The sequence below is a fragment of the Leucobacter sp. CX169 genome, assembly GCF_017161405.1.
GTDB lineage: Bacteria > Actinomycetota > Actinomycetes > Actinomycetales > Microbacteriaceae > Cx-87.
Genome location: NZ_CP071051.1, coordinates 1,953,266 through 2,009,688, shown reverse-complemented (window position 1 = coordinate 2,009,688; position 56,423 = coordinate 1,953,266). Strand labels below are relative to the sequence as shown.

The 56,423-nt window shown below is 68.2% G+C and carries 55 protein-coding genes and 1 tRNA gene (2 of these 56 running past the window's edge); 44 read left to right on the top strand and 12 right to left on the bottom strand.

Annotated features, from left to right (window positions below):
• Nucleotides 1-1,208: the 5' portion of an aminotransferase class V-fold PLP-dependent enzyme gene (locus JW030_RS09155; RefSeq protein ID WP_188044231.1), read on the bottom strand. Its footprint begins 181 nt before the window's first position; 1,208 of the gene's 1,389 nt are visible here — the first part of the coding sequence; the start codon lies at nucleotides 1,206-1,208; its stop codon lies beyond the left edge, outside the window.
• A 131-nt stretch (nucleotides 1,209-1,339) separates the two neighbouring features.
• Between JW030_RS09155 and JW030_RS09150 the strand changes: the two genes are divergently transcribed.
• Nucleotides 1,340-2,017, top strand: a complete 678-nt coding sequence (locus JW030_RS09150; protein ID WP_206348543.1) for a trimeric intracellular cation channel family protein — start codon at nucleotides 1,340-1,342, stop codon at nucleotides 2,015-2,017.
• Here JW030_RS09150 and JW030_RS09145 read toward each other — a convergent pair.
• Together JW030_RS09145 and JW030_RS09140 are read right to left on the bottom strand one after the other, a co-directional pair.
• Entirely contained in the window at nucleotides 2,001-3,287 is a 1,287-nt protein-coding gene (locus tag JW030_RS09145) for an MFS transporter (RefSeq protein ID WP_188044230.1), read from the bottom strand. The genes JW030_RS09150 and JW030_RS09145 overlap by 17 nt on opposite strands.
• Nucleotides 3,288-3,335: 48 nt before the next feature.
• The gene (locus JW030_RS09140; RefSeq protein ID WP_188044229.1) at nucleotides 3,336-4,493 is read right to left on the bottom strand and encodes a thioredoxin domain-containing protein; all 1,158 of its coding nucleotides are present in this window, start codon (nucleotides 4,491-4,493) and stop codon (nucleotides 3,336-3,338) included.
• A 41-nt stretch (nucleotides 4,494-4,534) separates the two neighbouring features.
• Between JW030_RS09140 and rsmI the strand changes: the two genes are divergently transcribed.
• On the top strand, nucleotides 4,535-5,431 hold the full coding sequence (gene rsmI / locus JW030_RS09135; RefSeq protein ID WP_188044228.1) for a 16S rRNA (cytidine(1402)-2'-O)-methyltransferase: 897 nt from the start codon (nucleotides 4,535-4,537) through the stop codon (nucleotides 5,429-5,431).
• A 24-nt stretch (nucleotides 5,432-5,455) separates the two neighbouring features.
• On the opposite strand, the gene JW030_RS09130 is transcribed toward rsmI, so the two are convergent.
• Complete coding sequence (locus JW030_RS09130) at nucleotides 5,456-6,139, bottom strand: 1-acyl-sn-glycerol-3-phosphate acyltransferase (protein WP_188044227.1); 684 nt, start codon at nucleotides 6,137-6,139, stop codon at nucleotides 5,456-5,458.
• 132 nt (nucleotides 6,140-6,271) lie between these two features.
• Between JW030_RS09130 and JW030_RS09125 the strand changes: the two genes are divergently transcribed.
• From JW030_RS09125 to JW030_RS09085, 9 genes are all read left to right on the top strand, one after another.
• Nucleotides 6,272-7,231, top strand: a complete 960-nt coding sequence (locus tag JW030_RS09125; RefSeq protein WP_188044226.1) for an FKBP-type peptidyl-prolyl cis-trans isomerase — start codon at nucleotides 6,272-6,274, stop codon at nucleotides 7,229-7,231.
• 129 nt (nucleotides 7,232-7,360) lie between these two features.
• Nucleotides 7,361-8,446 carry a 1-deoxy-D-xylulose-5-phosphate reductoisomerase gene (gene dxr, locus JW030_RS09120; protein WP_188044225.1) on the top strand — a complete coding sequence of 362 codons (1,086 nt, stop codon included), beginning with the start codon at nucleotides 7,361-7,363 and terminating at the stop codon, nucleotides 8,444-8,446.
• Between the two features lie 33 nt (nucleotides 8,447-8,479).
• Complete coding sequence (locus tag JW030_RS09115) at nucleotides 8,480-9,859, top strand: RIP metalloprotease (protein WP_188044224.1); 1,380 nt, start codon at nucleotides 8,480-8,482, stop codon at nucleotides 9,857-9,859.
• A 93-nt stretch (nucleotides 9,860-9,952) separates the two neighbouring features.
• Complete coding sequence (ispG, locus tag JW030_RS09110; protein ID WP_188044223.1) at nucleotides 9,953-11,110, top strand: flavodoxin-dependent (E)-4-hydroxy-3-methylbut-2-enyl-diphosphate synthase; 1,158 nt, start codon at nucleotides 9,953-9,955, stop codon at nucleotides 11,108-11,110.
• Entirely contained in the window at nucleotides 11,111-11,890 is a 780-nt protein-coding gene (gene trmB, locus JW030_RS09105) for a tRNA (guanosine(46)-N7)-methyltransferase TrmB (RefSeq protein WP_188044222.1), read from the top strand.
• Between the two features lie 72 nt (nucleotides 11,891-11,962).
• The gene (locus JW030_RS09100) at nucleotides 11,963-12,382 is read left to right on the top strand and encodes a Fur family transcriptional regulator (RefSeq protein WP_188044221.1); all 420 of its coding nucleotides are present in this window, start codon (nucleotides 11,963-11,965) and stop codon (nucleotides 12,380-12,382) included.
• A 119-nt stretch (nucleotides 12,383-12,501) separates the two neighbouring features.
• On the top strand, nucleotides 12,502-13,950 hold the full coding sequence (locus JW030_RS09095) for a catalase (protein WP_188044220.1): 1,449 nt from the start codon (nucleotides 12,502-12,504) through the stop codon (nucleotides 13,948-13,950).
• A gap of 87 nt (nucleotides 13,951-14,037) precedes the next feature.
• Nucleotides 14,038-14,247 (top strand): hypothetical protein, encoded by a 210-nt coding sequence (locus JW030_RS09090; protein WP_188044219.1) that lies wholly within the window; start codon nucleotides 14,038-14,040, stop codon nucleotides 14,245-14,247.
• Nucleotides 14,248-14,486: 239 nt separating this feature from the next.
• The gene (locus JW030_RS09085; RefSeq protein ID WP_188044218.1) at nucleotides 14,487-15,764 is read left to right on the top strand and encodes an APC family permease; all 1,278 of its coding nucleotides are present in this window, start codon (nucleotides 14,487-14,489) and stop codon (nucleotides 15,762-15,764) included.
• On the opposite strand, the gene JW030_RS09080 is transcribed toward JW030_RS09085, so the two are convergent.
• On the bottom strand, nucleotides 15,761-16,504 hold the full coding sequence (locus JW030_RS09080; protein WP_188044217.1) for a VIT family protein: 744 nt from the start codon (nucleotides 16,502-16,504) through the stop codon (nucleotides 15,761-15,763). The genes JW030_RS09085 and JW030_RS09080 overlap by 4 nt on opposite strands.
• Nucleotides 16,505-16,619: 115 nt before the next feature.
• Between JW030_RS09080 and JW030_RS09075 the strand changes: the two genes are divergently transcribed.
• Entirely contained in the window at nucleotides 16,620-18,263 is a 1,644-nt protein-coding gene (locus JW030_RS09075; protein ID WP_188044216.1) for an alpha/beta-hydrolase family protein, read from the top strand.
• A 68-nt stretch (nucleotides 18,264-18,331) separates the two neighbouring features.
• Here JW030_RS09075 and JW030_RS09070 read toward each other — a convergent pair.
• Nucleotides 18,332-18,404 (bottom strand) — tRNA-Arg (locus JW030_RS09070).
• A gap of 107 nt (nucleotides 18,405-18,511) precedes the next feature.
• Between JW030_RS09070 and argS the strand changes: the two genes are divergently transcribed.
• The 10 genes from argS (at nucleotide 18,512) to JW030_RS09020 (ending at nucleotide 31,464) form a co-directional block, all read left to right on the top strand.
• Complete coding sequence (argS, locus tag JW030_RS09065) at nucleotides 18,512-20,173, top strand: arginine--tRNA ligase (protein WP_188044215.1); 1,662 nt, start codon at nucleotides 18,512-18,514, stop codon at nucleotides 20,171-20,173.
• Nucleotides 20,174-20,175: 2 nt separating this feature from the next.
• Nucleotides 20,176-20,937: an LmeA family phospholipid-binding protein gene (locus JW030_RS09060; RefSeq protein ID WP_188044214.1), complete on the top strand. Its 762-nt coding sequence runs from the start codon at nucleotides 20,176-20,178 to the stop codon at nucleotides 20,935-20,937.
• Between the two features lie 217 nt (nucleotides 20,938-21,154).
• Nucleotides 21,155-22,600: a diaminopimelate decarboxylase gene (lysA, locus tag JW030_RS09055; RefSeq protein WP_188044213.1), complete on the top strand. Its 1,446-nt coding sequence runs from the start codon at nucleotides 21,155-21,157 to the stop codon at nucleotides 22,598-22,600.
• Nucleotides 22,597-23,907, top strand: a complete 1,311-nt coding sequence (locus JW030_RS09050) for a homoserine dehydrogenase (RefSeq protein WP_188044212.1) — start codon at nucleotides 22,597-22,599, stop codon at nucleotides 23,905-23,907. Before lysA ends, JW030_RS09050 begins: the two co-directional genes overlap by 4 nt.
• The gene (gene thrC / locus JW030_RS09045; protein WP_188044211.1) at nucleotides 23,904-24,989 is read left to right on the top strand and encodes a threonine synthase; all 1,086 of its coding nucleotides are present in this window, start codon (nucleotides 23,904-23,906) and stop codon (nucleotides 24,987-24,989) included. Before JW030_RS09050 ends, thrC begins: the two co-directional genes overlap by 4 nt.
• Nucleotides 24,986-25,924, top strand: coding sequence for a homoserine kinase (thrB, locus tag JW030_RS09040; RefSeq protein WP_188044210.1), 939 nt, complete (start codon nucleotides 24,986-24,988; stop codon nucleotides 25,922-25,924). The genes thrC and thrB overlap by 4 nt, the downstream gene beginning before the upstream one ends.
• Nucleotides 25,925-26,094: 170 nt before the next feature.
• Complete coding sequence (gene rho, locus JW030_RS09035; RefSeq protein ID WP_370567007.1) at nucleotides 26,095-28,332, top strand: transcription termination factor Rho; 2,238 nt, start codon at nucleotides 26,095-26,097, stop codon at nucleotides 28,330-28,332.
• Nucleotides 28,333-28,359: 27 nt separating this feature from the next.
• A complete protein-coding gene (gene prfA / locus JW030_RS09030) occupies nucleotides 28,360-29,442 on the top strand; it encodes a peptide chain release factor 1 (protein ID WP_188044208.1) in 1,083 nt (360 codons plus the stop codon).
• Between the two features lie 70 nt (nucleotides 29,443-29,512).
• A complete protein-coding gene (locus JW030_RS09025; RefSeq protein ID WP_188044207.1) occupies nucleotides 29,513-30,058 on the top strand; it encodes a GNAT family N-acetyltransferase in 546 nt (181 codons plus the stop codon).
• Nucleotides 30,055-31,464 carry a nitrate/nitrite transporter gene (locus tag JW030_RS09020; protein WP_188044206.1) on the top strand — a complete coding sequence of 470 codons (1,410 nt, stop codon included), beginning with the start codon at nucleotides 30,055-30,057 and terminating at the stop codon, nucleotides 31,462-31,464. Before JW030_RS09025 ends, JW030_RS09020 begins: the two co-directional genes overlap by 4 nt.
• Nucleotides 31,465-31,506: 42 nt before the next feature.
• Here the strand turns inward: JW030_RS09020 and epsC are convergent, their stop codons facing one another.
• Together epsC and cysK are read right to left on the bottom strand one after the other, a co-directional pair.
• Nucleotides 31,507-32,067, bottom strand: coding sequence for a serine O-acetyltransferase EpsC (epsC, locus tag JW030_RS09015; protein ID WP_188044411.1), 561 nt, complete (start codon nucleotides 32,065-32,067; stop codon nucleotides 31,507-31,509).
• A gap of 108 nt (nucleotides 32,068-32,175) precedes the next feature.
• Complete coding sequence (gene cysK, locus JW030_RS09010) at nucleotides 32,176-33,114, bottom strand: cysteine synthase A (RefSeq protein WP_188044205.1); 939 nt, start codon at nucleotides 33,112-33,114, stop codon at nucleotides 32,176-32,178.
• 149 nt (nucleotides 33,115-33,263) lie between these two features.
• Between cysK and prmC the strand changes: the two genes are divergently transcribed.
• The 14 genes from prmC to JW030_RS08940 all read left to right on the top strand — a co-directional run bounded on the left by prmC (nucleotide 33,264) and on the right by JW030_RS08940 (nucleotide 45,378).
• On the top strand, nucleotides 33,264-34,169 hold the full coding sequence (gene prmC, locus JW030_RS09005; RefSeq protein WP_241095400.1) for a peptide chain release factor N(5)-glutamine methyltransferase: 906 nt from the start codon (nucleotides 33,264-33,266) through the stop codon (nucleotides 34,167-34,169).
• 62 nt (nucleotides 34,170-34,231) lie between these two features.
• Entirely contained in the window at nucleotides 34,232-34,897 is a 666-nt protein-coding gene (locus tag JW030_RS09000) for an L-threonylcarbamoyladenylate synthase (protein ID WP_188044203.1), read from the top strand.
• Between the two features lies 1 nt (nucleotide 34,898).
• Entirely contained in the window at nucleotides 34,899-36,086 is a 1,188-nt protein-coding gene (locus JW030_RS08995) for an MraY family glycosyltransferase (protein ID WP_188044202.1), read from the top strand.
• Nucleotides 36,083-36,562 (top strand): 3-oxoacyl-ACP reductase, encoded by a 480-nt coding sequence (locus JW030_RS08990; protein WP_188044201.1) that lies wholly within the window; start codon nucleotides 36,083-36,085, stop codon nucleotides 36,560-36,562. The genes JW030_RS08995 and JW030_RS08990 overlap by 4 nt, the downstream gene beginning before the upstream one ends.
• Before the next feature lie 176 nt (nucleotides 36,563-36,738).
• Complete coding sequence (gene atpB, locus JW030_RS08985; RefSeq protein ID WP_188044200.1) at nucleotides 36,739-37,542, top strand: F0F1 ATP synthase subunit A; 804 nt, start codon at nucleotides 36,739-36,741, stop codon at nucleotides 37,540-37,542.
• A gap of 45 nt (nucleotides 37,543-37,587) precedes the next feature.
• Nucleotides 37,588-37,815: an ATP synthase F0 subunit C gene (gene atpE / locus JW030_RS08980; protein ID WP_241095399.1), complete on the top strand. Its 228-nt coding sequence runs from the start codon at nucleotides 37,588-37,590 to the stop codon at nucleotides 37,813-37,815.
• A gap of 32 nt (nucleotides 37,816-37,847) precedes the next feature.
• A complete protein-coding gene (locus tag JW030_RS08975) occupies nucleotides 37,848-38,405 on the top strand; it encodes a F0F1 ATP synthase subunit B (protein ID WP_188044199.1) in 558 nt (185 codons plus the stop codon).
• Entirely contained in the window at nucleotides 38,405-39,190 is a 786-nt protein-coding gene (locus JW030_RS08970; protein ID WP_188044198.1) for a F0F1 ATP synthase subunit delta, read from the top strand. Before JW030_RS08975 ends, JW030_RS08970 begins: the two co-directional genes overlap by 1 nt.
• 53 nt (nucleotides 39,191-39,243) lie before the next feature.
• Nucleotides 39,244-40,869: a F0F1 ATP synthase subunit alpha gene (gene atpA / locus JW030_RS08965; RefSeq protein ID WP_188044197.1), complete on the top strand. Its 1,626-nt coding sequence runs from the start codon at nucleotides 39,244-39,246 to the stop codon at nucleotides 40,867-40,869.
• A 79-nt stretch (nucleotides 40,870-40,948) separates the two neighbouring features.
• Nucleotides 40,949-41,842, top strand: a complete 894-nt coding sequence (locus JW030_RS08960; protein ID WP_188044196.1) for a F0F1 ATP synthase subunit gamma — start codon at nucleotides 40,949-40,951, stop codon at nucleotides 41,840-41,842.
• A gap of 25 nt (nucleotides 41,843-41,867) precedes the next feature.
• Entirely contained in the window at nucleotides 41,868-43,331 is a 1,464-nt protein-coding gene (gene atpD / locus JW030_RS08955; protein ID WP_188044195.1) for a F0F1 ATP synthase subunit beta, read from the top strand.
• A gap of 3 nt (nucleotides 43,332-43,334) precedes the next feature.
• On the top strand, nucleotides 43,335-43,598 hold the full coding sequence (locus JW030_RS08950; protein WP_188044194.1) for a F0F1 ATP synthase subunit epsilon: 264 nt from the start codon (nucleotides 43,335-43,337) through the stop codon (nucleotides 43,596-43,598).
• A gap of 20 nt (nucleotides 43,599-43,618) precedes the next feature.
• Nucleotides 43,619-44,524 (top strand): YaaA family protein, encoded by a 906-nt coding sequence (locus tag JW030_RS08945; protein ID WP_188044193.1) that lies wholly within the window; start codon nucleotides 43,619-43,621, stop codon nucleotides 44,522-44,524.
• On the top strand, nucleotides 44,521-45,378 hold the full coding sequence (locus JW030_RS08940) for a PP2C family serine/threonine-protein phosphatase (RefSeq protein WP_188044192.1): 858 nt from the start codon (nucleotides 44,521-44,523) through the stop codon (nucleotides 45,376-45,378). Before JW030_RS08945 ends, JW030_RS08940 begins: the two co-directional genes overlap by 4 nt.
• 51 nt (nucleotides 45,379-45,429) lie before the next feature.
• On the opposite strand, the gene JW030_RS08935 is transcribed toward JW030_RS08940, so the two are convergent.
• Together JW030_RS08935 and JW030_RS08930 are read right to left on the bottom strand one after the other, a co-directional pair.
• Nucleotides 45,430-46,455 (bottom strand): asparaginase, encoded by a 1,026-nt coding sequence (locus JW030_RS08935; protein WP_241095398.1) that lies wholly within the window; start codon nucleotides 46,453-46,455, stop codon nucleotides 45,430-45,432.
• Between the two features lie 4 nt (nucleotides 46,456-46,459).
• A complete protein-coding gene (locus JW030_RS08930; RefSeq protein ID WP_188044190.1) occupies nucleotides 46,460-47,812 on the bottom strand; it encodes an aminotransferase class III-fold pyridoxal phosphate-dependent enzyme in 1,353 nt (450 codons plus the stop codon).
• A 52-nt stretch (nucleotides 47,813-47,864) separates the two neighbouring features.
• On the opposite strand from JW030_RS08930, the gene JW030_RS08925 reads away from it, so the two are divergent.
• Both JW030_RS08925 and JW030_RS08920 read left to right on the top strand, forming a co-directional pair.
• The gene (locus tag JW030_RS08925) at nucleotides 47,865-48,344 is read left to right on the top strand and encodes an OsmC family protein (RefSeq protein ID WP_188044189.1); all 480 of its coding nucleotides are present in this window, start codon (nucleotides 47,865-47,867) and stop codon (nucleotides 48,342-48,344) included.
• 125 nt (nucleotides 48,345-48,469) lie between these two features.
• On the top strand, nucleotides 48,470-49,153 hold the full coding sequence (locus JW030_RS08920; RefSeq protein WP_256434424.1) for a metal-dependent transcriptional regulator: 684 nt from the start codon (nucleotides 48,470-48,472) through the stop codon (nucleotides 49,151-49,153).
• A 6-nt stretch (nucleotides 49,154-49,159) separates the two neighbouring features.
• On the opposite strand, the gene JW030_RS08915 is transcribed toward JW030_RS08920, so the two are convergent.
• Nucleotides 49,160-49,516, bottom strand: a complete 357-nt coding sequence (locus tag JW030_RS08915) for a VOC family protein (RefSeq protein ID WP_188044188.1) — start codon at nucleotides 49,514-49,516, stop codon at nucleotides 49,160-49,162.
• Between the two features lie 79 nt (nucleotides 49,517-49,595).
• On the opposite strand from JW030_RS08915, the gene JW030_RS08910 reads away from it, so the two are divergent.
• Entirely contained in the window at nucleotides 49,596-50,519 is a 924-nt protein-coding gene (locus JW030_RS08910) for a site-specific DNA-methyltransferase (protein ID WP_188044187.1), read from the top strand.
• On the opposite strand, the gene pdxS is transcribed toward JW030_RS08910, so the two are convergent.
• Nucleotides 50,520-51,419 carry a pyridoxal 5'-phosphate synthase lyase subunit PdxS gene (pdxS, locus tag JW030_RS08905; protein ID WP_188044186.1) on the bottom strand — a complete coding sequence of 300 codons (900 nt, stop codon included), beginning with the start codon at nucleotides 51,417-51,419 and terminating at the stop codon, nucleotides 50,520-50,522. It lies immediately after the preceding gene.
• A gap of 124 nt (nucleotides 51,420-51,543) precedes the next feature.
• Between pdxS and JW030_RS08900 the strand changes: the two genes are divergently transcribed.
• The 5 genes from JW030_RS08900 to metG form a co-directional block, all read left to right on the top strand.
• The gene (locus JW030_RS08900) at nucleotides 51,544-53,049 is read left to right on the top strand and encodes a PLP-dependent aminotransferase family protein (RefSeq protein ID WP_188044185.1); all 1,506 of its coding nucleotides are present in this window, start codon (nucleotides 51,544-51,546) and stop codon (nucleotides 53,047-53,049) included.
• A gap of 89 nt (nucleotides 53,050-53,138) precedes the next feature.
• Nucleotides 53,139-54,755: a sodium-dependent transporter gene (locus tag JW030_RS08895; protein ID WP_188044184.1), complete on the top strand. Its 1,617-nt coding sequence runs from the start codon at nucleotides 53,139-53,141 to the stop codon at nucleotides 54,753-54,755.
• Nucleotides 54,752-54,904 (top strand): MetS family NSS transporter small subunit, encoded by a 153-nt coding sequence (locus tag JW030_RS08890; RefSeq protein WP_188044183.1) that lies wholly within the window; start codon nucleotides 54,752-54,754, stop codon nucleotides 54,902-54,904. The genes JW030_RS08895 and JW030_RS08890 overlap by 4 nt, the downstream gene beginning before the upstream one ends.
• Before the next feature lie 102 nt (nucleotides 54,905-55,006).
• Nucleotides 55,007-55,753 (top strand): glucosamine-6-phosphate deaminase, encoded by a 747-nt coding sequence (locus tag JW030_RS08885; RefSeq protein WP_188044182.1) that lies wholly within the window; start codon nucleotides 55,007-55,009, stop codon nucleotides 55,751-55,753.
• Between the two features lie 104 nt (nucleotides 55,754-55,857).
• Nucleotides 55,858-56,423 carry the 5' end (the start) of a methionine--tRNA ligase gene (metG, locus tag JW030_RS08880; protein ID WP_188044181.1) on the top strand. Its footprint extends 1,015 nt past the window's final position, so the window shows 566 of its 1,581 coding nt (coding positions 1-566); its start codon is at nucleotides 55,858-55,860; the stop codon falls past the right edge of the window.

The following is a 56,423-nucleotide window of genomic DNA, read 5'->3' as shown; positions in this document are numbered from 1 at the left end:
CCGACGCGCACGCTGATGCCCTGCTCGTCGAGGAACTGCCCGGCATCGTGCGCGTGCACTCCCTCGATATCGATCGCGGTGAGCGCAACACGCTTGGCGGGGTCGCTCGGGCCGAGCAGGCGCACGCCTGGCAGCTCGCTGAGCCCCTCGACGAGCCGGGTGACCAGCGCGTGCTCGTGGGCGGCGACGCGATGCATGCCGACCTCATCGAGCAGGTCGACAGCGGCGCCGAGGCCGATCACCTGCGAGACCGGCTGAGTGCCGGCCTCGAAGCGCATGGGCGGCGGGAGGAACTCCGCGCGCTCCATCGTGACCGTCGTGATGGTCGAGCCGCCGGTGCGCGCGGGGGGCAGCGCGGCGAGCATCTCGGCGCGGCCGGCGAGCACGCCGAGTCCGTACGGGCCGAGCATCTTGTGGCCCGAGAACGCGGCAAAATCAACGCCGAGCGCGCCCAGGTCGACGGGGAGGTGCGGCACTGACTGGCAGGCGTCGAGCACCGTGATGGTGCCGTGCGCCTGCGCGAGCGCAACGAGTTCGGCGACGGGGGCGACATACCCGGTCACGTTCGAGACGTGCCCGAACGCGAACACACGGGTGCGTGCGTTCAACGCTGCGCGGGCGTCGTCGAGTGTCCACGTGCCGTCCTCGCGCACCGGGATGAAGCGAAGCGTCGCTCCCGTGCGTGCCGCCAGGCGCTGCCAGGGGATGAGATTCGCGTGGTGTTCCGCCTCGGTGACCAGGATCTCGTCGCCCGCGCCGATCGCGAGCCGGTCCGATCCCGGGACCCCGAGCGAGGCTGCCGCGGACGGGCCCTCTGCCGCCGACGCTCCAGCGAAGGCCGCGCTCGCCTCGGCGATCCCGCCGGCGACCAGGTTCAGCGCGTCGGTCGCGTTCTCCGCCCACACGATCTCGTCGGGGGAGCGGCCCACGAAGCGGGCGACGCGTTCGCGAGCGCCCTCGAATGCCTCGGTGGCGTGCCCGGTCATCATCGATGCTCCGCGGTGCACGGCGGCGTTCTGCGTGAACAGGAAGTCCCGTTCCGCCTCCACGACACGTGCGGGGCGCTGTCCGGTCGCAGCCCAGTCCAGGTAGGCGTCGCTGGGCGCGCCGGGCTGGGCCGGGCGGTCCAGGATGGGAAAGAGCGCCCGAAGCGCCGTCACGTCGCTCGCAGTGAGCGCGGCGGTGCTCAGATCGGGGTGAGAAGTCATGTCCCCATCCTCCCATTTCGGCCGGGGCGGCGGTGGCGAGTTCGCTGAGGGCGCGCGCTTTCTGGGCCGACGGGCAGGATCCGCCGTGGTGCGCCGTGGGCCACGAACGCCCGCGCGGATAGGATCAACGCGTGGGAGAGATCATCCATGAAGCACTGTCGCTCGCCGGAATTTTAGCGTTCGCGATTTCGGGCGCCCTCGTCGGGGTGCGACGCGACCTCGACCTCCTTGGCGTCGTGGTGGTGGGCGCCGCGACGGGCCTCGGCGGTGGGATCCTGCGGGACTTGCTGCTCGGAGTGCACCCGCCCATCGCGTTCGTGTCCTGGCCGAATCTCGCGGTGGCCGTCGCCGGCTCGCTCGCCGTCTTCGTCTTTCACCCGAGCATCAGCCGAATCCGGTCGTTCGAGGTCATCTTTGACGCATTCGGCCTCGGGCTGTTTTCGGCCAACGGCGCGGTCATCGCCGCCGCGCTGGGGCAGCCGCCGCTCACCGCGATCCTGCTGGGAGCGCTCACCGCGATCGGCGGCGGCGTGATTCGAGACGTCCTCGTGAACGACGTGCCCGCGGTGCTCACGCGCGAGCTGTACGCGGTCTCGGCGCTGGCCGGCTCGGGCGTCGCCGTGCTGATCTTCGCGGCGGGCGGGGGAGCCCTTGTCGCATCGCTCGTCGGCGGCGCGCTTGCGGTCGCCCTGCGCCTCGCGTCCTACTGGTTTGGCTGGCACCTGCCCCGGCCAAGCGCCGGCTTTGCGGTGCACCGGCGCGGGACGGACGGCGAACCCGGCAGGATCAGCCCTACAGCGGCAGAGTGATGGAACCGGTGCGGGTAGAGGCCTCGCGGCCGCTCGGGGTGAGGAACCAGTTGGCGACGCCGGCGACGACCACGATCGCGGCGGACACGAGCGGCATCAGGAGCGCGCTCTCCGACCCGAAGGCCTCCGCGAGGTAGCCAGTGACCGCCGATGAGATGGACTGGCCGACGACGATCGCCGAGCCAAGGATCGTCATGACGGTGGCCGAACGGCCGATCGGGCTGCGGTCCGCGCCGAAGCTGTACTGGGTCACCAGCGTCGGGCCGATTCCGAGGCCCATGACGAGCAGCGACAGGATCATCCCGGTCAGCGTGTCGGTGAACTGCAGGATCAGGGTGCCCACCAGGAGCGTCAGGCCGAAAACGAGCCAGCGTGCGCGACGCGTGAATGACGGCGGGAAGAGCGCGACGCCGAGGGCGAGCAAGGCCGAGCCGATGCCCATCATCCCGTAGACGAGGCCGGCTCGTTCTGGGGCGCCGAGCTCCTGCATGAACGACGTGAGCGACGTCAACATCGCGCCGAAGAAGAGGCCGACGCCGAAGATGCCGAGGACGACGACGAGCAGCGCGGGACGGCGCAGCTCGGCCGCAGGCGCAAGCGTCTCGGCGCGCTCGGCGTGTGACTGGGCGAGCGCGCTCGTGCGGTGCAACGCGAAGGCGGTCACGAAAATGAGGGTGAGCAACGCTGCGCCAAACACGGACGCCTGCGGTCCGAAGAACGTCGCGAGCAGGCCCACGATGACCGGGCCGAATACGAAGATGATCTCGTCAGCGGCCGACTCGTACGCCATCGTCGAGTTCAGGACCTTGGCGTGACGGCTGGTCGGCAGCTTGTCCGAAATGATCATGACGAGGCGCGAGCGCGACATCGGCGAGATCTGCGGGGCTGAGGCGCCAATGACGAAGGCGTTCAGCAGCATGACCCAGTCGGCGGCGGGGCTAAACGCGACCCAGGCAAGGGAGGCGAGCGCGACGCTGTTGACCGCGCCGGAGATGAGTAGGGTCGGACGTTGTCCGAACCGGTCCGCGGCTGCCCCGATGAGCGGACCAAAGCACGCAGCTCCCAGCCCGACCATTGCCGAGTTCAGACCGCCCAGCTCGATCGATCCGCGGGCGGCGACGACCAGGGTGAGCACTCCGACGATCATCATCGCGAAGGGCAGGCGCGCCACCAGTGCGAGCGGGAAATACCCGAAGCCGGTGTGCGCCATCACCGTATCGTCCTTCTCGGGGCGTGGGGCGTGGGCGTCGGTCGAGTCTGTTGAGTGCATAGCCGACCAAGCCTAGCAGCGCGGAAATCCCCGAGCTGGGAGACGCGGTTACGGGACCGTGACTCCCTGTGCCTCGAGGAAGGCGCGGAACTCGGCCGGATCGTTCACGGGGCCCTGGTAGGGGACGCCGTTGACGACCGCGAGCGGGGTTCCCTCGACCATGAGTGCCGAGTTGACCGCGTTCGGGACGGGGTTTTCGAAGCTCCAGTTCGTGAACGCCTGGGCGAACGGCACAAACGTCTGGTCGGTGATGCACGAGCGTGCGGCGGGGCTCAGCGCGCCCGCTTCCTGCTCGATCGCCGCGATGATCTCCTTGTCGTCAAGGCCTGGGGTGTTCTCTGGCGGCTGCACGTTGGCGCTCAACAGCGTGGTGTGGGCGAGCCAGGACGAGGCCGGCTGCTCGGTCGCGATGCAGGCGAGGGCGCCGGCGGCGCGGGAGGAGTACGCGCTGCCGGAGGAAGCGCGATCGAGGAACGTCAGGGTGCGCACCTGCAGGGTGGCCGCGCCGCTCTCGATAACCGACTCAAGCGTCGGGGCGTTGGCCTGTTCGAAGCTCATGCAGATCGGGCAGCGGTAGTCGACGAACAAGAGGATGTCCGCGGGTCCCTCGCCGCGCTCGGCACGGGGCAAGAGGGGGACGTCGCCCGGAGTGAGCGCCTTCGACGGCACGGGGGCGAAGTCCTCGCCGAAGGTAATGCCGCCGTCGGCATAATTCTCGGGCCACTCGCCGGTGAAGTCCAGCGGGGTAAAGGACTGCGGGCCGCTCGATCCGCCCGATTCTGGATCCGACTCGTGACTGTGCGTCTCGGTCGGGGCGCTGTCGAAGCCGCCGGTCCATCCGGGGCTGAGCGCGACCATCAGGACGTACGCCGCGAGCACGATCGAGGCGATCACGCCGATGGCGCCGGAAGCGATGCCCGCGATCGCGGGGGCCTTGGCGCGCTGGCGACGCACGAGCGCCACGATGCCGAGCACGATGGCGACGATGCCAAAGAGGGCCGCGAAGAGCCCCATGGGGGTGACGGCGAAGAAGCCGACGCCGACGGTGAGCAGTGATACGAGGCCGAGCGCCATCGCGGCGATCCCGAGGCCGCTTCCGGGTTGAGCCGCGGGAGCCGCGTACGGGTGCGGCGGCGCATAGGCCGGGGCGGGCGGCGTGACCGCGGGCGGAGTGACGTGGTCGCTGGGCTCGTGCGTATCGGGCATGCCCCCATCCTGCCAGGATGCGGGCGGCGTAAGCTGAAACCATGATTCTCCTTGCGGCAACTCCGATCGGAAACCTCGGGGACGCATCAGCGCGGCTGCGCGAGGTCCTGGGTAGCGCGGCGGTCATCGCCGCCGAAGACACCCGGCGGACCGCCCAGTTGCTGCGGCTGCTCGGCATCGAGCACCGCCCCGAGCTCATCGCGCTGCACGAGCACAACGAGCGCGAACGCGCCGAGCGACTTGTGGAGCGGGCCGAGACGGAAGACGTGGTGCTCGTCAGTGACGCCGGCATGCCGACGGTGTCCGATCCGGGTTTCCGCGTCGTGCAGCTCGCCGCCGAGCGCGGAGTACAGGTCAGCGCGATCCCCGGCCCGAGCGCCGTCATTACCGCCCTCGCGGTCTCGGGACTCCCGACCGACCGGTTCGCGTTCGAGGGATTTCTGCCACGCAAGGCAGGGGAGCGGGTCCGCGCCGTGGCCGCCCTCGCCGATGAACGCCGCACGCTGGTCTTCTTCGAGGCGCCGACCCGCCTTGCCGAGGCGCTCGCCGCGCTGGCCGAGGGCTTCGGACAGGATCGTCCCGCCGCCGTTTGCCGGGAACTCACGAAGCTGCACGAAGAGGTCAAACGCGGCGGCCTGGGCGAGCTCGCCGAGTGGGCGGCCGAGGGCGTGCGCGGTGAGATTGCGATCGTGGTGGGCGGCGCGCCCGAGCGGGAGGCCTCTCCGGCCGACGCGCTCGCGGACGTGCTGCGTCTCGTCGCGGGAGGTACGCGCATGAAGGACGCCGCTCGCGAGGTCGCGGCGCAGACGGGCCTGCACGCGCGGGAGCTCTACACCGCCGCGTTGGCGGCGCGCCCTGCAGGTGAGCGCGCGGCCGCTACGCCCGGCGCGAAGCACGCGGACGCGGCGAACGCGATGCACACGCTGCCGACGCGCTAGGCAGCGTGCGCGCGGCGCAGCGCGCTACGCGCCGCGGCCGCCAGCCGAGTACTCGTCAGCGCTATCCTGCCCGGTGAGCGCCGCGATTGCCTGCATGATGCGCTCGGTTGCCTCGCGCCTCGCCTGACCGGCGGGAAGGCCTGCGAGGTCGGCCAGATCGACCGGTTCCCCAAACGTCATCGAGACGCGGGGCGCCCGCCCGGTGGCGGGGTCCCGCAGTGCGCGGTTGGTTCCGACGAGCCCCACCGGGATGACGGTCGCCCCGGTCTCGAGCGCCATCCAAGCCGCGCCCGAGCGGCCCCGGTAGAGTCGGCCGTCCGGCGATCGGCTGCCCTCGGGGAACACCGCAAAGACGCTGCCGGCGGCGAGGACCTCGCGGCCGGAGTCCAGCGCGGCCTGTGCGGCGCTGCCCGCCTCGCGGTGGACCGGGATCGCTCCAACTGCGCGGAAGAACCAGCCGCGGAGCCGGCCGCGAAAGAGCGACGCCTTCGCGAGGAACTGCACTTGGCGCGGGGCAAAGGACGGGATGAGGATGGTGTCGACCGCCGAAAGGTGATTGCTTGCCAGCAGCACGGCGCCTACGCGCGGAAGGTGCGATGCGCCGCGCACCACCGGCCGGTAGCGCAGCCACAGGAGCGGGCGCAGAATGGCCCGACCGATGAAGAAGATGGGGCCTGGGCGGGCGGGCGCTGACAGAGAATCGTGCACCCAGCGAGCCTACTCGGGCGTTCTCCCGCCCGGTACACAGGCGATGGCGAGAAATCTCCGACAGAATCGACCTACTCGGGTTCGCCGTTGCAGGCGGGCCCGCAACTCTGTCACTCTTGCAAAGGACTATTCGTGAAGCGCTCCCTCGCTGTTCTTCCCGCCGTCGCGCTTGCCGCGACCCTCGGCCTCGTCGGCTGCTCGGCAGACGCCGCGCCGCAGGACTGTACTCCCGAGGGGAGCGCGAGCAAGAGCGTCACGATCACGGGCAAGGCTGGCGAGGACCTTGAGCTCACGTCGAAGACGCCAGTGCAGGCTGAAGCGCTCGAGCGGAGCGTCCTCACCGAGGGCGACGGCGATCAGCTCAAGGACGGCGATCGCGCCGAGGTCACCTTCACCGTGTTCAACGGCAAGAACGGGAAGCAGCTCTCGAGCGAGGAAGCGACGCTCGAGAACAATCCCGAGATCTCCGCCGCCTGGGTCGTCGACTCGCTCAAGTGCTCCTCGGTCGGTGACCGCGTTGTCTCCGTCGCCCCCGCGACCGACATCTTCGGCCCGGACGGCGCTGAGTCGTCGGGCTTCGAAGACCTCACCTCGGAAGACTCCCTCGTCTTGGTGTTCGATGTGAAGAGCATCCTTCCGGCAGCCGAGCCCGCGCTTGATCGCGCCGAGGGCACCGAGCAGCCCGCCCCGAAGGGTTTCCCCACGGTCAAGCTCGCCGAGGACGGCGCCCCGACCATTACGATCCCGAAGGACGCGGCGGCCCCCACGAAGCTGGAGATCGCCACACTCATCGAGGGTGACGGCCCAGTCGTCAAGCCCGGCGACAACGTCACCGTGCACTACACCGGCGTGATCTGGCGCACGGGCGAGACCTTCGACTCGAGCTGGGACCGCGGGGCCCCCGTGGACTTCGCGACGACCGGCGTCATCGGCGGCTTCCAGAAGGCGCTCGAGGGACAGAAGGTCGGCTCGCAGATCATCTCCGTCGTGCCCGCAGAAGACGGCGGCTACGGCGCGGCCGGCCTCGAGGGCAAGGGTTTCCAGAAGGACGACGTCATGGTCTTCGTTCTCGACATCCTCGCCATCAAGTAGCGCGAGCTTCTCGGCGCAGTCGCGGCGGGCAGGATCCGGTGGGCACGTACGCCCGGCAGGATCCTGCCCGCCGCCGGCGTTTCCCGGCGCGCGAGCGCGGCGATCGGCGCACTCTGCTTGAATGGCGGCATGAAACGCGTCACGATTTTGGGGTCCACCGGTTCGATCGGCGAGCAAGCGCTTGACGTGATCCGCCGCCACCCCGACCGGTTCCAGGTGGTGGCGCTCGCGGCGGGCAGCAACCGCGAACGCGTCGCGGAACAGGCCGACGAGTTCAATGTCGACTACACGGGCTTCGGTGCGGACGAGGCCGCCCAGCTGGCGCGCGACGTCGACGCGGATGTCGTGCTCAACGGCATCACCGGGTCCATCGGGCTCGGCCCCACGATCGCGGCTCTGCAGGCGGGCCGCACGCTCGCGCTCGCGAACAAAGAGTCGCTCATCGTGGGCGGCGACCTCGTGACGGCAATGGCGAAGCCCGGCCAGATCGTGCCGGTCGACTCGGAACACTCCGCAATCGCGCAGGCGCTGCGCGGGGGACGCGCGGGCGAGGTGCGCCGGCTCGTCGTTACCGCCTCGGGGGGTCCGTTTCGCGGGATGGACCGCGCGGCACTTGCCGGGGTGACGCCGGCCCAGGCCCTCGCGCACCCCACCTGGGACATGGGCCGCATGGTCACGACCAACTCGGCCACGCTCGTCAACAAGGGGCTCGAAGTGATCGAGGCGCACCTCCTGTTCGGGGTGCCCTACAGCGACATCGAGGTGGTGGTGCACCCGCAGTCCATCGTGCACTCGATGGTCGAGTTCATCGACGGATCGACGCTCGCGCAGGCGTCGCCGCCCGACATGCGGCTCCCGATCTCGCTGGGGCTGGACTGGCCGACGCGCGTGCCCGGGGTCGGTGCCCCGCTCGACTGGTCGAAGGCGACAGCCTGGACCTTCGAACCGCTCGATCACGAGGCGTTCCCGGCTGTGGCGCTGGCCAAGGAGGTCGGGCGCTCGCGGGGCACCTTCCCCGCGGTCTACAACGCGGCCAACGAGGAGGCGGTCGAGGCATTCCACGCGGGGCGCATCCCGTTCCTCGGCATCGTAGACACGATTCGTCGGGTCGTCGACGCGCACGACGCCCCGGCAGAGCTGAACCTCGATTCGCTCGCCGAGGCGGAGCGCTGGGCGCGCGCGCGGGCACAGCTCGAACTCTCGCGGGTTTCGTAGCTGCGCCACAGGCGCCACCGCTAGCCTGAGCAGGTGCAAGACGTGCTGCTCTATATTCTCGGAATCCTCATCATCGTGATCGGCCTCGCGGTGTCGATCGGGCTGCACGAAATCGGGCACTTGCTGCCGGCGAAGCTCTTCGGGGTGAAGGTCACGCAGTACATGATCGGCTTCGGGCGCACCCTCTTCTCGCGCCGCAAGGGCGAGACCGAGTACGGGGTCAAGGCGATCCCGCTCGGCGGCTACGTCGCGATGACGGGAATGTACCCGCCGGAGAAGCCGGGAGAGGCGGCCCGCGCCTCGACCACCGGCTTCTTGAATTCCGTCGCCACGGAGGGCAGCCCGGCCCCCGCGCGCGGGCGGATCGCCGCCCTCGTCGACGAGGCGCGCGAGGCGAGCGCCGACACGATCGCCGAGGGCGAGGATCACCGCGCGTTCTACCGGCTGCCGGTCTGGAAGAAGATCGTGATCATGCTGGGCGGCCCCTTCATGAACCTGGTCCTCGCGTTCGTGTTCTTCGCGATCCTGGTCACCGGGTTTGGCATCCCCCAGAACACGACGACCCTGGGCAGTGTGAGCGAGTGCCTCGTGCCCGCCACCAGCCAGGCCACAAGCTGTGCCCCGGACGACCCGGCGGCCCCCGCGGCCGCGGCCGGGCTCTTGCCGGGCGACCGCATCGTGGCGCTCGACGGCCGCGCGGTGCAGTCCTGGGACGCACTTCGCGAAACCATTGCCGCCTCGCCCGGGTCGACCATCAACGTCGAATTTGTGCGCGACGGCGAGACGATGGACCTCGCGCTCACCCCGGTGGCCAACGAGCGCGCACTGTACGACGCCGCGGGCAAGCCCGTGCTGGCCGCGGACGGCTCGGCGAAGACCGAGCTGGTCGGCATGATCGGCGCGACTCCCACGAGCGAGCTCGTCTCGCAGCCGCTTTCCGCGGTGCCCGGCTATGTGGGCGAGAACGTCGCCCAGGTCGGCAACATGATCTTGCACCTGCCGCAGCGCATGGTCGACATTTGGAACGCCGCGTTCGGTACCGAGGCGCGCAGCGCTGACGGCCCCATCAGCGTCGTCGGCGTCGGCCGTCTCGCGGGGGAGATCGTGAGCCTCGACGAGGCACCCGTCGCCTCGAAGGTGCAGGCCATGGTCGGCCTGCTCGCCTCGCTGAACGTCGCGCTGTTCGTGTTCAACCTCATCCCGCTGATGCCGCTCGACGGCGGTCACATTGCCGGCGCCCTGTATGAGGGGCTCCGCCGCTTCCTCGCGAAGCTCTTCGGCCGCCCCGACCCGGGCCCCGTCGACACCGCGAAGATGGTGCCGATCACCTTCGTGGTGACGATCCTGCTCGGCGCGATGAGTCTCCTCCTCATCTACGCCGACATCGTGAAGCCGGTCTCGCTCTTCGGTTAGGCGCGCTCGGGGCGCGCCCTCGGCAGGATCCTGCCCGACGTGCCCGCAGGTGATGCCCGGCCCAGGCGCAGGGTTGGCCGGTAGACTCGGCGCGTGGCAGCAATCAATCTCGGAATGCCGAAGGTCCCTGAAGTTCTCGCACCTCGGCGCAAGTCCCGTCAAATCAAGGTCGGCAAGGTCCTCGTGGGCGGCGCCGCTCAAGTGTCGGTCCAGTCCATGACGACGACCCCGACAACCGACATCAACGCGACTCTGCAACAGATCGCGGAGCTCACCGCGTCCGGTTGCGACATCGTGCGCGTCGCGGTCCCGAGCCGGGACGACGCCGAAGCGCTGCCGATCATCGCGATGAAGAGCCAGATCCCGGTGATCGCGGACATTCACTTCCAGCCCGCGTACGTGTACGCCGCGATTGACGCCGGGTGCGCCGCGGTGCGCGTGAACCCGGGAAACATACGCAAGTTCGACGACCAGATCGGCGAGATTGCGCGGCGCGCGAAGGCCGCGGGCACCTCGATCCGCATCGGCGTGAACGCGGGCTCGCTTGACCCGCGCCTGCTGCAGAAGTACGGCAAGGCCACGCCCGAGGCGCTCGTTGAGAGCGCTGTCTGGGAGGCGTCGCTGTTCGAGGAGCACGACTTCCACGACTTCAAAATTTCCGTCAAGCACAACGACCCGATCGTGATGGTGAAGGCGTATCGCCAGCTCGCCGAACGCGGCGACTGGCCGCTGCACCTCGGGGTGACCGAGGCCGGGCCGGCATTCCAGGGCACGATCAAGAGCGCGACCGCGTTTGGGATCCTGCTCTCCGAGGGCATTGGCGACACCATTCGTGTCTCGCTCTCCGCCCCGCCCGTGGAAGAGGTCAAGGTCGGCCTGCAGATTCTGCAGTCGCTCAACCTGCGCGAGCGCAAGCTCGAGATCGTGTCGTGCCCCTCGTGTGGCCGCGCCCAGGTGGACGTGTACACGCTCGCGGAGGACGTGACCAAGGGACTCGAGGGCATGAGCGTGCCGCTGCGCGTCGCCGTCATGGGCTGCGTTGTCAACGGCCCGGGCGAGGCCCGCGAGGCCGACCTCGGCGTTGCCTCGGGCAACGGCAAGGGCCAGATCTTCGTGAAGGGTGAGGTCATTAAGACCGTTCCCGAGAGCGAGATCGTGGCGACGCTCATCGAGGAGGCAAACCGGCTTGCGGCCGAGATGCCCGCCTCTGAGGCCGGCCGCCTCGGCGCACCGACGGTCGAGACCTACTAGATGGCCTCGCTGGAATCGCAGGCGGAGCCTGCCGTAATCGTCGAGCCGGAGGACGCCGCCTCCCAGGCGCCCGATGAGGCGTACCCCGAGGGGATCCTGTCGTTCGTGCGCAGGAGCGCTCGGCTGACCGAGGGGCAGAAGTGGGCCTGGACCCACCTGTCTGGCGAGATGCGCATTGACGTCCCTCGTGGGCGTTCGGTGACGAGTGTCGCAGCAAACTCAGAGCGCGATCCCGCCGAGTTTTTTGGGCGCGAGGCGCGCCTGGTCGTCGAGATCGGTTCGGGGCAGGGGCACGCGATCGTGCACGCCGCCGAGCAGCGTCCCGACACGAACTTCCTCGCGGTCGAGGTGTTCCGCGCGGGCCTTGCGCGCACCATGGGCTCGGCGCATCGCGCAGGGCTCGATAACGTGCGGGTGGTCGAGGCGAATGCGCCCGAGGTGCTCGAGCGTCTGCTTCCCGCGGCGTCGATTGACGAACTCTGGGTGTTCTTCTCTGACCCGTGGCCGAAGGCGCGGCATAACAAGCGGCGTCTCATTTCGCCCGAGTTCGCGGAACTCGTCGCCCGGGCGTTGAAGCCGGGTGGCGTGTTGCGCCTCGCGACCGATTGGGAGGAGTACGCGCTGCAAATGCGTGACGTCCTTGACGGAGCCGAGGGCTTCGAGCGTAATTTCGCGGGGGAGTGGGACGAGCGTTTCGACGGTCGCGTGCTCACCGTGTTCGAGCGCAAGGGCTCGGCTGCGGGCCGCGACATCCGCGATCTGAGCTACCGCCTCCGCTAGGAGCACGCGTCGCCGCGCCCGGCCCAGAAGTTCCTTTTGGTGAATAACTAAAAAGAAGCTATGCTGGTGGGTATGGAGACGACCTACGCCGACACGCTGCAGGCCGCAGGCCTGCGCGCGACGGCCGGGCGCCTCGCGGTGCTGGGAGCGCTCGATGCGCGCCCGCACGCCGACGCCGAGCGAGTGTTTCGCGACGTCGTCGCCGCATTGCCGACGACGTCGATCCAGTCGGTGCACAATATCCTCGCCGACCTCACCGGGGCGGGCCTGTTGCGCAGGATTGAGCCGGCCGGCTCGGCGGCGCGTTATGAGCGACGCATCGACGACAATCACCACCACCTGGTGTGCACGAGCTGTGGGGCGGTTGCTGACGTCGACTGTGTCGTGGGGCACGCGCCCTGCCTGGTGCCGTCCTCGACGGCTGGGTTTGCGGTGCAATCCGCCGAAGTGACGTTCTGGGGCCTGTGCCCCGAATGTCAGGCGGCCGCGTAGGCCGCCGCCTGATCGTCCACAACCCGCACTCTTTCTCGCACTGATGCGCGCCGCACCGACGGTGGCGTTATTCGTCGCGCCCAATGACTTGTCCCGTACCCGAAAATCGAAGGAGCACTATGTCGAACCCCAACCCGACGACCACCCAGACCGGTACCCCGGTTGCGAGCGACGCGCACTCGCTCGCTGCTGGCACCGACGGCGCGATCGCGCTGCATGACCGCTACCTCGTTGAGAAGCTAGCGCAGTTTGCCCGTGAACGCACTCCCGAGCGCGTCGTGCACGCCAAGGGCGGCGGCGCATTCGGTGAGTTCGTTGTCACGGGTGACGTTTCGGCGTTCACGCGTGCGGCGGTGTTCCAGCCGGGTGCGACGACGGAGACCGTGCAGCGCTTCTCGTCGGTCGCCGGCGAGCAGGGCTCGCCTGACACTTGGCGCGACGTGCGTGGCTTCTCGGTGAAGTTCTACACGAGCGAGGGCAACTACGACATCGTCGGCAACAACACCCCGGTCTTCTTTATCCGCGACGGCATCAAGTTCCCTGACTTCATCCACTCGCAGAAGCGCCTTCCGGGGTCGGGCCTGCGCGACGCCGACATGCAGTGGGACTTCTGGAGCCTCTCGCCCGAGTCGGCTCACCAGGTGACCTATCTCATGGGCGACCGTGGCCTGCCGCGCTCGTGGCGCAGCATGCCCGGCTTCGGCTCGCACACCTACCAGTGGATCAATGCTGCGGGCGAGCGCTTCTGGGTGAAGTACCACTTCGAGGCGCTGCAGGGCAACGAAGAAATGTCGAACGAGGAAGCCGAGCAGATCGCCGGCGCCGATGCCGACTACTACCGCCGGGACCTGTACGAGGCCATTGAGCGTGGGGATTTCCCCGCCTGGAAGCTCTCGGTTCAGGTCATGCCGTACGAGGACGCGAAGACGTACCGCTTCAACCCGTTCGACCTCACGAAGGTCTGGCCGCACGCGGACTACCCGCTGATCGAGGTGGGCGTGCACACGCTGAACCAGAACCCCGAGAACTTCTTCGCGCAGATCGAGCAGGCCGCCTTCTCGCCCGCGAACACGGTGCCCGGTATCGACATCAGCCCCGACAAGATGCTGTTGGCTCGCGTGTTCTCGTACCCGGATGCCCAGCGTTACCGCGTCGGCACGAATTACAACGAGCTGCCGGTGAACGCTCCGGTCGCGCCCGTCAATAACTACTCGCAGGACGGTGCGACGCGTCACGGCTTCAAGTCGGCAAGCGCCCCGGTCTACGCGCCGAACTCGTTCGGCGGGCCGGTCGCCGATGCCGCCGCCGCGGGCGAGGGCAGCTGGGAAAGTGACGGTGCCCTGCAGCGCTCGGCCGCCGCCCTGCACGCGGAGGATAGCGACTTCGGCCAGGCAGGCACGCTGTACCGTGACGTCTTCGATGACGCAGCGAAGGCTCGCTTCCTCGTCACCATCACGGGCGCCGTTGGCGGCGTGCAGAGCGACGAGATCCGCGAGCGGGCGATCCAGTACTGGACGAACGTCGACGCCGACCTCGGCCAGGCGCTGCGCGCGGCACTCGCGAAGTAGTTCGCGCGCAGAAACAAGTGTGGTGCCGGGGCGGCAACCCCGGCACCACTGTCCGTCATCTCGACCCACCCGAAAGAAGCAGTGTCAATGAGTATCGAACAGAACCCACAATACGACAGCCGAGCGCTCGATCAGACCCAGCGGGCGATGGGAGCCGGCGCACAGCACGAGGTGCTGCGCGCGGCGATGCGGCGTGCGGCCGGCTCGCCGACGCCGACGCTCGACCCGCAGCAATCGGCGATGGGTGCCGAGGGGCAGATTCGTGCCGTGGCACGGGGCCTCTTTCTCGTCGACTAAGTCGTCCTCCGTCTCCGCTGTCGCCGCTCGCCCTGTTTTCGGGGTGGGCGGCGTTGGTGTCTGGTTGTGCTTCTGCTTCCGCCTGCATTTGCCCTGCCAAATGAACAGCGGCTGAACGCCCGCACAAGCGCCCAAGAACCTGACGGCTGCCACGCGGTGCATCGCCCTACGATAGTCCTGCGCACGCTCGCCACCACGGTTGACTTCGTTGTCCGCGGCCGCTCGACAGGACCTGACCCATGACCCACCCGCCCGCACTCGCCCGTCGCCTCGGCACCACTGACGCCGTGTCGATCGGTCTCGCCTCGATGATTGGCGCCGGCATCTTCGCGGTGTTCGCGCCGGCTGCAGGCGCCGCCGGTGCGGGACTGCTGATCGGTCTCGCGGTGGCAGCGATGGTCGCAGTGTGCAATGCGACTTCCTCGGCGCAGCTCGCCGCGCAGTACCCCACGTCCGGCGGAACCTACGCGTTCGGTCGTGAGCGACTGGGGGAATGGCCCGGGTTTCTCGCCGGGTGGAGCTTCGTGATCGGAAAAACGGCGAGCTGTGCCGCGATGGCGCTGACCTTTGCCGCCTACGCGGTCCCGGCCGGGTGGCAGCAGGTTGTTGCTGTGGCGGCGATCCTGCTGCTCACAGGGGTGAACTCGCTCGGGATCACCCGTACCGCGCGGCTCTCCCGGGTGATCGTCTCTGTTGTGCTGGCGGTCCTGGCGCTAGTGATCGTGCTGGGCGGGGTCGCAGCGAGCCGCGGTGCGGACGGTGACACGCTGAGCCCGCTCACGGCGGGACTGCTCGCCGACGGCTGGTACGGGGTGTTGCAGTCCGCGGGGCTGCTCTTCTTCGCCTTCGCCGGATACGCCCGCATCGCGACCCTGGGCGAAGAAGTGCGCGACCCGGCTCGCACGATCCCGCGCGCGATCCTGCTGGCCCTGGCGGGCACGCTGGCGCTCTATGCGGCGATCGCTTTCCTGGTACTCACGGTGCTGGGGGCTGAAGGGCTCGCCGCCAGCGCGACACCGCTCGGCGATCTGGCCGCGGCAAGCGGGGCGAGCTGGGCGGTTCCGATCGTCGGCGTCGGCGCCGCACTGGCCTCCCTCGGTGCGCTGCTGGCGCTGATCGCGGGGGTGGGGCGAACGAGCCTCGCGATGGCACGAAACGGTGATCTTCCCTGTGCGCTCGCCGCAGTGCACCCCCGGTACCTCGTGCCTCGCCGCGCGGAGTTCGCACTCGCGCTGGTGGCGTGCGCGATGATCCTGCTCACGGACCTCCGCGGCGCCATCGGGTTCTCGTCCTTCGGCGTACTCCTGTACTACTTCATTACGAACCTGTCCGCGCTGACGCAGGATCGCGCCCACCGTCGATACCCCCGCGTGCTCCCCGTGCTCGGCGCGCTCGGCTGCCTGACGCTCGTGGTGACCCTCCCGCCCGCGTCAATCGGGGTGGGGGTGCTCGTCCTGCTCGCTGGCGTTCTTGGCCGAGTCGTCGCGGGCAGGATCCTGCGAGGCAGGCCCCGCTAAACGATGCCGGTGGTGCCGAGGAACACGCCGATCGCATAGGTGGCGGAGAGCGCGAGCGCGCCGCCAATGACGACGCGGATCGCGGCGCGGGACCGGGAGCTGCCGCCGATATGTGCAGCGACGGCGCCGGTGAGCGCGAGGGCGATGAGCATCGAGACGAACGTCACCGGAACGCGCCACTCGGGCGGCGGCAACAGAATCGCGAGTAACGGCAGGATCGCGCCGAGGGTGAACGCGAGCGCCGAGGCGAGGGCGGCGTGCCAGGGGCTCACGACGTCTTCTTGGTTGATGCCGAGCTCGATCGACAGGTGCGCGGCGAGGGCGTCCTGCTCGGTGAGCTCGGTGGCCACCCGAAGCGCGGTTGCGGGGGAGAGCCCCTTCTGCTCGTACAGCCCGGCGAGCTCGGCGAGCTCCTGCTCGGGCATCTCGGCGAGCTCGCGCGTCTCCTTCGCGATGAGGGCCCGTTCGCTGTCGCGCTGGCTACTGACCGAGACATACTCGCCGAGCGCCATCGAGACGGCTCCGCCGACCGCGGCCGCGAGCCCCGCGATGAGGATGGGGGCCGATGCCGCGGTCGCGCCGGCGACACCCACCACAGTGGCCGCGGTCGAGACGATGCCGTCGTTTGCGCCGAGCACGCCCGCGCGCAGCCAGTTCAGCCGCTGAGCGAGCCCGCCACGGTGCGGTTCGTTCGGGTGCGGAAAGGAGGAATTGTCGGCGGCTGCGCTCGAAGTGGACATGGCAGTACTCAAACACAGTCGGGCTCCGGACGCTAGCAAGGCAAGGCTCGGCTTCACGTCACGATATTCTGCCTCGAGAACACACTGCAGGACGACAGGGCCGAGGAACACGCATATGAATACACGCAGATGGTGGCATCTGGACCCGGGTGGCTCCGTCCTCGGGCTGGTCTGTGCGCTTCTCTCGCTGACTCCCTCGCTGCTGCCGCGCCCCGCACTGTTGCAGGGGGTGCTTGCCGCGCTCTCGCTCGTCTTGGGGTACGCGCTGGGCGCTCTGGTGTGGAAGCTGGTACGCCGACTCGTGCCATGGCGCCCGTCGCAACGGATGCAACGCTCGCTCTGGCTTGGCTACGTGGGGGCCTGGGTGCTCGCGCTCGCCGCACTCACCTCGCTCGGCACGCTCTGGCAGAACGAGGTGCGCGCGCTGGTCGAGATGCCGCCCCTCGAGGCCGCAAATGTTGGGACGTTCCTCTTCGCGTTCGTGGCTCTGAGCGTCGTGCTCCTCGCAGTGGGGAAGGGCCTGCGTCGGCTGTGGGGCTTCGGGCGGCGGCGATACGGCACCATCGGTGCCTCGGTCGGCATGGCGTTTTCTGCGCTCGTGCTCGCGGCGTGCGCAACCTGGGGCGTCACCGTCGCGATTGACGGTGTCTATTTGGAACGAAATGGGCAGCCGGACGCTGAGGCGACCGAACCGGCGTCGCAGTATCGCTCGGCGGGCGCGGACTCTGCGATCGACTGGGAGACGCTGGGTCGACACGGAGCGAACTTCGTCGGGGGCGGGCCGAGTGCCGCCGAGATCGTCGAGGTCACTGAGGCCCCGGCGATCGAGCCGATTCGGGTCTACGCTGGACTGGCCTCGGCCGGTAGTGCGGAGGCGCGGGCACAACTTGCCGTGTCCGAGCTGGAGCGGACCGGCGCGTTCAGTCGATCGGTATTGATTGTGGCCACGCCGACGGGCTCAGGATGGCTCGAGCCACAGACCATGGACGCCGTTGAGTACCTGTACGGGGGCGACACCGCAAGCGTCGCGATGCAGTACGCCTACACGCCGAGCTGGGTGTCGTTCGTCTTTGACCCGGATGCCCCCGTGGATGCGGCCCGCGTGCTGTTCGATGCCGTTCATGAGCGCTGGAGCATGCTTCCGGAGGACGACCGCCCCGTGCTCATCAGCTACGGTCTGAGTCTCGGCGCGCACGGCAGCCAGGCCGTGTTCGGCTCCGTGGAGGAGATTCGAGAGCGCACAGACGGCGCGCTCTTCGTGGGCAGCCCCAACGGCTCGGCGCTCTGGCGGACGCTCCAAGCCGCGCGCGACAGCGGCAGTCCGGCCTGGCGACCAGTGCTGGACGGAGGGCGCGAGGTCCGGTGGATGTCTCAGGCGGGGGATCAGGAACTGCTCCCCAGCGAGTGGCGTGCCCCGAGAGTGCTCTACCTGCAGCACGCAACTGACCCCGTGACCTGGCTCGGCCCTGAACTGATTTGGGAATCGCCCGAGTGGCTCGCAGACTCGCAGCGCGCCAGCGACGTGAGCCCATCGATGCGCTGGATCCCGGGGGTCACCGCGATGCAGGTGACGGTGGACATGCTGATGGGGGAGTCTGTTCCTGCGCGGCACGGGCACAACTATGGCGACGTCGTGAGCCTGGGCTGGCGTGAGGTGATTGGGTCTCACGCTCAGGACGGCGACGGCTTGAACGATGCGGCGTTCGCGCGGGTGCAGCGCGTGATCGAGGCGTACGCCGAACCCGCGGACGCTGAGTAACGTCGCGGAAAAGACAAAAACGGCTCCGATGAGGTGATAAACACCTGATCGGAGCCGTTTTTCAATCGTGCCCCCGGAGGGATTTGAACCCCCGACCTACGGTACCGGAAACCGACGCTCTATCCCCTGAGCTACGGAGGCGACTCATCGAGTCTAGCGCACAGGCGGGGGCCATTGCAGCCGCTCTAGCCCCGGGCGATTCGTTCGCAGCACGAGCGCGGGGCGCGCCGACGCTAGACTTGACCCTCGTGACCCCACAAGAACTTTCCGCTGCCCTCGCCCGCATCATGACGGAGATCGTCGCCGACGCCGGCGCCGACCTCGAGGTCACCGAGCAGGATGCGGTACTCGACCGTCCGCGGCAGCGCGAACACGGCGACTGGGCGTCGAACATCGCGATGAAGTTTGCCAAGCGAATCGGCCAAAACCCGCGCGAACTTGCCACCGTGATTGCCGCGCGCCTGAGCGAGATCGAGGGGGTTGCCGCCGCAGAGGTTGCCGGCCCCGGCTTCATCAACCTGCGCATCGACGCGGCCAGCGCCGGCGAGACCGCTCGCCGCATCATCGAGCAGGGCGAGAAGTACGGCCACGGCGATGTGCTCGCTGGCCAGCGCATCAACATGGAGTTCGTCTCAGCGAACCCGACCGGGCCGCTGCACCTCGGCCACACCCGCTGGGCGGCGCTCGGAGACGCGACCTCGCGGGTCTTGCGCGCGGCCGGCGCAGAGGTGACCAACGAGTACTACATCAACGATGCCGGCGCGCAGATGAACAAGTTCGGGCGCTCGGTGCTCGCCGCGGCCCTTGAGCGCCCCGCGCCGGAGGACGCGTACCCGGGGGAGTACATTCAGGCCCTGGGCAAGCGCGTACGCGAGCAGATCCCGGGGCTCGCCGAGCTTCCCGAAGCGGACGCGCTCGAGCAGGCGCAGGAGCTGGCTTACCAGCTGCAGCTCGTCGAGATCAAAGACTCGCTCGAGCGCTTTAACGTGCACTTCGACGTCTTCTTCTCGGAGCGCAGTCTGCACACCCCCGGTGAGCACGGCGAGAAGAGCCCCATCGAGGCCGCGATCGATCGTCTGCGCGCGCAGGGCCACGTCTTCGAAGAGGACGATGCCATTTGGGTGCGCACGACCGACTTTGGTGACGACAAGGACCGCGTCTTCACCCGCGGCAACGGCATCTACACCTACTTCGCCGCCGATGCCGCCTACTATCTCTCGAAGATGGATCGCGGCTTCACCGAGAAGATCTACTTGCTCGGCGCCGATCACCACGGCTACATCGGCCGTCTGAAGGCGATCGCCGGGGCGGCGGGCGACGACCCCGAGACCAGCATTAGTGTGCTGATCGGCCAGCTCGTCAATCTGAATGGCGCGCGCCTCTCGAAGCGTGCCGGCAACATCATCGAGCTGGACGACCTGCTCGAGTGGCTCGGCGCCGACGCACTGCGGTACTGGCTCTCGCGCTACCCGGCTGACTCGCCGCTCGCGCTCGAGGGCGAGAAGCTCCGCAGCCGCACGAACGACAACCCCGTCTTCTACGTGCAGTACGCGCACGCCCGCACCTGCGCTGTGCAGCGCAACGCGGCGGCGAGCGGTGTCGATCGTTCAGTGTTCGCGCCCGAGCTTTTGACCCACGAGACCGAGACCGAGCTGCTGGGGGCACTGCAGGAGTTCCCGCGGGTCGTGGCGTTCTCCGCCGAGCTGCGCGAGCCGCACCGTGTCGCCCGATACCTCGAGGAGCTCTCCGGCTCATACCACCGCTGGTACGACAGCTGCCGCGTCATCCCGCAGGGCGAGGCCCCGGTGGAGGATGTGCACCGCACGCGGCTGTGGCTCAACGACGCGGTCGGCCAGGTCATTCGCAACGGACTTGACCTGCTCGGCGTCTCGGCCCCGGAACGGATGTAGCGATGAGTGAGCGCCGGCCCCGCTGGTGGCTGCGGATCCTGTCGGGAGTCGCGGTATTGGCGTTGCTCGGCGGCGCGGCGGAGCTCGCGCTGCGCATGATTATTCCGGGGATCGTCTCGGCTCAGGTGCGGCAAGCGCTCGATCTCAGCGCCGATCACCCGGTCGAGACCGAGCTCGGGGGGTCCGTCGCGCTTCGTGCCCTCACCGGCCGCGTGGGCGACGTGTCTGTTCGGGTGCCGGACGCCCCGGTCGTGTCCGGGATCGTCGCCGACCTCTCGGCACATGCCGACTCGGTGCCGTTCAACGTGGCCAGCGGCGAGATCTCGGGCGGCACCGCCCGCATCACCCTCGCCCCCGAGCAGTTGGACTCCGCCATCGCACTGCTGACGCGTGGCGTCGCGCAGACGGGCGAGGTCGATCAGGGCGAGCTCATCGTGGGGCGCTCGGTTGACCTGTTCGGCCAGTCCATTCCGTTGCAGGTCAGGCTCGCGCTGAGCGTTGTCGACGGCGACGTCGTCCTGAGCCCCACCAGCGTTGATCTCGTCGGACTCTCACTGACCGCCGAGCAGCTCTCCGCCGCGACCGGTACGCTGCTCGATCCGATCCTGCGGCCCGCTCCGCTCTGCGTACGTTCCGAGATTCCCGCGGGAATTTCGCTGACGGACATTGGGCTCTCCACTACCGGGTCGGCAAGCGTGGACGTTGCGCTCTCGCCTCGAATCTTGAACGATGCCGCCCTGCGCCAGCCGGGTGTCTGCCCCTAAGGCGCGCCTGGGCCGTGAGGGATCGCCCCCAGGCGATCATGCGACTCGTCACATGCGCCCTCGCGTCGTGCGCCCCGCTAGGATTGAAAGGTCCGATCGGAGCCATGGCTCTCGTTCGTCCGGCTTCAGGGGCCAATCCGGGTCCGCTCGCCACCGTCGCGTGTTGCGGCAGCGTGCGTTCGGACCTTCGTACCCCTGAATTTCCTGGAGGACTTGCATGCCCGCGCAGCACGTCGACCCCTCGCACGCGACCGACCTCACTGACATCGATCCCCGCGTGTTCCCACAGACCTCGCGTCGCGGCTCGAGCTGCGGCGAGCTCAAGGTCGGTGAGTTGAAGGCCTCCGAGCTGGTCGCCCGCTACGGCTCACCGCTCTATGTCATCGATGAGCAGGACGCCAGGTCCCATGCCCGCCAGACCCGCGAGGCGTTCGAACGGGAGTTCGCGCGTATCGGCACCACGGCCACCGTGTACTACGCGGGCAAGGCGTTTCTGTGCGTCGAGGTTGCCCGTTGGATGGTCGACGAGGGACTGGCGATCGATGTCGCGAGCGGCGGAGAACTCGCTGTCGCCCTCGCGGCGGGCGTCGATCCGGCGCGCATCGGCTTCCACGGCAACAACAAGTCGGTCGCCGAAATCACCCGCGCGGTGCAGGGTGGAGTGGGCACGCTCATCCTAGACAGCGAGATCGAGATTGAGCGCGTCGCGGCCGCGGCAGCGGCGGCCGGGCGTCGCCAGCGGGTGCGCCTGCGCGTGAACAGCGGCGTGCACGCGGGCGCCCACAGCTTCCTCGCGACGGCGCACGAGGACCAGAAGTTTGGGTTGCCGCTCTCGCGCGCGGTCCCGCTGGCTGACCGGATCCGGTCGCACGCGTCGCTCGAGTTCGTCGGGCTGCACTGCCACATCGGTTCCCAGATCTTCGCGACCGAGGCGTTTCGCGAGTCGGCCCGTCGCCTGTTGGGCGTGTACGCCGAGCTCGCGGCGGTCGCCCCCGTGCCTGAGCTCAACCTCGGCGGCGGCTTCGGCATCGCTTACACCTCGGACGAGGCGGACGCGCTGCCCGGAATCGACGTGATCGCGGCCGAGATCGCGGACATCGTCGCCGCCACGTGCGCCGAGCTCGAACTTCCGATCCCCGCCGTCGCGTTCGAGCCGGGTCGCTCGATCATCGGGCAGGCCGGCCTGACGCTGTACACGGTCGGCACCACCAAAGCGGTGGCCCTTGCTGGCAGCGACGCCGACGCCGACCCCGCCGACCGCGGTTTCGCCGAGCGACTGTATGTCAGCGTGGACGGCGGGATGAGTGACAACGCTCGCCCCGCGCTCTACGGCGCCGATTACCAGGTCCGCCTCGCCAATCGTCGAAGCGCTACCGCCCCCGCCCTCGTGCGCGTGGTCGGCAAGCATTGCGAGTCGGGCGACATCGTCGTCCCGCGCGACGAGCTTCCCGGCGACGTCGCCCCCGGCGACCTCCTGGCTGTTGCCGCGACGGGTGCCTACTGCTGGTCGCTCTCGAGCAACTACAACTACGTCCCTCGCCCGCCGGTGGTTGCCGTGCGGGACGGGGAGTCACGACTGATCGTGCGCGGCGAGACGGAGGATGACCTCCTTGCTCGCAGCGTCAGCGATCCCCACCCCTTCACGAACGGAGAATCCCGATGAACGGATACCGAGACCTACGGGTCGCCCTGCTCGGCAGCGGGTCAGTCGGATCACAGGTGGCGCGCCTGATTATTGAGCACGGCGACGAGCTCGCGGCCCGCATTGGCGCGCGGCTGACCCTCGCGGGCATTGCGGTGCGCAACCTCGATGCTCCCCGCGACGTCGACCTGCCGCAGGAGCTGTTCACGACCGACGCTGAGCAGCTGGTGCTCAGCGCGGACATCGTGGTCGAGCTGATCGGCGGCATTGAGCCGGCGCGCACCCTGATTCTGCAGGCGCTCGAGGCTGGCGCCGACGTCGTGACCGCGAACAAGGCCCTGATCGCCGCGCACGGCACCGAGTTGGCCGAGGCCGCAGAGCGTGTCGGTGCCCAGCTGACCTACGAGGCCGCGGTGGCCGGGGCGATCCCGATCATTCGCCCGCTGCGCGAGAGCCTCGCCGGCGATCACGTCACGCGTGTGCTCGGCATCGTCAACGGTTCGACGAACTACATCCTCGACCGCATGGACCGGTTCGGCGACTCGGCCGAGGACGCCATGCGTGTCGCGGCAGAGCTCGGCTTCCTCGAGGCCGACCCGACGCTTGACGTCGAGGGTTATGACGCGGCGCAGAAAGCCGCCATTCTCGCCTCGATCGCGTTCCACACCGAGGTCCCGGTCTCGGCCGTGCACCGCGAGGGCATCACGAAGGTGACCGCGACCGAGGTCGAAGCCGCGCGCAAGTCCGGCCACGTCATCAAGCTGCTGGCCGTCGCCGAACGGCTGAAGAACGAGGCCGGCGTCGAGGGCATCTCGGCCCGCGTCTACCCCGTGCTCATCGAGCGCCAGCACCCGCTGGCCGCGGTCTACGAGGGCAAGAACGCGGTATTCGTCGAGGCCGAGGCCGCCGGCGAGCTCATGTTCTACGGCGCAGGCGCCGGGGGAGTGGAGACCGCCTCTGCAGTGCTCGGCGACCTCGTCTCGACTGCCCGGCGTCACGTCGCGGGCGGCCCGGGTATTCCGGGATCGATGCACGCGGACCTCCCGCTCCTCCCGATCGGGGACGTCCTCTCGCGCTACCAGATCATGCTCGAGGTCTCGGACGAACCCGGCGTACTCGCGACGGTCGCCGGGATCCTGGCAGAAAACGGTGCGAGCGCTGCGAGCGTCGAGCAGTCCGTGCCGCGTGACGCGCACGGAACGGCTACGCTAGTTATCGGAACCCACACCGCGCGTGAGTCGGCCCTTGCGGCCACTGTCTCCGCGCTGGAGGCGAGCGCCGTGGTCTCGCAAGTGACCAGCGTTCTGCGAGTCGAAGGAAACTCATGACACACCTATGGCGCGGAGTCATCCGCGAGTACGCCGATCACCTGGACGTCACGGAGTCGACACCTGTCGTCACCCTGGGCGAGGGCGGCACCCCGCTGATTCCGGCCCGCGCGCTCTCTGAGCGCACCGGCGCGAACGTGTACATCAAGTACGAGGGCATGAACCCGACCGGTTCTTTCAAGGACCGTGGCATGACCATGGCCATGACGAAGGCGATCGAGGCCGGCGCGAAGGCTGTCATCTGCGCCTCGACGGGTAACACCTCTGCCTCCGCCGCCGCCTACGCGACCCACGCCGGCATCACCGCCGCCGTGCTCGTGCCCGAGGGCAAGATCGCCATGGGCAAGCTGGCCCAGGCCGTCGCGCACAACGCGCAGCTGCTCCAGGTGCAGGGCAACTTCGACGACTGCCTCGACATTGCTCGTGAGCTCTCGGCGGACTACCCGGTGCACCTCGTGAACTCGGTCAACAACGACCGCATCGAGGGGCAGAAGACGGGCGCATTCGAGGTCGTAGACGTGCTCGGAGACGCTCCCGACTTCCACTTCATTCCGGTCGGCAACGCGGGCAACTACACCGCCTACCACCGGGGATACCGCGAGTTCCTGGCCGCTGGCCGCGCGACCAAGCTTCCCCGCATGTTCGGCTTCCAGGCAGAGGGCTCGGCCCCGCTCGTCCTGGGCGCTCCCGTCGAGAACCCTGAGACGATCGCGACCGCGATCCGCATCGGCAAGCCTGCCTCGTGGGAGCTCGCACTCACGGCGCGGGACGACTCGAACGGGTTCTTCGGCGCGGTCTCCGACGCTGAGATCCTCGCGGCTCACCGCATCCTTTCCGCCGAGGTCGGCGTGTTCGTCGAGCCCGCTTCGGCCGCCGGCGTTGCCGGGCTGCTGAAGCGCGCCGAGGCTGGCGAGAACTTCAAGGGTGCGACGATCGCCATCACGGTGACCGGTCACGGCCTCAAGGACCCCCAGTGGGCGATGCACCGTGCAGACGGTGCGGAGTTCCAGCCCACCATCGTCTCCGCGTCCACCGCGGATGTCGCGTCGGTGCTCGGTCTTGCACGCTCGGAAGCCGCGTGAGCGTAGCTTCGGCCCGCCGGGTGCGCGTGCGCGTCCCGGCGACCAGCGCCAATCTCGGCCCCGGATTTGACACGCTCGGGATCGCGCTCGCCTATGGCGACGAGATCGTGGTGTCCGAACGGGCCGAGCCCGGCGTGCTCGTCCGTGTGACGGGCGTGGGCGAGGGCGAAGTCGCGACCGACGAGACGAACCTCGTCGCGCGCTCAATTGCGCACGTCTTCGCGAGCGTCGGTGTGCCGATGCCGGGGCTCACGATCGATGCGACGAACCGGATCCCGCACGGTCGCGGTATGGGTTCGTCGGGTTCGGCGATCGTGGCCGGCGTCATGGCGGCCGCAGGTCTACTCGCCGATCGTCGCGAGTTCAGCGACGACGAGCTGTTGGGCCTCGCCACCGAGCTTGAGGGGCACCCCGACAACGTGGCGCCCGCGTTGTTCGGCAGCCTCACGATTGCATGGACCTCGGCGAACGGGCCGCGCTCGAAGCGCCTCACGGTGCACCGTGGCGTCTCGCCGCTCGTGCTCGTGCCTCCGTTCACGATGTCGACCGAACTGGCCCGCAGCTTGCAGCCCGCTCAGGTGCCACACGAGGACGCGGTGTTCAACGTGTCCCGCTCGGCGCTGCTCGTCGCCGCGCTGACGCAGAGCCCCGAGCTCTTGTTTGAAGCGACCGAGGATCGGCTGCACCAGAACTACCGCGGTGAGGCAATGCCGCGCACGCGGGATCTCGTCTCGGCCCTCCGGGAGGCCGGCCACGCGGCCGTCGTCTCGGGTGCGGGCCCGTCGATCCTGGTGCTCTGCGACAGCCCGGCCGAGCGCATGGCTGCCGCGGAAACCGCTGCGCGACACGACCCGGAGTGGAAGGCCCTCATGCTGGCGGTTGACCTGATGGGTGCTACAGTGGTGACGATTCCCGAATCTGCAGGCGTGGCCTAGCCACGTCGACTGTGGTCTAGCCACGCGGACTGGTGAATCATTCCTTCATCGAGGCGATTCTTGCCCGATGATACCCACCGCACACCTGTGCGATGCCGCGGGTTGAACCTTCGGCGAACGGGCATTGCCCGCGCCGCCCCGCGACACGAAACCGTCCTGAAAGGATGACCGTGGAGCAGATCTCCGACGAGACCACCAATGCAACCGCAGAGGTTGCACCCGTAGTCGAGGCGCCCAAGAAGCGCGCTTCGCGCCGCGTGAGCACGAAGACGATCGCGGCCGAGGCCGCGGTTGTCCCGGCCGCTGAGGCTACGACCGCCGCGACCACTGCTGCCGCAGCGCCGGCCGCCGAGGCGCCGGCTGCAGACGCAGCTGCTGCTGAGGCACCCGTGGCCGAGGCGCCCAAGAAGCGCGCCACCCGCAGCCGCAAGAAGGTCGAGCCGGCCGTCGAGGCTGCGCCGGCCGTCGAGGCTGGGCCGGCCGTCGAGGCTGGGCCGGCCGCAGAGGCAGAGGCAGAGGCCGCTGCGGAGCCCGCGCCCGCGACGAAGGCAGTTCGTGCGCCTCGCCGCACGAAAAAGGCCGCAGCAGCCCCCGCCGAGGCGGCCGCAGAGGTCGTTGCCGAGGCCCCCGCGGTCGAGGAAGCGGCGGCTTTTGCTGTCGAGGTCGTCGCCGAGGAGGCTGCTCCCGCGGTCGCTGTGAAGCGCACTCGCCGCCGCGCGGGCTCGAAGGCCGCGGACGCCGCGGCAGAGGCCGCACCCGCAGCGGAGGCCGCACCCGCAGCGGAGGCAGCGTCCGCTGCCGCCACCGAGTCTTCGGTCGAGAGCGCCCCGGCGTCGACGACTGACGCACCCGAGTCCGATGCGACGTCCGCCGATGCCGCGGCCGCCAGCGATGCCGACGCAGGCGCGGAGCGCTCCGGCAACAGCCGTCGCCGCGGTCGCCGCGGTCAGGGCAGCGAGCGTCAGAGCGGCGAGCAGGCCGCCGCGGACAAGAACCAGAACGAGCGCGGCCGGAACGACCGCGAGAAGTCGGATCGTACCGATCGGGCTGAACGCTCGGAGAAGAACCAGGGAGAGCGCGCAGAGCGCCCCGAGCGCGGCGAGAAGACTCCGGAGAAGTCGAACGAGCGTAGCGATCGCGGCAACCGTGAGAACGGCCGCGACAACAACCGCGCTGATTTGGACGACAACTCCGCACGCTCGAGCCGCACCCGCCAGCGCGACCGCAAGCGTCGTGGCGGCGGAGACGACTTCGAGCCCGAGATCACCGAGGACGATGTCCTGCTGCCGATCGCCGGCATCCTCGACGTCCTTGAGAACTACGCCTTCGTGCGCACGAGTGGCTACCTGCCCGGCACGAACGACGTCTACGTCTCGCTCGGCCAGGTCAAGAAGTACAGCCTGCGCAAGGGCGACGCGGTCGTCGGCGCGATCCGGCAGCCGCGCGACGGTGAGGGCACTGGCCGTCAGAAGTACAACGCGATCGTTCGCATTGACTCGGTCAACGGGCGCACGCTGGAGGAGAACGCTGACCGCGTCGAGTTCAGCGACCTCACCCCCCTCTACCCGCAGGAGCGCCTGCGGCTCGAGACCGGTCAGGAAAAGCTCACGCAGCGCGTGATCGACCTCGTCGCACCCATCGGCAAGGGCCAGCGCGGCCTCATCGTCGCGCCCCCGAAGGCGGGCAAGACGATCGTCCTGCAGCAGATCGCCGACGCGATCGCTCAGAACAACCCCGAGGTACACCTCATGGTCGTGCTCGTGGACGAGCGCCCCGAAGAGGTCACCGACATGCAGCGCACGGTGAAGGGCGAGGTCATCGCCTCTACCTTCGACCGCCCCGCGGAGGATCACACCACGGTGGCCGAGCTGGCCATCGAGCGCGCGAAGCGCCTCGTCGAGCTGGGCCACGACGTCGTCGTGCTGCTCGACTCGATCACCCGCCTGGGCCGCGCCTACAACATCTCCTCGCCGACCTCGGGCCGCGTGCTCACGGGCGGCGTGGATGCTGCGGCGCTGTACCCGCCCAAGCGTTTCTTCGGCGCGGCGCGCAACATCGAGAATGGCGGCTCGCTCACCATCCTCGCGACCGCGCTCGTCGAGACCGGTTCCAAGGCCGACGAGGTCATCTTCGAGGAGTTCAAGGGCACGGGCAACATGGAGCTGCGGTTGTCGCGCCAGCTCGCCGACAAGCGGATCTTCCCCGCGGTCGATCTCAACGCGTCGTCGACTCGTCGCGAGGAGATGCTGATGGGCCCCGACGAGGTCAAGGTCACGTGGAAGCTGCGCCGTGCGCTCGGTGGACTCGATCGCGAGCAGGCGCTGGAGTCGGTGCTCGGCAAGCTGCGCGAGACCTCCACGAACGTCGAGTTCCTCATGCACATGCAGAAGTCGTCCGGCCTCAGCTGAGCCAGCGATACCGCGTAAGGATACGAAATGTTTGAACAGGTAATTGGGCTCCTTGAGGAGCACCTGGAGTTGCAGGGTCAGCTCGCTGACCCCGCGCTCCACGCGGACGCCGCGCGCGCCAAGAAGGTCAACCGGCGCTACGCCGAGCTCAGCAAGATTAAGGCGGCCTACGAGTCCTGGGTGCAGGCCGGGGAAGACCTCGAGGCTGCGCGAGAGCTCGCGAAAGAGGACGAGTCGTTCGCCGAGGAGGTCCCTTCGCTCGAGGAGGGCCTCGTGCAGGCGCAGGAGAAGGTTCGCCGACTCCTGATCCCGCGTGACCCCGACGATGCTCGCGATGTCATTCTCGAGATCAAGGGTGGTGAGGGCGGCGCCGAGTCGGCGCTGTTCGCTGCCGACCTGCTCCGGATGTACCTGCACTACGCCGAGTCGCGTGGGTGGAAGACTGAGATGCTCGAGAGCGACGAGAGCGATCTCGGCGGCTACAAGAACGTCCAGGTGGCGATCAAGTCGAACACGGCTGATCCTGCGCAGGGCGTCTGGGCGAGCATGAAGTACGAGGGCGGCGTGCACCGCGTGCAGCGCGTCCCCGTGACGGAGTCGCAGGGCCGCATCCACACCTCGACGACGGGCGTACTCGTCTACCCCGAGGCGGATGAGCCGGAAGAGGTGCAGATCAGCCAGAACGATCTCAAGATCGACGTGTACCGCTCGAGCGGCCCCGGCGGCCAGTCGGTGAACACCACGGACTCCGCCGTGCGCATCACCCACCTTCCGACGGGAATTGTTGTGGCGATGCAGAACGAGAAGAGCCAGCTGCAAAACCGTGAAGCCGGCATGCGCGTGCTTCGGGCTCGCCTGCTCGCGAAGATCGCAGAGGACGCCGCCGCCGAGGCGAGCGTGTACCGCAAGAGCCAGATTCGCACGATGGATCGGGCCGAGCGGATTCGGACGTACAACTTCCCGGAGAACCGCATCGCGGATCACCGCACCGGGTACAAGGCGTACAACCTTGACCAGGTGATGAACGGCGCCCTCGGACCCGTGGTCGAGGCGTGCATCCAGGCCGACGAAGAGGCGCAGCTCGCCGAGCTCGGCGAATCGCGCGGCTAGCTCTCGCAGCGCACGTACCGCCCGTGTCGCCCGCGCATTGCGTGGCGACACGGGCGGTACGCTTATCGGTATGCATACCCCCGCAGCACAGTCGCTCTCGGTCGGCCCCCTGGTCACGCTTCGTCTGCCCGAAGAGCGCGATCACGCGCCGCTCGTCGCGACCCTGCACGAGCCTGAAGTTGCGACGTGGTGGGTGGGCTACACCCCCGATCGCGTGCAGGCCGAGATGATCGACGCGCCTGACATCACCCGGATCATCGAGGTCGAGGGCCAGACCGCCGGCATGCTCTACGTCATCCGGGGGAGCGACCCCGAGTACCCCACAACCGTGATTCACCTGTTCCTCGCGACCCGCTTTCGTGGCCGCCGCATCGGCGAGGAGGCGCTCGCTCTCGCCATCCGTGGGGAGTTCGCCGACGGCATCACCCGGATCACGCTTGACCCGAACGCCAAGAACCTGGGCGCCATTCGGAGCTACGAACGGCTTGGCTTTCGGCCCATCGGGATCCTGCGGGATTACCAAGTGCGCCCCGACGGCAGCCTCGACGATGCGCTCTTCATGGATCTCACGCGTCGCGACTTCCCGGACGGCCCGCCGCTGCCGGTGCGAGAATGACTGCGGCGTCCCGGGCGCCCTCGGGCGCCTGGGTACGCTGGCTCGTGTGGGGCGTCGCCTCCCTGAGCTATATGATCGCGATTGTCAACCGCACCTCACTCGCGGCACTCGGTCCCGCGGCGCAGGAACACTTCCGCATCGACGCGACGATGCTCTCGATCTTTGCGGTGATCCAGCTCGTCGTATACGCGGGGCTGCAGATCCCGGTCGGCATCGCGCTCGACCGGTTCGGCGTCACCGCCCTGATTGTCACTGGCGGGTTTGGGATGTTCGCCGGCCAGCTCCTCATGGCGACCGCGGACCAGGTCTGGCTCGCGGTCGTCGCGCGGGTGCTCATCGGCGCCGGTGACGCCTGCACCTTCATTAGCGTCATGCGCCTGCTGGTGGACTGGTTCCCGGTCAGGCAGCTGCCGGTGCTCAGCCAGGTCACCGCCATCATCGGCCAAGCCGGTCAGCTGCTCGCGCTCGCCCCGCTGTCACTCGCGATCGGGGTCCTGGGCTGGACACGCGGGTTCATGGGCGTAGCCGCGGTCGGCCTGCTCATGACGATTCTGTTCATCGTCGTCTTGCGTGACAAGCCCGGCACGGGCACCCTGCTGGAGCGGATGACGGGGCGGCTCGGCAAGACGAGCCGGGCCGCGGGCATCGCGCTCGGGGGCAAGATGTCGGGGGACTCTGGTGCGCTCCCCGCCGTGACTGGCGCCATCCCCACGATCACGGGGACGATGCAGACCGCGCCGGGCCAGGGCATTTGGGCGAGCCTGCGGGGCCTGTTGCGTCTCCCCGGCGTGCGCCTTGCGTACTGGGTACACTTCACCCCGCCGTTCGCAATGAACGCCTTCGGGCTGCTCTGGGGCACCCCGTTCCTCACGGGTGGGGTGGGCATGACCCCGGCGGAAGCATCGGGGATGCTGAGCATCGCGGTCGTCTCGTCTATCGTGGCCGGGCTGCTGCTCGGCCCCATCACGTCGCGATTTGCGCAGCATCGCGTCGCGGTTGTGGTGTTCGTCACCGTCTGCGTCGCGCTGTCCTGGGGTGCGGTCCTGCTGGTACCCGGCACGCCTCCCACCTGGCTGCTCCTGGTGCTCATGATCGTCGTGCCGATCGGCGGCCCGACCTCAATGATTGCCTTCGAAGTGGTCCGCACGCACGTCCCCGCAAGCCGAGCTGGCCTCGCGACGGGCCTTGTGAACACGGGAGGCTTCACGGCGTCGCTGCTCGTGATCCTGCTGATCGGGCTCGCGCTGGATCTGCAGGGCGCCGGCTCACCAGATGACTACTCGCTCGGTGCGTTCGAGGTCGCCTTTGCGCTCCAGGCGCCGTTCTGGATCCTCGGGATCGCGATGATCCTGCTGGAGTTCCCGAAGGCCCGCCGCTGGTTGCGCGAGCGCGGTCGGCAGCTCTAGGCGCGGTCTGGACCCGCCGGAGGGCGAGAGCGCCTGCAGACGCTAGATAACGTAGAAGTCTGCGTCGTCCGGTTGTTCTGCCGGGGCGCCCCGGCGTGGCCGCGCCGCGGCAGGGATGCCGACCAGGGTCGTCCACGGAGCCGCAGAGCGCACCACCACCGCGTTCGCGCCGATCGCGCTGTCGGCGCCGATCTCGATCGCGCCGAGCACCTTCGCGCCCGCACCGATCACCACCCGGTCGCCGATCGTGGGGTGCCGCTTGCCGTGCTGGTGGCCCGTACCGCCGAGGGTAACCCCGTGGTAGAGGTGCACATCGTCGCCGATGACGGCGGTCTCCCCGATCACCACGCCCATCCCGTGATCAATGAAGAGGCGCCGGCCAATCGTCGCCCCGGGATGAATCTCGATGCCCGTTCCAAAGCGCACGACCTGCGAAATCGCGCGCGGGATAAAGCGCAGGCCGCGCCGCCAGAGCGCGTTCGCCGCGCGATGCCACCACACCGCGTGAAGCCCCGAGTACACGAAAAACACCTCGGCCGTGCCGCGCGCGGCCGGGTCGTGTGCGCGGGCGGAGCGGATGTCCTCGAGGATGCGGGAAAGGATCTTGTGCTCGCTTTCGTCGGGTGAAACGGGGGAGCGGGGGCCCCGTCTGCACGAGGCCCCCGCTAGGGGTGGAACGGGGTTTCGCCCGTCCGTATTCCGGTGAGGGGGTTAGCCCTCGTTCAGGTCCGCGAAGAGCACGGTCGAGAAGTAGCGCTCGCCGAAGTCGGGGACGATGACGACGATCTTCTTCCCAGCGTTCTCGGGGCGCTTCGCGACTTCGAGTGCCGCGTGCACGGCCGCGCCGCCCGAGATGCCGGCGAGAATGCCCTCGTCAGTGCCGAGCGCGCGGGCGACGCGGATCGAGTCGTCAAGGGTGACGTCGAACACCTCGTCATACACATCGCGGTTCAGGATGTCGGGAACGAAGTTTGCGCCGAGGCCCTGGATCTTGTGCGGGCCGGCCTGGCCGCCGTTCAAAATGGGGGAGTCGACGGGCTCGACCGCGATGACCTGGAGGTCGGGCTTGCGTTCCTTGAGGAGGCCGCCGGCGCCGGTGATGGTGCCGCCGGTGCCGATGCCGGCGACGAAGATGTCGACCTCGCCATCGGTGTCGCGCCAGATCTCTTCGCCCGTGGTGGCGCGGTGAATGGCCGGGTTGGCGGCGTTGCCGAACTGGTTCGCCAGGATCGCGCCAGGGGTCTCGGCGACGATCTCCTTTGCCTTCTCGACCGCCCCGCGCATGCCGAGCGGGCCTTCGGTGAGAACGATTTCGGCACCGTAGGCGCGCAGCAGCTTGCGCCGCTCAATGCTCATGGTCTCGGGCATCGTCAAGACGACGCGGTAGCCGCGGGCTGCGCCGACGAGCGCCAGAGCGATGCCGGTGTTTCCGCTCGTGCCTTCGACGATGGTGCCGCCGGGCTTGAGTTCGCCCGACTGCTCGGCTGCGTCGACGATCGCGACGCCGATGCGGTCCTTCACGCTGCCGGCCGGGTTGTAGAACTCGAGCTTCGCGTAGACCTCGGCAGCGGCGCCGTCGGTCACGCGGTTCAGGCGCACGAGCGGGGTGTTGCCGAATGCCTGGGTAATGTTGTCGTAGGTCCGTGCCATAACGGATGCGCCTTCCGGTGAGCGAACAAGGGTCGACCCGCGCGAGGCGGGGCCGTGATGAAGCATATCGCGAGATTATCTCAGTCTTCACTGTGTGTTATGAATTGTGTCAACAAAAACTGCGGCGGGCCCGCGGGAAGCGAGGCGGCGTGCTGCTCAAGGCATTGCTTGACGAGATTGAGCGGCAGCTCGCGGACGCCGGAGTGCCAGATCCGCGCACCGACGCGGAGCTCCTGGCCGGTCACCGCCTGGACGCGTCCCGCGGCCGGGTCCAGGTGCTGGTCGCGCTTGGGGAGGACCTCTCCGACGACGACACCCGCGCAATCCGGGCGCTCGCGGAACAGCGCGCTGAGCGTGTGCCGCTGCAGCACCTCACGGGGCGGGCGCCCTTTCGCGGCATCGAGCTCTCAGTGGGTCCGGGCGTCTTCACCCCGCGTCCCGAGACCGAGATGGTGACCCAGTTCGCGATTGACGCCCTGCAGGCGGTACCCACCGCCGAGCCGCTCGCGGTGGACCTCTGCACCGGCTCAGGCGCGATCGCGCTCGCGATCGCGAACGAGCTGCCGACGGCGCGTGTCTGGGCGGTCGAGAAGGACCCGCAGGCGCATGCATGGGCGACTCGCAACGTCGCCGAGCTCGGGGACGGCCGAGTCACCCTCCTCTGCGGCGACCTCCGCGAGTTGGATCCTGCGCACGCGCAGTCGGAGGCTGCCGACGCGCCGATCGCCCAAGCGCTCGCGCCCCTGCGCGGACGGGTCCACGTCGTGGTCTCAAACCCGCCGTACGTGCCATCGGGCGCGATTCCGCGCGAGCCGGAGGTGCGTGAGCATGATCCCGAGCTCGCGCTGTACTCGGGTGAGGACGGCCTGGATCTCATCCGGGTGATCAGCCGCGCCGCGCGCGGCCTGATCGCGCCGGGCGGCCTGCTCGTCCTGGAGCACGCCGAGGGGCAGGGCGCAGACATTCGCGCGCTGCTCACCCGCGATGGCTGGCGGGCCGCCGCGACGCACCGGGACCTCACGGGGCGCGACCGCGCGACGGTCGCGCACGCGTAGGAAACGGGCCGCGAGACGGAGCGGGATCCGGATCGGTCTCCACGCGAGTAGAATCGTGACTCATGGCCGAGGTCTTTGACTGTTCCGATAACTCCCAGCTGCTTTCCGGCGCCCGCGAGGCCCGTCAGGCGATCGCGCGCGGGGAGGTCGTCGTGCTGCCGACCGACACCGTGTACGGAGTCGCGGTTGACGCGTTTAGCCCACAGGCGGTCGACAAGCTGCTCCGCGCCAAGGGCCGCGGGCGTCAGTCCCCGCCGCCCGTACTCGTGCCGAACACGGCGACGCTTGCCGCGCTTGCGGAACGCGTTCCCGCGCCGGTGCAGCAGCTCGTTGACGCGTTCTGGCCTGGGCCGCTCACGATCGTCCTTCCCGCGCAGCCCTCGCTCGCGTGGGACCTGGGCGAGACCGGCGGCACCGTGGCGCTGCGCATGCCGGACCGTGCGCTCACGCTCGAGATCCTGCGCGAGACGGGCCCCCTGGCCGTGTCCTCCGCGAACCGCACCGGCGAGCCGGCGGCGATGACGGTCGCTGAGGCCCAGGCAATGCTCGGGGACTCGATCGCCGTGTATCTGAACGACGGACCCTCCTCAAGCGACGGCGTCGCCTCCACCATCATTGACGCGACGAAGCTCGACGATGCCGGCGGAAGCATCCGAATCCTGCGCGAGGGAGGCGTGAGCCGGGAGGCGATCGCCGAGCTGCTCCCGCAGGTCACGATCGAGCCGTAGCGTGACCCCGTACCTCATCGTCGCAGCCGTCGCGGCACTTGTTTCGGCTGCGGCCTCGATGGTGGTGCTCCGGCTGAGCCGCCGGTTCCGACTCGCCCCCGAGGTGCGCGAGCGGGACGTGCATAGCAACCCGACTCCGCGCCTCGGCGGCATCGCGATGTTCCTGGGGGTGCTCGCGGCATTCGGGTTCGCGAACCTGCAGGAAGAGTTCTCCGGTCTGGCCGCCCGTCCGGCGCAGCTCTTCGCGGTGCTCGGCGCGTGTGCGTTGATCGTCGCGGTCGGCGTGCTCGACGACCTGCTGGACCTGGACTGGATGGTCAAGCTTGCGGTGCAGCTCACCGCGGCCGGCCTCCTTGCCTGGCAGGGCGTGCAGATCGTGTCGCTGCCATTTGGCGACACGCTCATCGTGGGTTCGCCCGTCGTGAACTTCGTGATCACGGTCTTCCTCATCACGCTCGTGATGAACGCGGTCAACTTCGTGGACGGCCTCGACGGCCTCGTCGCGGGGGTCGCGATCATCGCAAACCTCGCTTTCTTTATCTACACGCGCCTCCTCGTGGCCCAATCGGGCTCCGCCGACGCGGTCGAACTCTCGAGCTTGATCGCCGCGATCTTGGTGGGGGTGTGCGTCGGTTTCCTTCCCTTCAACTGGCATCACGCCAAGATGTTCATGGGAGACACCGGGGCCCTGCTGATTGGCCTGCTCATGGCGGTGTCGACAATCTCGGTGACGGGGCAGCTGAACCCTGCCGCGCTCGACCAGAAAGTCGTGCTCGCCGGCTACATCCCGATCATTCTGCCCATCGCGGTGCTCGCGGTTCCGATCGCGGACTTCACGCTGGCCGTCGTGCGCCGCGTGCAGGCGGGAAAGAGCCCCTTCTCGGCGGACCGCAAGCACCTGCACCACCGGCTCCTCGACATGGGGCACTCCCACGTGCAGGCGGTGAGTATCTTCTACCTGTGGACAGCCGTGATCTCCCTCGCGTGCCTGCTCGTCTTTACCCTGCAAGACTTCGTGATTCCGGGAATCGTGTTCTTCGGCGGCGCGCTCGTATGCGTGCTGGTCACCATCTTCCCGCTCAAGCGGCGACCGGCTGTAGCTGAATCGAGTGGTCAGCAGGACTTGCTACCGTTGACAGGGCCGGATCCGGCCGATGCACCACACCCCGATGAGAGGACTTCAGCGTGACGGACCCCCAGGAGACCGGCGCCGCCCCGGCGGCAGATTCGGCCCCCGAACCCAAGCGGCCGAGCTCGCAGCCGCTGTTGCTGAAGGCGCTGCGCTGGAGCGCGATCAGCGGGATCCTGCTGATCTTGGCCTTCGTCGTCATCGGATTCCTCATCGACGGTTCGCGCGGCGCCATTGGCGGGGGACTCGGTGCCGCGTTCTCGGTCGTGTTCCTGGCGATCACGGTGGGGAGCATCGCCTTCTCGAACCGCTTCTACGGCCAGGATCTCTACGTCATCATCTTCTTTTCCTTGATCCTCGGGTCCTGGTTCATCAAATTCATTGCCTTTATCGTCGCCGCGGTGCTGTTGCGAGACCAGCCCTGGCTCAACCCGACGATCCTGTTTATTGGGGTCATCACGGGCGTGATCTTCTCGCTCGCAGTGGACGCGATCGTGATCCTGCGCTCCCGTCTCCCGTACGTCAGCGATAGCTAGGAACAAACTTGCTCCTCGGTTTCTCTGAGGGCGAATCTATTGGTAGGATTGAGAAGTTCCCTGCCGCGCGCCCCCTTCGGGTGTGCGCTTGCGGGTGAGGGGGCTCACCATCGTTCGACGCCGTGCGGCCAGAGGTCGCACCCCGAATCAGGAGAAAAGCGCTGTTTGCTAACGCTATGAATCTCGTGGCCCCACTCGTTGCCGCTTCCGAGGGAGGCGGCTTCCACCCGCCGTCGATTGACGAGTTCTTCCCGGAGGGGATCCTCTTTGTAGGAACCCCGTTCGAGATGAACCGCATCATGATCATTCGCGTGATCCTGACGGTACTTCTCGTGCTCCTCTTCTGGCTGGGCACTCGCCGCATGCAGGTTGTCCCTGGTCGCGGCCAGAGCCTTGCTGAGATGGCACTGGACTTCGTGCGCGTCAACATTGCCGAGGACCTCCTGGGCAAGAAGGACGGACGTCGCTTCCTGCCGATCCTGACCGCCATCTTCTTTATGGTGCTGGCGTTCAACCTCACCGGCGTGGTGCCGTTCTTCAACATCGCCGCGTCGTCGGTGATCGGTGTCCCGCTCGTGCTGGCGCTTGTCTCGTACATCACCTTTATCTATGCCGGTATCCGCAAGAGCCCGGCGAAGTTCTTCAAGAACTCGCTGTTCCCCGCGGGCGTTCCGTGGCCGGTGTACTTCATCGTCACCCCGATCGAGCTGATCTCCACGTTCGTCATTCGGCCGGTCACGCTCACGCTTCGTCTCCTGATGAACATGGTCGTCGGGCACCTCCTCTTGGTGCTGTTCTTTGCCGCGACCCAGTTCTTCCTGTTCGAAGCTGACGGCTTCATGAAGTTGTTTGGCGTCGGCACCCTCGCCTTCGGATTCGCGTTCACGCTGTTCGAGATCCTGGTTGCTGTTCTCCAGGCCTACGTCTTTGCACTGCTTACCGCTGTTTACATCCAGCTCGCGCTGGCTGAAGAGCACTAAATCGGGTTTGGCAACCGCCAAGCTCACTACGGAAGGAAAAACACAGTGTCTGTTCTCGCTGAAATCTCGGGCAACATTGCGACCGTCGGTTACGGTCTCGCCGCGATCGGCCCCGCCATCGGTGTGGGTATCGTCGTAGGCAAGACGATCGAGGGTGTTGCTCGTCAGCCCGAGCTCGCCGGCCGTCTCCAGGTCCTCATGTGGATCGGTATCGCGTTCACCGAGGCGCTCGCGTTCATCGGTATCGCCACGTACTTCATCTTCACTTCCTAAGCAGCCCCTCTTAGTCTCGAAAGGGAGGCTCGATGATCAACGCAGTTGTCGCTGTTTCAGGGCCGGTCGCCGCGGCGTCCCAAAACCCCCTGCTGCCCGCGACGTACGACATCATGTGGTCGGCGGTCTGCTTCATCGTCATCCTCGTCGCATTCTGGAAGGTTTTCCTTCCCAAGATGCAGACGATGCTCGACGCACGCGCTGAGGCCATTGAAGGCAACATCGCCAAGGCCGATGAGGCTCAGGCGAAGGCCGAGGCCGCACTCCAGGAGTACACCGCCCAGCTTGCTGGTGCGCGTCAGGAAGCCGGAGATATCCGGGATTCCGCTCGCACCGACGCCGCGAAGATCGTGGCGAAGGCCAAGGAGGACGCAACGCTCGAGCAGACGCGCATCGCGCAGGCCGCTCAGGCGCAGATCGAGGCAGAGCGCCAGAGCGCTGTTGTCTCGCTGCGCAAGGAGGTCGGCTCGCTCGCGATCGACCTGGCCTCGGGCGTAGTCGGAGAGTCCCTCTCTGACGATGCGAAGTCGGCTGCGCTGGTCGACCGCTTCCTTGCCGATCTCGAGGAATCGCAGAAGGCAGCCCAGTAATGGGAAGCGCGTCTCGTGAAGCTCTGAGCCAGGTGAGGGTCGTCTTGGGCGACCTCACCGGCCAGGCACCCCTCGGCTTCGGCCGCGAGCTTCTCGGTGCGGCGGCGACCATTGCGGCCGCCCCCGCGCTGAGTAGCTCGCTGGCAGATCCGGCGGCGGCAGCTTCCTCGAAGCAGCAGGTCGTTGCGAAGCTGTTCGGTTCGCTGCAGGATCCGGCCCGCCGGGTGCTCGACGCAGTCGCCTCGGCGCGCTGGTCGAATGCAGAGGAACTGGTCGACGGCGTCGAGGAGATCGGTATCCGCGCTGAGGCGCGGGCGGCCGAGAACCTGGCCGACGAGCTCGAGGCTGTCGCCGCCATCATTGGCAGCCAGCACGAACTCGAGCTCACGCTCGGCAGCAAGCTGGTCGCCCCTGCGGCGAAGGCCGAACTGGTCACCAGCCTGCTCAAGGGCAAGGTTTCGACCTCCGCGCTCGCACTGGTCGCCTACTTTGTAGCGAACCCGCGCGGTCGTCGCTTGCGTACCCTGCTGAAGCAGGCTGCAGTGATCGTCGCCGACGAGGGTGGCAGCGCGCTTGCCACCGTCACGGTTGCCGCTCCGCTCGATGCGCAGCGCACCGAGCGTCTTCGGGTTGCGCTCTCCGCGAGTGCCGGTCGTCCCGTCAAGATCACGACCGTCATCGACCCCGACCTCGTCGGGGGCGTGCGGATCCAGATGGCTGACACCGTCATTGACGGCAGCGTCCGGGCCCGCCTCGACGATCTCCGACTGCAGCTCGCAGGCTAGAGCACAACTTCCACCCCGGGGGCGGCGCTTCCGGTACAGACAGAGGAAACGAAATGGCAGAACTCTCAATCAGCCCGGACGAGATCCGTGATGCGCTGAAGGAATTCGCGGCATCGTACGAGCCCAGTGGTGCGGCGTCGACTGAGGTCGGCACCGTCATCGACGCAGCCGACGGTATCGCCCACGTCGAGGGTCTCCCCGGCGTCATGGCCAACGAGCTGATCCGCTTCGCGGATGGCACGCTGGGCCTTGCTCAGAACCTTGAAGAGGATCAGATCGGCGTCGTCGTGCTCGGTGAGTTCACCGGCATCGTCGAAGGCCTTGAGGTCACCCGCACCGGCGAGGTCCTTTCGGTCCCCGTGGGCGAGGGCTACCTCGGCCGCGTGGTTGATCCCCTCGGCGCCCCGATCGATGGCCTCGGCGAGATCACGGGCATCGAAGGCCGTCGCGCCCTCGAGCTCCAGGCTCCCGGCGTCATGCAGCGCAAGTCGGTGCACGAGCCCATGCAGACCGGTATCAAGGCGATTGACGCCATGATCCCCGTCGGCCGCGGCCAGCGCCAGCTGATCATTGGTGACCGCCAGACCGGTAAGACGGCTCTCGCGATCGACACGATCATCAACCAGCGCGCGAACTGGGAGACCGGCGACCCGCAGAAGCAGGTGCGCTGCATCTACGTCGCCATCGGCCAGAAGGGCTCGACCATTGCTTCGGTAAAGGGCGCGCTCGAGGAAGCCGGCGCGATGGAGTACACCACCATCGTCGCTTCGCCCGCCTCTGACCCGGCTGGCTTCAAGTACCTCGCCCCGTACACCGGCTCGGCCATTGGCCAGCACTGGATGTACGACGGCAAGCACGTCCTCATCGTGTTCGACGATCTGTCGAAGCAGGCCGAGGCGTACCGCGCCGTATCGCTGCTCCTTCGCCGTCCGCCGGGGCGCGAGGCATACCCGGGCGATGTGTTCTACTTGCACTCGCGTCTGCTCGAGCGTTGCGCGAAGCTCTCGGACGAGCTGGGCGCTGGCTCGATGACCGGCCTGCCGATCATTGAGACCAAGGCGAACGACGTCTCGGCATACATCCCGACCAACGTGATCTCGATCACCGACGGCCAGATCTTCCTCCAGTCGGACCTGTTCAACGCGAACCAGCGTCCCGCAGTGGACGTCGGCATCTCGGTCTCGCGCGTGGGCGGCGACGCTCAGGTGAAGTCGATCAAGAAGGTTTCGGGCACGTTGAAGCTCGAGCTCGCTCAGTACCGTTCGCTTGAGGCTTTCGCGATGTTCGCGTCGGACCTCGACGCGGCCAGCCGTCGTCAGCTCGAGCGTGGCGCACGCCTCACCGAGCTGCTCAAGCAGCCGCAGTACTCGCCGTACGCGGTGGAGGAGCAGGTCGTCTCGATCTGGGCCGGCACCACGGGCAAGCTCGACAAGGTCCCCGTTGAGGACATCCTGCGCTTCGAGCGCGAGTTCCTCGACTTCCTCGGCCGCAACTCGGAAGCGCTCACCACGCTGCGCGAGACGAACGTCCTCACCGACGACATCGTCTCCGAGCTCACGGCAAAGATCGAGGGCTTCACCCTCGAGTTCCGGACCTCCGCCGGCCAGACCCTGGCCGAGCAGTTCCAGAAGCTCGATGAGTCCGAAATCCAGCAGGAGCAGCTCGTCATCAAGAAGTAACTCGGCCCCGGGGCGGGGGAGTGATTCCCCGCCCCGACCGGTTACCTCTTGACGAGATCCTCACAGACACAGGAGAGACATGGGAGCGCAACTTCGGGTCTACCGGCAGAAAATTCGTTCTGCTCAGACGACCAAGAAGATCACCCGGGCGATGGAGCTGATCGCAGCCTCTCGCATCCAGAAGGCGAAGGCTCGCGTCGCGGCGTCCACGCCCTACGCGAACGCGATTACTCGCGCCGTGTCGGCCGTTGCCACGCACTCGAACATCGACCACATGCTCACCACCGAGCCGGAGAAGGTCGAGCGCGCAGCGATCGTCATCTTCACCTCTGACCGCGGCCTTGCTGGCGCGTTCAACTCACAGGTGCTGCGCGAGGCTGAGGAGCTCAACGAGCTGCTGCGCGCCGAGGGCAAGGACGTCCAGTACTTCCTTATCGGTCGTAAGGCTCAGGGCTACTTCACGTTCCGCAACCGCAAGGCAGAGCGTGCCTGGGCGGGTGGCACCGAGAACCCCGTGTTCGAGACGGCCAAGGAAATCACGGACGCGCTGCTCGCGACGTTCGCGAAGCCCGCGTCCGAGGGCGGCGCCGACGAGATTCACCTCGTCTACAACCGCCTCGTCAGCATGATGAGCCAGGTTCCTCAGGTACACCGCCTGCTTCCCCTCGAGATCGTTGAGGGTGTTGCTGAGGTCGAGGACAAGGTCGCACAGCCGCTGTACGAGTTCGAGCCCGAGGCAGAGACTGTGCTCGACAAGTTGCTTCCCGTCTACATCGAGTCGCGTATCTTCAACGCGCTGCTCGAGTCTGCTGCGGCGAAGCACGCGGCGACGCAGAAGGCGATGAAGTCGGCGAGCGATAACGCGGATACCCTCATCCGCGACTACACGCGCCTCGCGAACAACGCTCGTCAGGCCGAGATCACCCAGCAGATTTCCGAGATTGTGGGCGGCGCCGACGCGCTGTCCAACTAGTCGCAACGCTAGAAGAGAGAGAAACATGACCGAAACCGCCACTGTGGCGACTGAGGCTGCCGCGAAGGTCGTCGGGCGTATTGCCCGCGTGACCGGGCCCGTCGTCGACATCGAGTTCCCGCACGACGCGATCCCGGGTGTGTACAACGCGCTCGAGACCATGATTGACTTCGGCGACGGCCAGGAGCCCCTGAAGCTGACCCTCGAGGTCGCTCAGCACCTGGGCGACAACCTCGTCCGCGCCATCGCGCTGAAGCCGACTGACGGCCTCGTCCGCGGCCAGGAAGTCACCGACACCGGTTCGTCGATCACGGTTCCCGTGGGCGACATCACCAAGGGCAAGGTGTTCAACGTCACCGGTGAGGTCATGAACCTTGCTGAGGGCGAGACCATCGAGGTCACCGAGCGCTGGGGTATCCACCGCACGCCGCCGGCATTCGACCAGCTCGAGTCGAAGACGCAGCTCTTCGAAACCGGCATCAAGTCGATTGACCTCCTGACGCCCTACGTGCTGGGCGGCAAGATTGGCCTCTTCGGCGGTGCAGGCGTCGGCAAGACCGTCCTCATCCAGGAGATGATCCAGCGTGTTGCGCAGGATCACGGCGGGGTTTCGGTGTTCGCCGGCGTCGGCGAGCGTACCCGTGAGGGCAACGACCTCATCCACGAGATGGAAGAGGCGGGCGTCTTTGACAAGACCGCTCTCGTCTTCGGCCAGATGGACGAGCCGCCGGGAACGCGTCTGCGCGTCGCCCTGTCGGCACTGACCATGGCGGAGTACTTCCGCGATGTGCAGAAGCAGGACGTGCTCCTCTTCATCGACAACATCTTCCGCTTCACGCAGGCCGGTTCTGAGGTATCGACCCTGCTGGGCCGCATGCCTTCGGCCGTGGGCTACCAGCCGAACCTCGCGGACGAGATGGGTGTGCTCCAGGAGCGCATTACCTCGACCCGTGGCCACTCGATCACCTCGCTGCAGGCGATCTACGTGCCGGCCGATGACTACACCGACCCGGCTCCCGCCACGACGTTCGCGCACCTCGACGCGACCACCGAGCTGTCGCGCGCGATCGCGTCGAAGGGCCTCTACCCGGCCATCGACCCGCTCACCTCGACCAGCCGCATCATGGACCCCCGCTACTTAGGTGCGGACCACTACCGTGTTGCGACCTCGGTGAAGCAGATTCTCCAGAAGAACAAGGAACTCCAGGAGATCATCGCGATCCTCGGTGTTGACGAGCTCTCTGAAGAAGACAAGATCACCGTGTCGCGCGCGCGCCGCATCGAGCAGTTCCTCTCGCAGAACACCTACATGGCGAAGAAGTTCACCGGTGTTGAGGGCTCGACCGTTCCGCTCAAGGAGACCATCGAGTCGTTCGATGCGATCGCCAAGGGCGAGTTCGACCACGTTGCTGAGCAGGCATTCTTCAACGTCGGCGGTCTTTCCGACGTCGAAGAGAAGTGGGCTCAGATCCAGAAGGAGAACGGCTAAACCATGGCCGAACTTTCTGTCAGCGTCGTCTCGGCGGATCGCGAGATCTGGACTGGCTCTGCCACCCAGATCATCGCGACCACCGTCGAAGGCCAGATCGGTATCCTTGCCGGTCACCAGCCGATGCTCGCTGTCCTCGCCCAGGGCGAGGTGCGGGTGACGACCACCGACGGTGAGAAGATTGTGATTGACGCTGAGGACGGATTCCTCTCGGTCGACCACAACGCCGTCCAGGTGGTCGCGGGCCGCGCGGCTCTCGTCGCGTAGTTCGCTCCTCTCTCACGCATATGCGGGTATTGCTGCCGCCGTCCGAAACGAAACGTTCGGGCGGCGGCAGCGCTGCGTTTCAGGGGGAGCTGCTCGCACACGCGGACGCACTGGGCGGCACCCGGGCGCGAGTGCTGGGCGCTCTTGAAGCGCTCTGCGCCCCCACCGACGAGGCGGGGGAAGACGCCGCTGCTGCGGTGCTGAAGCTCGGGGTCCGGGCACGTGGTGAGATTTCGCATAATCGGGCGCTGAGCTACTCGCCGACGATGCCCGCGATCGAGCGATACACCGGGGTGTTGTTCGACGCGCTCGACGCGGTGACGCTCGACGCCGACGCTCGCGCCTGGGTTGACGCGCACGTGTCCATCCAGTCGTCCCTCTTCGGGCTGATCCATGCCGGGGACCCGATTCCCGCCTACCGGCTTTCCGCGTCCACCCCGCTGCTCGTGGGGCAGGATCCTGCGGGGGGCACGTCCACTCGCACCGCGAAGCCCGCCCGACTGAAGGCGCTGTGGCGTGATGCCCACGCCGTCATCCCCTGGGTGGGGGTCCCGTTCATCATCGACCTGCGCTCCAAGGACTACGCGGCGCTTGCCCCGGTGTCGGCGGACGCGAACGCGGTCGTGGTTGAGGTCGCGCAGCGCACGGCCGACGGCCGGACGCGCGCGCTGAACCACTTCAACAAACAGGCCAAGGGCGACCTCGTTCGTCGGTTGGCCGAAAGTGGCGCCGAGATCGGGTCGTCCGGTGAGCTGATTGCCTGGGGGAGCGCGCACGGGCTCGAGTTTGTGCCCGGTCACACTCCACGCGAGATCACCCTCGTCACTTCGCTCGGCGCTCCGCCCGCCCCGCCTAGCTCGGTCGATGCGGTGAACGCGCGCTCAGGGGATACGATGGTGGGCGTGCCAAAAGGACTGGAATCGTGACGATTCGCGGAGAGAACGCATCCCATCGGGTCGTGCGCTTCCGCCCCGACGCTGATTCCGCGGTAGAACTTTCGTGGTTTGGCCTAACAGATGTGGGTCTTCGCCGCGAGACGAACCAGGACAGTTACGTCCTGGCGCCTCCGATTTTTGCGGTGGCCGACGGCATGGGTGGGCACTCCGCGGGGGAGATTGCCTCCGCCGCGGTCGTGCGTCGCCTCGCAGAACTCGGCGGAGATCGCGCCGTCAGCGAGGCCGAGATTTCTGCCGCGCTCAGCGACGCGGTCGATGACATCGAGCTTGACGCCGGGCAGACGGATCTCGGCGCCGGCACCACCGTTACGGGAGTGACCTTTGCCTCCTGCGATGATCATGGCAAGGCGTGGCGCGTGTTCAACATTGGCGACTCGCGGGTGTACCAGTACTTTGAGGGCGCCCTGAGCCAGCTGACGGTCGACCACTCGGTGGTACAGCACCTCATGGACACCGGGGCGATCACCCCGGAAGAGGCCGAGGTGCACCCACACGCGAATGTGATCACTCGCGCGGTCGGCTTCAACGAGGAGCCGTCTCCGGACTACACCGCACTCGCGGTGGTCCCGGGTCAGCGCATTCTCATCTGCTCGGATGGGCTGACGAAGGAGCTCACTGAGCTCGGGATCCGCCACTTCCTGGCGGCCGCCGAGACGGCGGAAGAAGCCGCCCGAACGCTCGTCGCTCAGGCGCTCGCCAACTCCGGCCGCGACAACGTGACCGTCGTGGTCATCGACGTACACGCGGTGCTCGACGCGGGAGAAGCCGAGGACAAGTTCTCTTCGGAGCCCGAGCCGAACAACGACACGGTCGAGATCGCGTAGCGTCGGGCGGGACCAGCTGAGCTGGCCCACGCCCTGCGCCGTCAGTTGAGGCTAGACCGTCGCCTCGATGCGCCCGACCGGCACGCCGCCGCCCCAGACGTCGAGCCGCAGCTCCTGACGCACCTGATCGCCAGCGTCGGCCGGCAGCGCGCCGGCCTTCGCGAGCAGTTCGATCGCGACGATGGTCGCGGCCCGCGCCGCACCGTCGAGCACCTTCACGACCGCGACGGTGCCGTCGGGCGCCGCGATCACGCTGATGCCCTCGGCGCCGAACTTGGCGAACACCCCGAGGCGCTCGGAGACGACCGTGTCGGGTCGTCCCGGGCCCTCGACGACCCAGGGTTCGGCCCGCGCCGCGCCAATCAATTGGGCGGCGGTGCGGTGCAGCGGGAACGGCGAGTTCGCCTCTGAGGTCGCCATGCGGCGATACGCCTTTGCGAGCCCGAGCAGACTCAGTCCGAGCACGGGCGCGCCACAACCATCGACGCCGACCGGCGATGGCTTCTCCCCGGTGAAGCGCTGCACGGTCTCGCGGATCGCGACCTGGAGCGGGTGCTCCGGGGCGACGTAACCGTCCACGCTCCAGCCGTTCACCTGGCAGGTGCGCAGCATGGCCGCGTGTTTGCCCGAGCAGCACATGAGGATGCGGCGGCGTTCGCCGCCCTCGCGCAAGAGCGCGTCCCGGGCGTCAGAGCCCATGGGCCAGTCGGCGGGGCAGAGCAGCTGATCCTCGGCGAGCGAGCCTGCGTCAAGCATGCGCTGCACGATCGTGACGTGCCCGGGCGTACCCGAGTGGCTCGCGAGGGAGATCGCGCGCTCCTCATCGTCCGCGAGCACCAGGCCTGCGGCGTGCATCGCGAGGGACTGCAGCGGCTTGAGCGCGGAGCGGGTGTAGATCGTCGCCGACGGATCGCCGAGCGAGCGCTTCACCTCGCCGTCGGCGCCGAGCACTACGGCTGATCCCGCGTGACGGGACTCGATGAAGCCGTTTCGGATCACGACCGCGAGTTGTTCGGCATCGGAGATGGTCGTCGTGCCGGGCAAGCGGGCGCCGGCGCGGCCGGTCTGTGTCGACACGGGGCTACGCGGCCGCGAGGGCCTGGTCGATGACGGCGACCACATCGGCGGCCAGCGCGTCGCTGAGCTTCAACGAGGGCAGCAGCCGCACGACGTTCCCGAAGATGCCGCAGTTCAGCAGTAACACCCCGTGTTGGGCCGCGAAATCGATGATGTGCGTGGCGAGCTCGGGGTTCACCTCGAGGCCGCCCGGGCGCACGAGCTCGATGGCGAGCATCGCCCCGCGGCCGCGCACCTCGGCGATCACCTCGGGGTACTTCGCCTGGAGCGCGCGCAGGCCCGCGCCGAGCGTCCCCTCGATGCGCCGTGCCTCGGCCAGCAGGTCGGCCCGTTCTATACGCTCGAACACCGCGATCGCCGCGGCGCACGAGACGGGGTTGCCGCCGAAGGTGCCGCCGAGGCCGCCCGGCATCGCGCGATCCATGATGTCTGCGCGGCCGGTCACGGCGGCGAGCGGGAGCCCGCCCGCGATGCCCTTGGCCGACAGCACGAGGTCCGGTTCGACCCCGAAGTGCTCGATGGCGTAGAAGGTGCCGGTGCGCGCGATCCCGGACTGCACCTCGTCGGCGATGAAGACGATGCCGTTCGCGCGGCACCAGGCGGCCAGCGCGGGCAGATAGCCCTCGGCGGGGACGAGGAAGCCGCCCTCGCCCTGGATCGGCTCGACGACGAGGCAGGCGAGGTCTTCGGCGCCGGCGGTCTTCTCAAGGAAGCTGATGGTGCGCGCGGCCGCCTCGGCACCGCTCAGACCGTCCCGCAGCGGGTACGAGTTCGGCGCGCGGTAGACGTCGCCGGCGCGGGGGCCAAAACCGAGCGCGTAGGGCGACGCCTTGTGGTTCATGGTTGCGGTGAGCATGGTGCGTCCGTGGTACGCGTGCTCGAGCACGGCGACGCCGGGACGGCCGGCGAACTTGCGGGCGATCTTGACGCCGTTCTCGACGGCCTCGGCGCCCGAGTTCACGAGGAGGGTGCGTGCGGGGCCAACCCCGGGGAAGCGGGCGGCGAGCAGCTCGGCGACGCGCACGTACGACTCGTACGGGGTGACCGTGAAGAGCGTGTGCGTCATCCGCTGCAGGGCCGCGGTGGCGGCCGCCACGACCGTGTCGTCGGTGTGGCCGACCGTGGTGACGCCGATGCCGCCGCCGCAGTCGATGAACTGATTCCCGTCGACGTCGACGAGGATAGAGTCGTGCGCTCGGTCAATGTAGACCGGAAGCGCGCTGTGCACGCCCGGCGGCACCACCTCGAGGCGGCGCGCGTGGAGCGCCCGTGACTGAGGGCCAGGGATCTCGGTGACGACGCGGCGCTCCTGTGCGATGGGTTCGGGAGTCGGGGCCGTGGGGGTGCGATCGCTCATGATCGGAAGCCTACTCTTCGAATGCATCGGCATCTGGTGGGAGGATGGGCGCATGAAGGATACCCACGAGTATCAGGTCGAGGTGGAATGGCTCGGAAACCGGGGCACCGGGACGAGCGGATATCGCGACTACAGCCGCGAGCACGCGCTCAGAGCCGCGGGGAAGGCCGAGATCGCCGGATCCGCCGACCCCACGTTTCGGGGCGATCCCGAGCGGTGGAACCCTGAGGAGCTGCTGCTTGGCGCGCTCGCGCAGTGCCACATGATGTCGTATCTGCATATGGCGGTCCGCGCCGGCATCGTCGTGGTGGCGTATACGGATCGCGCGGAGGGCACCATGCGCACCCGGGGTCTCGGCGGCGCCTTTACCGAGGCCGTGCTGCGCCCCGTCGTGACCGTTGCCGAAGCCTCGATGGTCGAGGCCGCACGGTTCGCGCACACCGAGGCGCGCGAGCACTGCTTTATCGCGAACTCCGTGAACTTTCCGGTGCGGCACGAGCCCGAGATTCGGGTCGCGAAACCGCTGGCTTAGATCGGAGGTTCGCTGAGCGCGAGCCGGAGCGCGTCACGCAGCACCACGACCGGGTCGCAGGCCCGCTTGGCCCCGATCTCCATGTCCACAGTGTCGCACGCCCGCCGCCGGGATACGCTTGGCGGGTGAGCGTAGACGAGTTGTCCCCGAGCATGCAGAACTACGTCAAGGTGATCTGGGGGTTGCAGGAGTGGACTGACGCCCCGATCTCGCCGACCAAGGTGTCCGAGGCCGTGGGGGTGCGCCTGTCGACCGTTTCGGACGCGCTGCGCAAGCTCGCCGACCAGGAGCTCGTCGACCACGAGCGCTACGGCAGCGTCACGCTGACCGATCAGGGGCGCGAGTATGCGGTCGCGATGATCCGGCGACACCGCCTCATCGAGACGTTCCTCGTCCAGGTGCTCGGGTATGAGTGGGACGAGGTGCACGAGGAGGCGGACCGCCTCGAGCACGCCGTCTCGGACGAGCTGATCACTCGGATCGACCGCACGCTCGGCTTCCCGACCCGCGACCCGCACGGCGATCCGATTCCGACGGCCGACGGGCGCGTACACCGCCCCGACGCCATCGTGCTCGCCGAGGCAGATGCGCCCTGTCGGGTGCGCATCGAGCGCATCTCGGACGCGGACAATGAGATGCTGCAGTACTTCGCGAGCCGCGGGCTTGTGGTGGACGCCGAGCTCGAGGTGCTCGCGCCTGAGCCCTACTCAGACACCGTTACGGTGCGCGTCGCGGGGCGGGAGGAGGCGGTGCGCCTCGGCCAGGCCGCAGCGCGCTCGGTCTGGGCGTCTGTGGCGGCGCCCTCCTAACGCCCGCTAATGCGGGTCGCCGACGCAGAACTGGTTGCCGTCCGGGTCTTCGAAGCGGTCCCACCCAAAACCGTCGTAGTCGTGCCGCTCGAGGTGCGTCGCGCCCGCGGCGACGAACGCGGCGATCACGGGCAGGCGTTCGCTCCCCGCCGGGTAGTTGAAGTCGAGGTGCAGGCGGTTCTTGCCGGGGGTGGGGTCCTCCACGAGCTGGAAGCCCAGGAGGCCGGGCACGCCCGGCGCGGCCACGGTATAGAAGTACTCGGTATCTGACGGCTGCACCTCGCCGCCGAGCTGCGCGGCCCACCAGTTCGCGAGTGTCAGCGGGTTGGGGGTGTCGATCGTGACCATGCCGAGTGAAATCATCGGGGCTCCTCTGTGCCAGGGCTTCGCGGTGACTCCACGCTAGCCGACCGCCGCCGTGCGCGCTCGGTAGGCTTGCGGGATGAATGCGCGCTGGAACCCTGCAGGAGCCAACCTCGTATTCGAGGGCGACAACCTCCCCGTGCTGCGCTCGCTCCCGTCCGGCACGTTCCGGGCGATCACGCTCGACCCGCCGTTTAATACCGGTCGCAAGCGCCGCGCGGAAGAGGTGCGGGGCACCCGGGTGTCGCCCGCTCCCGCCGATGCGGTCGCCGAGGCAGGGTCGGGCAGGCAGGATCCTGCCGAGGGGCGGCTCGGCTTCGCCGGTCGCCGCTACGAGGTGGTGCGGCAATTCACGCTCGCGTTCGACGACCGCTTCGAGGAGTACTGGGGATTTCTCGAACCCCGGCTCGAGGAAGTCTGGCGGCTGCTCGCCGACAACGGCACGCTCTACCTGCACCTCGACTACCGCGAGGTGCACTACGCCAAGGTGCTGCTTGACGGGCTGTTCGGCCGGGAGTGCTTCTTGAACGAGATCATTTGGGCCTACGACTACGGCGCGCGCACCAAGTCGCGCTGGCCCGCAAAGCACGACAACATCCTCGTCTACGTGAAGAACCCGGATCGCTACGTGTTCAATGCGGAGGCGGTGGACCGGGAGCCGTATATGGCGCCCGGCCTCGTCACACCGGAGAAGGCGGCGCTCGGCAAGCTGCCAACCGACACCTGGTGGCACACGATCGTCTCGCCGACGGGGAAAGAACGCACGGGCTACCCGACCCAGAAGCCGGTCGGGATCGTGCGGCGCATGCTCCAGGCGTCGACCAACCCGGGGGATTGGGTGCTCGACTGTTTTGCCGGCAGCGGCACGGCGGGCGCCGCCGCGCTGGAACTGGGGCGGCGCTTCGTCATGATTGACGAGAACCCCGAAGCGATCGAGGTGATGCGCACGCGGTTCGCGGGCCAGGACGCATTGTTCGTGCCCCGGCCCGCGACGGCCAGCTAGCTACCAGCCGCGCTCGGCGAGGCGGTGCGGGGCGGGGAGATCCGAGACGTTGATGCCAACCATCGCGTCGCCGAGGCCGCGCGAGGCAGCCGCCAGCGCCTGCGGGTCGGAGAAGTTCGCGGCAGCCGCGACGATGGCGGCTGCGCGGCGCACCGGGTCGCCGGACTTGAAGATGCCCGAGCCAACAAAGACGCCGTCGGCGCCGAGTTGCAGCATCATCGCGGCGTCGACCGGGGTCGCGACCCCGCCCGCCGTAAAGAGCGGAACGGGCAGCTTGCCGGCCCCCGCCACCGACACGACGAGGTCGAGCGGGGCCTGCAGCTCCTTCGCTGCGACGAAGAGCTCGTCCTGGGGCCGGGCACTCAGCTGAGCGATCTCGGCCTTGATCGTGCGCAGGTGCTTGGTCGCCTCGGAGACGTCACCGGTGCCCGCTTCGCCCTTCGAACGGATCATCGCCGCCCCCTCGGCGATGCGGCGCAGCGCCTCGCCCAGGTTGGTCGCGCCACAGACGAACGGGACGGAGAACGGCCGCTTGTCGATGTGGTGGAAGTAGTCGGCGGGGGAGAGCACCTCGGACTCGTCGATGAAGTCGATTCCGAGCGCCTCGAGGACCTGCGCCTCCACGAAGTGGCCGATGCGGGCCTTCGCCATGACCGGGATCGAGACGGCGGCGCGGATCTGGTCGATGAGGTCCGGGTTGCTCATGCGCGCGACACCGCCCTGTGCGCGGATGTCGGCCGGCACGCGCTCGAGCGCCATGACGGCGACGGCCCCGGCGTCCTCGGCGATGCGGGCTTGCTCGGCGGTGACCACGTCCATGATGACGCCTCCGCGGAGGCGGTCGGCGAGCGGGGCGATCTGGTCGAGAGCGGGCAGGGTCTGGGTTGTGTGTGCGTTCATGGTTCCAGCCTGGCTGGGCTTTGTGGTCTGCCACCAGATCCAAAACGACCGAGTTCGATTGGACCAAGAGCGAGCAAGCTGGCACCCTGGGGGCATGCCCTCTGTCGTTTCACACACTGCCGCGATGCCGCCGATTCAGCTGGACCGCGCCGCCGAGTTGCCGCTGCCGACCCAGCTCGTCGCCGCGCTGCGGGGAGCGATCGACGCGGGCCAGATGCGGCCCGGAGAACCCCTGCCCGCGACCCGCGCCGTCGCCAGCAGGCTCGGCGTCTCGCGCGGAACGGTCGTGACGGCGTACGAGCAACTCATCGCCGAGGGGTATCTCGCCTCGGGGCAGGGCCGCGGAACCGTCGTGAACCCCGGGCTTGGCCGGGTGCGGGGGGAGCCGAGCGACGCGCGTCTCGCGGCAGCGGAAGCGACCGGCGCTCCACGAGCGCCGCGCACGGGCGTGGGGACTTCGCTCGCCGCACCGCGGCCGGGAGCGGCCAAACCGAACGGGCCCCTTGCCCCGGGCGCACCTCTCACGGACACGATCGAGCGTCCGGCCTGGCGGGCCGCGTGGCGGGAGGCCGCCGCGCACGCGCACGAGACGCCTCCGATGCTCGGAAGCCCGGAGCTTCGCGGCGAGATTGCAGAGCACCTGCGCCGCATGCGTGGCACGCACCGCGCGGCGGGAGACATCATCGTGACCGCCGGCGCCCGCGACGGACTCGGGCTTCTGTTGACCGCGCTGGGCACCACGCGGGGGCGAGGCCTGGTGGTGGGCGTTGAAGACCCGGGGTATCCGTCGCTTCGCGGAGTCGCCGCGCGGCACGGTGCCCGCGTCGTCGCGCTGGAGACCGACGCCGACGGGCTCGTGACGGCGGCGTTGCCCCAGGGCGTCCTCGACCTCGTCATCGTGACGCCGAGCCATCAGCACCCGGTGGGCGCCGCGCTGCCGTTGCAGCGGCGACGCGAGCTCATCGCCTGGGCCCGGACGTGCGGGGCGATCGTGGTGGAGGACGACTACGACTCCGAGCTGCGCTACGCCGGTGCCCCCGTCCCAGCGCTCGCCGCCCTCGACGACCCTCAGGACGGCGTCGTCGTGACGCTTGGTTCCTTCTCGGTGACAGTGACGCCGGCGCTCGCCGCCGGCTACCTGCTGGCGCCCGCCCCGCTTCGCGCGCACCTCGAGCCGGTGCGCGCCGAGCTGGGTAATCCCGTGTCGTCCATCGTGCAGTCGGCGCTGGCGCGGGTGCTCGCGAGCGGCGAGATTCGCCGGCACACTGCCCGCATGCGCCGCCGGTACGCGGCTCGGCGGAGCCTCGTCCTCGGGGCGCTCGGCGACGTGGCGACCGCGAAGGTGCGGCCGATGCACGGCGGGCTGCACGCGGTCATCGAGCTCGAGGCTCGCGGCGGTGGCCGAAATGTTTCTTCGGGTCGGTCCGGCGCTGAGGCGAGGCTCGTCGCCGCGTGCGAACGCGCGGGGCTCGGGGCGGTCGGGCTCCACGACTACTGGCAGCGTCGGGGAGTCGCGACCGGTCACCCGGGGGTGGTGATTGGCATGGGCGGCCCGGACGAGGCGGTATTCCGGCGAGCGCTTGACCAGCTTGCCGGCCTGATTGCGGCCGACGACGGCGCGCCCACCTAGCAGAAGTCGCTGTTCAGCGTCCAGCAAAGTGGTAGTCTCCCTGCCATTACCCAGTCACGCCGCCGGCGTGGACGGAGGGAGCACTACCCATGGCAACCAACACGACCACCGCGGCGGTCCCGACACGTGAGCAATGGACGGGCCAAGTCGGCTTCATCCTCTCGGCGCTCGGTTCGGCCGTCGGGCTCGGCAACATCTGGCGCTTTCCTGGCGTCGCGTATGAGAACGGCGGCGGCGCCTTCCTCATCCCGTACCTGATCGCGCTGATCACGGCCGGTATTCCCATCCTCTTCCTCGACTACGCCATCGGGCATCGCTTCCGCGGCTCGGCGCCGCTCGCGCTGCGCCGCCTCGCCGGCAAGCTGGGCGAGAGCATCGGCTGGTTCCAGGTGTTCATCTGCGTCTTCATCGCGATTTACTACACCGCGGTGCTGGCCTGGGCGTCGAGCTACTTCGTGTTCTCGTTCGACCTGCGCTGGGGCTCGGACGCCACGAACTTCTTCGTGGCCGACTACCTGCAGACCTCGGCATCGCCGTTCACGCTCGACTTCGTGCCGAGCGTGCTGATCCCGCTCGTCATCATGTGGGCCGTCGCGCTCTTCGTGGTCGGCGCCGGCGTGGTTCGTGGCGTGCAGCGGGCAAACGTGATCTTCATCCCGCTGCTCGTCGTGGGCTTCTTGATTCTCGTGATTCGGGCGCTCTTCCTCCCCGGCGCGATGGACGGGCTGAATGCGCTGTTCACGCCGGACTTTGCGGCGCTCGCCGATCCGTCGGTGTGGATCGCCGCGTACAGCCAGATCTTCTTCTCGCTGTCGATCGCCTTCGGCATCATGCTGACCTACTCGTCATATCGCAAGCGCCGCTCGAACCTCACGGGCCCCGGCCTCGTGGTCGCCTTCGGCAACTCCTCGTTCGAGATTCTCGCGGGAATCGGCGTATTTGCTACCCTCGGCTTCTTCGCCTTCCAGCAGGGCATTCCGGTGGGGGACCTCGACACGATGCAGGGCGTCGGCCTCGCCTTCATGACCTTCCCTGCGATCGCCTCCGAAATGCCCGGCGGCCAACTCTTCGGCGCCCTGTTCTTTGGATCGCTGGTACTTGCTGGGCTCACCTCGCTCATCTCGATTCTCGAGGTGATCATTTCGGGCATTCGCGACAAGTTCGGGTTGAGTCGGGCGCAGGCCGCCTACGGCATCGGCAGCATCCTCGCCGTCGCCTCCGTGATCCTGTTCAGCACGACCTCTGGGCTGACCGCGCTCGACACGATCGACCACTGGGCGAACAACATCGGCATTGTCGGTTCCGCGGTCGTCATGACGATCACGGTGCTCTGGATCCGGCGGGCCGGGCCCGAGCTCGGCGGCCACATCAGCGCGCTATCGACCTTCCGTGTCGGTCGCACCTGGCTGCTGCTGGTGTCGGTGCTCGCGCCGATCGTGCTCGGGTACATGCTCATCAGCAAGATTGTTGATCTGATCACGAACGGATACGGCGGCTATGACCCCGGCTACCTCTTGATCGCCGGCTGGGGCTCAGTGCTCGTCATGATTGTCGGCTCGATCGTGCTGACGTCGACGCGGTGGCGGTTCGATCCTGATCGATTCGCGGCCTGGCCCCCCGTGCGCGCGACTGGCGTGGTGGACGGTTCAGGCCGACGGGCCGCGAAGGCAGCCCACGCTGACACGACGGAAGGAACGGACCGATGACCCCCATCGCACTCTCATTTCTGGGGCTTGCCGCGGTGCTGGTTTGGGGCGGGCTGATCGTCAGCACGATCATGCTGGCCAGGCGCGGCGAGATCGATCAGTATCCCGATGGCGGCGAAGACGGTGCCGACGAGGAGCTCGACGACTGATCCCGCACCACCGGTGTAGATTTTGTGTGGCGCGCCGTTCGCGGCGCGCCACACTCGTGTTTTCACCGCTCGGGGCATCGACCCCACTGAGATTGGTTGTGTATGGGCATTCACATCTTTCAGACGGAGGACGAGCTCGGCGAGTTCGTCGCGGGTCGCATCTGCTCGGCAATTGAGCGAAACCCTGCGGCGGTGATCGGGCTCGCGACAGGATCATCGCCGCTGTCGAGCTATGCCGCATGGGCTCGGTTGGCCGCTGAGCGCGGGCTCTCGCAGGATCAGGTCCGCGGGTTCGCGCTTGACGAGTATCTCGGCCTTGACCCCGCGCACCCGGAAAGCTACGAGAGCGTGATCCGGAAGACGGTCACCGACCCGGTCGGGCTGAATCCGGATCTTGTTCGCGTGCCGGCGGGCACCGGCGATGTCGTCCGGGCCGCCGCAGCGTACGAGGCTGAGATTGCGGCCGCTGGGGGTATCGATGTGCAGCTGCTCGGGCTCGGACGCAACGGACACCTGGGATTCAACGAGCCGGGGAGCGCCTTCGACTCGCGCACGCGCGTCGTAGACCTCGCCGCGAGCACGATCGAGGACAACGCGCGATTCTTCGGCGGGGCAAGAGACGTCCCGACGCAGGCCGTCACGCAGGGCCTCGGTACCATCCTCGAGGCGCGCGAACTCATCGTGATCGCGATGGGTGCGGGCAAAGCCGACGCCGTCGCGGCGTCGATTGCCGGCGATCCGAGCATCGACATGCCCGGCAGCGCAGTGCAGGGGCACCCGAACGTGGTGTGGTGCCTCGACGAGGCCGCCGCTGCGCAGCTCGTCGCAGGCGGAGTCGCAGCGCGCTGACCGGGCGCCGCGGGCGAGCGCTCGCAGCGGGGATCCTGCCGGGTGTGCGCGGTCCGCGTGTAATCCGCGCGCCGCGCCCCGGTCAACGTCTTAGGATGGAAGCCATGGCCACGCCCTCTTCTTTCTTCGTCACCACGCCGATCTTCTATGTGAATGATGCGCCCCACATCGGGCACGCATACACGGAAGTCGCCGCCGACGTGCTGGCGCGTTGGCACCGGCAGGCCGGCGACGACACCTGGTTCCTCACGGGGACCGACGAGCACGGCCAGAAGATCCTGCGCACCGCGACCGCGAACGGCATGAGCCCCCAGGAGTGGGCCGACCGCCTCGTCGAGGACGCGTGGAAGCCGCTGCTGAGCCAGGTCAACCTCTCGAACGACGATTTCATTCGCACGACCGATCAGCGACACATGGACGGCGTCGCCGCGTTCCTCCAGGAACTCTTCGACGCGGGCCACCTGTACGCGGGCGAGTTCGAGGCGCTGTACTGCGTCGGCTGTGAGGAATTCAAGCCCAAGAGTGAGATTCTGGACGGTGAGGGCGCGTACGAGGGCGAGAAGGTCTGCGCGATCCACTCGAAGCCGCTCGAGCTGCTGCAGGAGAAGAACTACTTCTTCAAGATGAGCGCGTTCCAGGACCGCCTGCTCGCGCTATACCAGGATCGTCC

Coding starts and splice junctions, on each gene's coding strand:
- JW030_RS09145 (WP_188044230.1), bottom strand. CDS start 3,287: ATGCACTCAACAGACTCGACCGACGCCCACGCCCCACGCCCCGAGAAG.
- JW030_RS09140 (WP_188044229.1), bottom strand. CDS start 4,493: ATGCCCGATACGCACGAGCCCAGCGACCACGTCACTCCGCCCGCGGTC.
- rsmI (WP_188044228.1), top strand. CDS start 4,535: ATGATTCTCCTTGCGGCAACTCCGATCGGAAACCTCGGGGACGCATCA.
- dxr (WP_188044225.1), top strand. CDS start 7,361: ATGAAACGCGTCACGATTTTGGGGTCCACCGGTTCGATCGGCGAGCAA.
- trmB (WP_188044222.1), top strand. CDS start 11,111: ATGGCCTCGCTGGAATCGCAGGCGGAGCCTGCCGTAATCGTCGAGCCG.
- JW030_RS09100 (WP_188044221.1), top strand. CDS start 11,963: ATGGAGACGACCTACGCCGACACGCTGCAGGCCGCAGGCCTGCGCGCG.
- JW030_RS09095 (WP_188044220.1), top strand. CDS start 12,502: ATGTCGAACCCCAACCCGACGACCACCCAGACCGGTACCCCGGTTGCG.
- JW030_RS09090 (WP_188044219.1), top strand. CDS start 14,038: ATGAGTATCGAACAGAACCCACAATACGACAGCCGAGCGCTCGATCAG.
- JW030_RS09085 (WP_188044218.1), top strand. CDS start 14,487: ATGACCCACCCGCCCGCACTCGCCCGTCGCCTCGGCACCACTGACGCC.
- JW030_RS09080 (WP_188044217.1), bottom strand. CDS start 16,504: ATGTCCACTTCGAGCGCAGCCGCCGACAATTCCTCCTTTCCGCACCCG.
- JW030_RS09075 (WP_188044216.1), top strand. CDS start 16,620: ATGAATACACGCAGATGGTGGCATCTGGACCCGGGTGGCTCCGTCCTC.
- JW030_RS09060 (WP_188044214.1), top strand. CDS start 20,176: ATGAGTGAGCGCCGGCCCCGCTGGTGGCTGCGGATCCTGTCGGGAGTC.
- lysA (WP_188044213.1), top strand. CDS start 21,155: ATGCCCGCGCAGCACGTCGACCCCTCGCACGCGACCGACCTCACTGAC.
- JW030_RS09050 (WP_188044212.1), top strand. CDS start 22,597: ATGAACGGATACCGAGACCTACGGGTCGCCCTGCTCGGCAGCGGGTCA.
- thrC (WP_188044211.1), top strand. CDS start 23,904: ATGACACACCTATGGCGCGGAGTCATCCGCGAGTACGCCGATCACCTG.
- prfA (WP_188044208.1), top strand. CDS start 28,360: ATGTTTGAACAGGTAATTGGGCTCCTTGAGGAGCACCTGGAGTTGCAG.
- JW030_RS09025 (WP_188044207.1), top strand. CDS start 29,513: ATGCATACCCCCGCAGCACAGTCGCTCTCGGTCGGCCCCCTGGTCACG.
- JW030_RS09020 (WP_188044206.1), top strand. CDS start 30,055: ATGACTGCGGCGTCCCGGGCGCCCTCGGGCGCCTGGGTACGCTGGCTC.
- cysK (WP_188044205.1), bottom strand. CDS start 33,114: ATGGCACGGACCTACGACAACATTACCCAGGCATTCGGCAACACCCCG.
- JW030_RS09000 (WP_188044203.1), top strand. CDS start 34,232: ATGGCCGAGGTCTTTGACTGTTCCGATAACTCCCAGCTGCTTTCCGGC.
- atpB (WP_188044200.1), top strand. CDS start 36,739: ATGAATCTCGTGGCCCCACTCGTTGCCGCTTCCGAGGGAGGCGGCTTC.
- JW030_RS08975 (WP_188044199.1), top strand. CDS start 37,848: ATGATCAACGCAGTTGTCGCTGTTTCAGGGCCGGTCGCCGCGGCGTCC.
- JW030_RS08970 (WP_188044198.1), top strand. CDS start 38,405: ATGGGAAGCGCGTCTCGTGAAGCTCTGAGCCAGGTGAGGGTCGTCTTG.
- atpA (WP_188044197.1), top strand. CDS start 39,244: ATGGCAGAACTCTCAATCAGCCCGGACGAGATCCGTGATGCGCTGAAG.
- JW030_RS08960 (WP_188044196.1), top strand. CDS start 40,949: ATGGGAGCGCAACTTCGGGTCTACCGGCAGAAAATTCGTTCTGCTCAG.
- atpD (WP_188044195.1), top strand. CDS start 41,868: ATGACCGAAACCGCCACTGTGGCGACTGAGGCTGCCGCGAAGGTCGTC.
- JW030_RS08950 (WP_188044194.1), top strand. CDS start 43,335: ATGGCCGAACTTTCTGTCAGCGTCGTCTCGGCGGATCGCGAGATCTGG.
- JW030_RS08945 (WP_188044193.1), top strand. CDS start 43,619: ATGCGGGTATTGCTGCCGCCGTCCGAAACGAAACGTTCGGGCGGCGGC.
- JW030_RS08930 (WP_188044190.1), bottom strand. CDS start 47,812: ATGAGCGATCGCACCCCCACGGCCCCGACTCCCGAACCCATCGCACAG.
- JW030_RS08925 (WP_188044189.1), top strand. CDS start 47,865: ATGAAGGATACCCACGAGTATCAGGTCGAGGTGGAATGGCTCGGAAAC.
- JW030_RS08915 (WP_188044188.1), bottom strand. CDS start 49,516: ATGATTTCACTCGGCATGGTCACGATCGACACCCCCAACCCGCTGACA.
- JW030_RS08910 (WP_188044187.1), top strand. CDS start 49,596: ATGAATGCGCGCTGGAACCCTGCAGGAGCCAACCTCGTATTCGAGGGC.
- pdxS (WP_188044186.1), bottom strand. CDS start 51,419: ATGAACGCACACACAACCCAGACCCTGCCCGCTCTCGACCAGATCGCC.
- JW030_RS08900 (WP_188044185.1), top strand. CDS start 51,544: ATGCCGCCGATTCAGCTGGACCGCGCCGCCGAGTTGCCGCTGCCGACC.
- JW030_RS08895 (WP_188044184.1), top strand. CDS start 53,139: ATGGCAACCAACACGACCACCGCGGCGGTCCCGACACGTGAGCAATGG.
- JW030_RS08890 (WP_188044183.1), top strand. CDS start 54,752: ATGACCCCCATCGCACTCTCATTTCTGGGGCTTGCCGCGGTGCTGGTT.
- JW030_RS08885 (WP_188044182.1), top strand. CDS start 55,007: ATGGGCATTCACATCTTTCAGACGGAGGACGAGCTCGGCGAGTTCGTC.